A 47,067-nucleotide genomic window follows, 5' to 3' on the forward strand; every position below is an offset into this window, starting at 1 on the left:
CCACACACAGTGCGCGATGATCTCGACCGGGTACCGGTGCCCCCTGCACGACGGCGACACGCTCCCCACGGACGATCCCCCTCCACCGTGATCAAACCGAGCATCCTCCCACGCCACCCGCCAACGTGACAGCGCCGTCCGGGATCCAGGAGCCGTGGATCACGGCCGGGACGCGGCGCGGGAGGTGGACCCCGGCCACCGGAGGCAGGGCACTTCGACGATGACGTTCAGTTACCACCGAATGTGCGACAGAGCCGTTGACCGTACAGACCCTGCCAAGGGCAGGACGCTGCCCAACCTGCTCCTGGGCGCCTGACCCTGGAACCCGGGTCATGGGGGTATCCCCCGAGAAGGTGTCGAGGTGGCCCCAGCGTGCCCGGGCCGCCGCATGCATGACGATCTTCTCAGCAGCGCTTGGTACCAAGCACGTTGAGGAGTGATCGCACATGATCGGTAATGGGAAGCGATTCGCGGCGGCGGCTCTCGCCCTGGCCGCGACGCTGACCCCCGCGGCGCCTGCACACGCAGCACCGGTGCCGTCCGCGTCGGCCGTCGCGTCGGACCCCGGCCGCGCGCTGGACCGCATCGCCCATCCGCTGCGGTCTGCGGAGCCGGGCACCGGCACGGCCGATCTGCACGCCCTGGGGGTGATGGTCGGCGACGCCAAGGTGGTCGGCGTGGGCGAGGCCACGCACGGCTCGCACGAATTCTTCGCCCTGAAGGACCGGCTCTTCCGCTACCTCGTCGAGCAGAAGGGATTCACCACTTTCGCCCTGGAGATCAGCTGGTCGGCGGGTCTACGGATCGACGACTACCTCCAGCGCGGCGACGGTGACCGCGACGCACGGCAGGTCGTGCACGAGGTAATGGCCGGATCTCCCTGGGACCGTGAGGAGTTCGCGTCCCTCGTCCAGTGGATGCGCGACCACAACCGCCAACACCCCGACCGCCCGGTCCACTTCCTGGGCGACGACATCGGTGCGCCCAGGCTCGATGAACGGGTCTTCGACAGCGTCACGGACTACGTCCGGCGGACCCATCCGGAGTCGATGCCGCGCCTGAACGAGCTCCTCACCGGTCTGCGCCCGCTCGACGACGCCATCGCCTACCTGGAGCTGCCGTTCGCGGAGCGGCAGCAGAATGCGGCCACGGCAAAGCAAGTGCTGGACCTTGTGCGACGTCAGAGGTCCGGGGGCGGCGAGGACGTCGAGTTCGTGCTGCAGAACGCACGCAACATCGCCCAGACCTACACCTTCCTGAGCGTCAACCCCGGCGACCAGGGATCGTTGACCGCCATGCAGCGCTATCGCGACCAGGTGATGGCCGAGACCACGGCATGGTGGCAGCGGCGCACGGGCGGCAGGATCCTGCTGTCGGCTCACAACGACCACGCAGGCTACGCGGCCTCCGATCCCACGACGTACCCGAAGACCCAGGGCTCGTTCCTCCGCGACACCCTGGGCGCGGACTACCTGGCCATCGGCACCGCCTTCGACCGGGGCTCCTTCCTCTCCAAGGACCAAGCGCTCGGCGGCGAGTGGAAGAAGTTCACCGTCGGCCCGGCCGGTCCCGGCACGAACGAGTACACGCTCGACCAGGTCCGGTACCGCGACTACTACGCCGACCTGCGCAAGGCCCCTGCGGCCGCCCGCAGTTGGCTGGGCATTTCGCGCCCGGCATACAGCGTCGGCACGCAGTACCCGAACGACAGGACGCCCGAGATCGCCATCGGCGGGGCATACGACGTCCTGGTCCACCTCCACACCGTTCGGGAGGCAAGCAAGCTGTAGCGCCCCAGCGCGAACCGGGCGGCCGCCGACCACCGGGCCGGGCCCCGGCCGCCCCGACCAGTGCCGCTCCCGGCAACGTTTGCCCCGCCGCGCCACCTGGCCCTTCCCCGCGCTCTCGACTTCGTTCGAGCAGGGGGAGGCCCCACAGGTACTTCCGTTCTCCGTTGATCTTGATGAAGACCTCGTCCAGGTGCCACTTGTCGCCCAGCTGCACACGCCGGCGGCGCAGCGCGTTGGCATAGGACTGCCCGAACTTCGCACACCAGCGGCGGACGGTCTCGTGGGACACGGTGACCGCGCTCGAGCACCAGCTCCTCGACCTCACGGAAGCTGAGCCGGAAGCGGAAGTGCAGCCACACACGGTGCGCGGTGATCTCCACCGGGTACGGGTGCCCCTTGTACGACGGCGGCGTATTGCCCACGAACAACCCCCTCCGCCGTGATCAACCCGAAGATCATTCACCCGATCAGCCAACGTGACAGTGCCCTTTGTCTCCCTTGCCTTCCTGCTTGGCCATGGCCAGCTGCGTCTCGATGTCCGCGATGCGCTCGGCGCACTCGGCACCGACGGACTTCTCGGGCCGCGGGTCCGGTGCCGAGAAGGCGTTCAGTTTGGCGGTGGCAGCGAGACCAGCCGCGCGCAGCACCGCCCACACGGCAACCCACGAGCGGCGGCTCATCCGTATCGGCCCAGCGCGACCGGACCGCTGCTCCGGGCCAGGATCCCTCGATCAGCGGACCGGCCCCATGACTCCCGTCTGGCTTCTGTCTGGCTCCTGTCAGATTCCTGTCAGATTTCCGAGGTGGGACAACCGGTGGCGACACGTCACCCTCCCTCGGTGCGGGGGGGTGCTCCTGGGATTCCTGGGGCGCTGAAGCACGACCAACAACGAGGAGACATCATCGTGAGACAGGTCTCACGCGCGCTGACGGCTGCCTTGGCGGCCGTGGCGCTGTCCGCGGGTGTGCCGGGGTCGGCGCACGCGCAGCCGGCCGCCGATTCCATACCCGGCGCGCCGCCGGGCGCCTCCGGGCAGCAGCTGCCGGAGGGCTGGCGTGTCGAGGGCGGGACGCTGATCTGGAGCTCGCCGAAGCCCGTGGGCATGGGCAGCGCCCTGGTCGAGTTCCGCTCGGGGAAGCGGACCCTCGGCGTCCCGGAGCCCTCCCCCGACCAACGCACCTTCCGGCTCCGCCTCGACGGGGCGAGAGTGGGACCGGTGAGCGAACTCCAGGTGGTCGCCGGTTCGCGGCGGCTGGACGCCGCAGGGGCCGGCCGGGCACCCGGTCAGCGGCGCTCGTCGGCCGCGGTGGCGCCCCAGGACCCGTTCCCCGCCAACCCGGTCGACCCCGGTGTGGCCGGTAAGTACCGCACCACCAGTGGTGAGTACGTCCTGAAGTCGGTGAAGCTGCCGGGCTACGCGGAGCCCGTGGAGATGCGCGCCACCGTCGTCGGCCCTACGGACGCGCCGGGCGAGCGACCGCTGGCGCTCTTCCTCCACGGCCGCAGCGCCACCTGCTACGAGCCCGGCAAGAACAGCGCGGGCATGCAGTGGCCGTGCAAGCCGGGCAACAAGGCGATCCCGAGCTACCGCGGCTTTCTGCACGACCAGAAGCTCCTGGCGTCCCAGGGCTATGTGACGGTCTCCATCTCCGCAAACGGTGTGAACGCGCAGGACGGCCGCGCGGCCGACTTCGGGGCGCAGGCCCGATCGTCCCTGGTGCGCCAACACCTCGCCCGCTGGGCGGAGTGGGGCGCGAACCCCGCAAAGGCCCCCGAGGCCGTGCGCGCGACAGGGCCCGTAGACCTCTCGAAGGTGCTCCTGGTCGGCCACTCCCGGGGCGGCGAGGGCGTCAACCGGGCAGCCCTCGACAGCGTCTCCCCGCCGCCGCCCGCCGAGGAAGGCTACCGGGGGCCGGTGGGCTGGCGGATCCGCGGCACCGTCCTGATCGGCTCCACCAACTTCGGCCAGAACCCCACACCCGACGTGCCGTCCATGGCCATCCTGCCGGGCTGTGACGGCGATGTGAGCGACCTCCAGGGCCAGACCTACGTCGACGGCACCCGGGGCATCGGCCGAGGCACGGCGCTGCACAGCGCGGTGTACATGGTCGGCGCCAACCACAACTTCTTCAACACGGAGTGGACGCCCGGCCAGGCCGAGGCCCCGGCCGCCGACGACTTCTGGGACGACAAGAACAACCCGGACCCGGTCTGCTCGGCACAGGCCAAAACCCGGCTGAGCGCCAAGCAGCAGCAGACGGCGGGCGCCACCTACATCGCCGCCGCCGCGCGGCTCTTCCTCGCGGGCGACGACCGGGTCCGCCCGCTACTCGACGGCTCCGACCGGCGCGCGCCCTCGGCCGGCCCCGCCCAGGTGCTGACCCACGCCGTCGGCGGCAACCGCTCCCCGGCGATCCGGCCCGACGACCCGCTCGCGGTGACGAACGGGCGCGTGTGCCAGCAGGTCACGACAAATGCCGGCCAGGCCTGCAGGCCGGACTCCGAACCCGGTGATTCGCCGCACTTCGCGTCCTGGGCGGACACCACCGATGAGCCGGGCCGCAACGCGGTCACGGCCCGCTGGACCGAGCCCGGCACCCCGGTCCGGCTGACGCCGAAGCGTTCCTTCTCGCTGGCGGGCTCCGACGCGCTCGCCCTGCGTGTGATAGTGCCGCCGAACACCCGGGGCACCCGGCTCGATGTCGCTCTCACCGACACCTCCGGCAAGCGGGTGGAGCTCGGTCAGGTCACCGTCGACGGCCTTCCCGGCTCCGCATCGACGACCGCACACTGGGCGCGTGAGGTCCGCGTCCCGCTGAAGGCCGCCGTCGGCGCCGGTGTCGACCTGAAGCAGATACAGTCGCTGGAGCTCACCCCGCGCAGCAGCTCCAACGAGCTCTGGCTGATGGACGCCTGGGGCTGGCGCCCCGGCACTCCGGCGGTACGCCCCGTCGCGCTCCCGCGTGTCGACATCGGCAGGCTGACGGTCAAGGAGGGCGACTCCGGCACCCGCACCTACAGCGTGCCCGTCCAAGTCACCGGCAAGGGCACCGGCGTGATCAAGCTCGCCGTCCGCGACCCGGAGACCCTCGAGTCCACCGTCCGCACCGTGACGGTGAAGGCCGATGGCTCCGTGGACGTGCCAATCACGGTCAACGGCAACTCCCGCTACAACCACGACCTCAGCCATGAGGTCGCAGCCAAGGCCGTGCGCGGCATGGCGGTCGGCGGCGCCTTCGGTGGCGTGCTCGTCGAGAACGACGACCCCATGCCCACGCTCACCGTGACCCCGGTCGCCGACTCGGTCACCGAGGGCCAGAAGCTCACCTGGAAGGTGGAGCTCTCGGAGCCCGCCGACACCACCATCGAAACGCGGTTCGACCTCCTGCCCGTGCACGAGGGCACGGAGCTGTCCACGAAGGACGTCGACGAGGAGTGGCTCTCCGGGCTCGGCGAGGCCGCCGACCCGGAGCGGCCCCTGTCCACGAACAGTCCCTCCCTCTGGGTATCCATCCCCAAGGGTGAGACGAGCACCGAAGTGTCCGTGCCCACAGTCACCGACGCGCTGACCGAGCCGGAGAAGTCCCTGCGGATGCAGGTGTACATCCTCAAGGAGGACGAGTGGTTGGAGGGCCCCCTCCTCACGGGGAAGGTCACGGACGCGCGCCAGGGCTGACGCCCGGAATCCACGTCCCGCGCTGACGGCGCCTGAGCGCACCACCTGGACGACCGCGCTGGAAGCAGTCGATGAGCGCGCCACTACGTCGCGCTAGGGGAACGGTTCGCCCCTTGGGACAGGGCCGTCGCCATCGACGCTTCGTCAGCTCGGTCGATCCGGTGCGGCCGGGGGCAGGAACGCGCCGAGCACCGTGCGGATGCCGGGTTCGGGATCGAACTCCGCATCTGGCATGACGATCTGATTGAACATCAGGCCATCGAGGTAGTCGAAAAGGATCCTGCAGTGCTCCCGTGGTGCGGGCGACCCGAGGTCCGCCAGCCACTTGGAGGTCAGTTCGATCAGCGACTCGCGCGCGCGGCTCAGCGGCTCACGCACCGCGGGGCGGACGATGCCCTCGAGCGCCAGCGCGTAGCGGGCGGTGGTGCGGTGCCGGGCGGGACCGAGCACGTGCTGGACCGTGCGGGCCAGGGCGCCGGCCAGCGCCTCGGGGCCACCGTCCACCGGGATAGCCCCGAAGCGCTTCCAGTCGCGGGCATCGAGCGCCTCGAGGTGGGCCACGACGCCTGTCACGAGGAGGTCGCGGCTGCGGAAGTGGTTGGACGTGGTGCCGGCCGGCACCACGGCCGCCTTGTCGACGGCCTGGTACGTCAGGCCGCGGAGGCCGGCGGTGCCCAGCACCTTCACGGCTGCGTCCAGCACCTGATCGCGCCTGCCCGGCATCCGCACCCGTTTCTCCATCGACCTGTCGTGTCCTCAACTATAAACATAGTGCTTCTACTACAAACATAGTAGCGTGATGGCATGCCCAGAAAAGCGATCATCGTGGGCGGCGGCATCGGGGGCCTCGCCGCCGCCGTGCACCTGCAGGCCGACGGCTGGAACGTCGAGGTACACGAACGCGCCCCCGCGCCGCCCGGCACCGGCACCTCGCTCGGCCTGTGGCCCGGCGCGCTGCAGGCGCTTGACACTCTCGGCCTCGGGGACACAGCCCGCCGACTCGCCCGGCCGGCGACTTACGGCACCTTCGTACGCGCCGACGGCGGCCTCATCGGGAACGTCGACATGGCCGCTCTTCGCCGCCGCACCGGCGACGCCGTCCACGTGACCGCCCGGCCCGCACTGCTGCAGACACTGGCCGCCGCGCTCGCCGACGGGGTCGTGCGCTACGGCTCCGCGGTGACCGACGTCCGCGAGCTCACCGGCTACGACGTGGTCATCGCCGCCGACGGCCTGCGCAGCCGGGCCCGCACGGTGCTCTTCGGCGACGCGCACCGCCCCCGCTACTCCGGCGTCACCGCCTGGCGCGGCACCGCCGACCTCGACACCGACGGGATGACCGAGACCTGGGGGCGGCGCGCCCGCTTCGGCGTCATCCCGCGCGCAGGCGGCCGCACGAACTGGTTCGCCTGTGCCCCGGCAGCCGAGCGCGTGCCCGTGCCGGGCGGCGATCTGGCAGCCCTGCAGGCGTGGTTCGGCGACTGGCACCCCGGCGTGCGCCGGGTCCTGGACCACCTCGCGCAGACCGGCGGCACGGGCGTGCAGCGCAACGACCTCTACGACCTCGCCACGCCCCTGCCGAGCTACGTCAGCGGCCGCATAGCCCTCATCGGCGATGCCGCCCACGCGATGACCCCCGACCTCGGCAGGGGGGCGTGCGAGGCGCTCGTCGACGGCGTCACCGTCGCCCGTGAGCTCGCCGCACACGCGCGCGTCGAAGACGCCCTCACCGCCTACGACGCGGCCCGTCGCCGCTCCACCCAGCGGCTCGCGCGCGCCGCCCGGCTGATGAACCGCGCGGTGCACACCCCGCGTCGGATCGCGCCGGTACGGAACGCGGCCATGCGGCTGTTCCTGACCATCGGCAGGCCACCGGCCTGACTCCCGCCAGGCGCATCCTGCACCACCGCCTCCGACCCAGCCCCTGACGAGATGCCCCGCGATGGATGTTGGAGCGTGCTGGCCCGGGCGTTCACTGATGGCCGATTCAGCAGGCCGTCGTGCTGACGGGCACGAGTTCGGTGCTCGGCCTACGCCGGGTGGCACGCCTGGCGGCAGACCGGGCCAGCGATGGCCCGGCGCCTGTCGCCGTAGTCTTCGCGCCGTCCGGTGTACCGCTGGAGCGGTTCGGCATTGGCATGTTCGACGCAGATCCGGCGGGAGGACTGCCGACGTCGCATCTCGCGCCATCCATGCCGCTCGGTCAGCGGCGCGTGGCTGTGATCTGGTGAGGGGAACTCGTTGGCCAGACCGCGATAGCCCTCGCCGGCCCCGGCTTTCACCGTCGAGTGCAGCCGTAGCTGCCCGGCGATGCCCTCGGTGCGGATCGCCGTCGACGCCGGGGCCTCCGGGGCGGAGGCCCGCAAGCAGGTCCGGGTGCCGGTCCCGACGAAGCTGACGGTTCAGAAGCATCTGAACCGGATCAAGGGCGACTCCCGCACACCTGACCTGCCCGAGGGAGCCTTCGGATCCGTGCCGCCTGGTAAGGCTTGCCTTGCTTCCGGTCCGGTCACCCTCTACGGTGAAGTCCTCAGAGGACCTGAGGACTTTAGGGGTGATCATGACAGACCTTCATGACCTGACACTGGTCGAACAGGCCGCGGCGATCCGCGGCCGTACCGTCTCGCCGACCGAGCTGGTCGACCACCACCTGCGCCGGATCGAAGAGACGAACAGCGAGCTGGGTGCCTATCGCACCGTCGACGCGCCCGGCGCCCGGCGGGCCGCCGCCGCTGTCGAGGCCCGGCTGGTCGCCGCAGGGAATGGCGACGACAAGGGCCCGCCGCCACTGCTCGGGGTGCCGCTCTCGGTGAAGGACACCTGGCCGGTCGCCGGACTGCCGTTCACAGCGGGCTCGGCAGCCTTCGACGACCGGACGGCCCCGGCCGACGCCACCGTCGTGGGCACCCTGCGGGCGGCCGGCGCCGTCCTGCTGGGTACCACCACCGCCGCCGAGTTCGGCTGCTCCGCCTACACCGAGACGGCCTTCGCCACCGCACGCTGCCCGTACGACCTCACCCGCGGCGCGGGCGGCTCCAGCGGCGGAGCCGCCGCCTCGGTGGCCGCGGGGCTGGCCGCCGGGGCCCTGGGCAGCGACGGCGGCGGCTCGGTCCGGATCCCGGCAGCGGCCTGCGGGGTGGTCGGCCTCAAGCCGAGCCGGGGGCGGGTGACACCCGCCCCCGGGACGGACGCGTTGGGGCTGGCCACCGCCGGACCGCTGGCCAGGACGGTGGCGGACGCCGCCCTGCTGCTGGACGCCATGGCCGGCAGCACCCCGGGCGACGCCGCCGCCCTGCCCGCCCCGCCGCCCGGCCACTTCCGGGCCTGCGCCGAACGGGAACCCGGCCCCCTGAGGATCGGAGTGCTGCCGCCGACCGCCGGTCAGCACCCCGAGGCCGCACTTGCCTGCCGCCGCACCGCCGAACTGCTTGCCGGACTCGGCCACCATGTGGAGGAGGCCCCACCGTACGACTCCGTCGAGTACCTGGCGGACTTCTCCGTGCTGTGGAGCGTGCTGGCCGCCGCGGTGCCGGTGCCCCCTGAGCGGGAGGGACGTCTGCTGCCGCTCACCCGCTGGCTGCGGGCCCGGGGCGGCGAGCACGGCGCGGTACGGCTCTACGCGGCGATGGCATCGCTGTCCGCCACCGCCCGCGCCCTCTGCCACCGCTACGCCGGGTTCGACGCCGTGCTGAGCCCGACCACAGACCAACCGCCGCTGCCGGTCGGTTCATTGGTCGACCCCGACGATCCGGAGCGCACCTACCTCGGAATGCTCGCCCACACCCCGCGCACAGCGCTGGCGAACATCACCGGGCAGCCGTCGATCAGCGTTCCGCTGCACCGGACGCCGGACGGTCTGCCGGTCGGTGTGATGCTGACCGGCAGGCTCCGACGGGAGGACGTCCTGCTCTCCCTCGGCGTCCAACTGGAACGGGCCCGGCCCTGGCCGCACCACGCCGTGCGGCCAGTGGCGAAGCAGCCCGAGCGGAGGTCGCGATGAAGCGCGGTCAGCTGGTCTTCCTGACCGGCACCCACGTCGTCAACGACCTGTATCAGGGCGCGGTCCCGGCACTGTTGCCCTTCCTGATGGCCGAACGGCACTACAGCTACACCGCCGTCTCGGGCATCGCACTGGCGGCCAGCGGCCTGTCCAGCGTGGTCCAGCCGCTGTTCGGCCTGCTGGTGGATCGCCGCCACCGCAGCTGGCTCATCCCGGTCGGCTTCCTCACCGCCGCGGGTGGGCTCACCTGCGCGGGACTGGCCGACAGCTACCTGATCACCTGGCTCTGCGTCGCCCTGGCCGGGATCGGCATCGCCGCCTACCACCCGCCCGCCACCAATCAGGCCCGGGCCGTGGGCGGACAGTCCCAGCGGGCGATGAGCCTGTTCTCGGTCGGTGGAACACTGGGAGCCTCGCTGGCGCCCGCACTGGTCACCCTCGTGGTCGGCTCGTTGGGCCTCACGGGCAGTTGGCTGCTGGCCGTACCCGCCCTGGTGGCCGCAACCCTCTGGGCCGCGCAGGGCCCCTGGCTGCGGCGACGGGGACACACACCGGCGGTCCCGCCGGCCGTGCGGGGCGCAGTGGTGAAGGGGCACCGGGACGACTGGCGGGCGTTCGGACGCCTGGCCGCGGCCACCGTCAGCTGGTCGGTGCCGTATGTGACGGTCACCTCGATGCTCGCCCTGCACATCCAGCGCGATCTGCACGCCTCGGCGGGCGTGGGCGCCATGGCGCTCACCCTCCTCACCCTGGCCGGGGCGGTCGGCACCCTCCTCGGGGGCTGGCTGGGCGACCGGTACGGGCGACTCGCGCCGATCCGCGCCGGCTACCTGCTGGCCGTCCCCGCACTGGCCGCAGTGGCGTTCGCCCCGTCCGCGGGCGTGGCCGTGGCGGGCGCGGTGCTGTTCGGACTGACCATGTTCCTGCCGTTCGCCCCCCAGGTGACGCTGGCCCAGGACTACCTGCCCACCCGGCCCGGCACCGCCAGCGGGCTGACCCTGGGGCTCGCCATGTCGGTGGGCGGACTGGCCGCACCGGCGCTCGGCCGACTGGCCGACACGTACGGACTGCGCACGGTGCTCGCGCTGTTGGTCGGCGTGCTGCTGGTCGCACTCGCCTGCGCGCTCCGCCTGCGCGACCGGGTGCTGCCGGTGCCGGCGGCGACACCGGAGCCGGTGCCCGAACCGGCCCGGAAGCCGGTGAACTGAAGGAGGGTCCCGGGCCCGGCCGTACGTGAGCCGGACAGGTCCTCGGGCCTGACCGGGCCCGACGAACCCTGACCGGGCCCGACGAACCCTGGCCGGGCCCGATGAAGCCCGGCCAGGATTCGTGGATCCCGGCCGGGCTTCACGACCTCGGCCAGGATTCACGCCCCCGGGTGGGCCCCGGGGCGTGGTCCCGGGGCCTGTAGGGTCGTCCCATGACTGTTCGACCGGTACGCCATCGCTCGCTGGTCGAGGAGGCCGTCGCCGAACTCCGCCGCCTGATCGGCACCGGCGAGTGGCCGGTCGGCTCCAAACTCCCGGGCGAGGTGGAGCTGAGCCGACTGCTCGGCGTCGGCCGGACCACCTCGCGCGAGGCGGTCCGGGTACTGATCGCCGATGGTCAACTGCGCGCCCGGCACGGCTCGGGCACCTATGTTGCCGCGACCTCCCCCGTCTCCGGGTTCGACCGGGAACTGCGCCGCTCGGCGGTCTTCGACGTGTACGAGGTCCGCGCGGCGCTGGAGGTGGAAGCGGGCCGGCTGGCCGCGCGGCGACGCACACCGGAGGACGTGACCGCGTTGTGGGAGGCGCTGGCCACCCGCAACGCGGCCGCCGACCCGGCCGGGCTCGTCGAGGCGGATCTGGACCTGCACCGCCGGGTGGTGCTGGCCGCGCGCAATCCGGTGCTCGTCCGCCTCTTCGACTCGTTCGTCGACGCCCTGCGCGCGGCGGCCGCACATCTGCTGGCCGACACCGACCTGCACGGCGGCGAGGAACGGCACGCGATCGACCACGCGCACCATGTGCTGGTCGAGGCGATCGCTGCCGGGGACCCGGACGCCGCCGTCGAGGCGACCCGCAGCAATCTGGACCGCACCCTGGACAGGTTGCGCGCCGGGGGCGTCGGACCACGTTGAGCGCGGCCCCACGGCGACCGGCACCCCGCCCCCGCCCCCGCCGAGCCACCAAGCCAGCTGTCGGCCCTTGCGGGCAAGGAACCGGATCTGCCGATCTCGCCGGTGCTGTTGTGCGACATCCCGTGGGTTGCTCCGAGCCTCCCTGAGTGCTCAACCTCGCGGCCGGGCGGTGTGTCGAGTTGTTCCCATCGTGTCGGGGTGAGGGTGTGGGCGCGCAGGACGATGAGGTGCCGGTCCGGTGCGCGTTGATCCAGCAAGCGGCTGCGGTCCAGGCGGGGCCCACCATGTCTGCCCACGAGGCGCGGTGCGGGGCGTGTCCATACCGCGAGGGCGGGAGCCGTTTGCCGAGCGCGCACAGGACGTCCTGGGCCGGAGCGGGCGGGGCGGAGGAGGGGTGGAGGGGGACGCGTCCGTTCTCCGGGGAGTGCGCGTCCAGGGCGGCTGCCGTCCGCACCGGGCCCGGCGGGAGCCGCTGAACCAGGCGGCGGCACTCGGCCCGCCGGCCACCGATCGGGCCTGGAAGCCACCGGCCGCCGGTGCGACGCTGCGCGAGCGGTGGGTGTCATTGCCCCGGACCTGGCCGAGCATGTCACAGTCGTCGGCTACGTCGCCGAACTCGCGGACGTCGTTGATGTCGTTGGCCTGGACGGCGAGCACCGCCGGTCAGCCGGAGCAGACTCCTGTCCGGGCCCGGACGCCTCCCTCCTCGGCCCTTCGTTCCGAAGGATGGCGCGGCGAGGCTGCGATGGATGTTCGAAAACCCAAGTGCGTCGGTTCGTATGGGTCTGGGAACATGCCCGGATGGTGCACCGTTTCGAGCCCCTGGTCATCCGGCACGCCCACCGCCTTCCGTCCACCCCTGGTCCAAGCGGGCAAGGGGATGTCGTGGCACGGCAGTTCGACGCGGCCCTGATGTCCGTGGGATTCAAGCTCTCGGCAGACCTCTTGAAGCACCTGTCGACGCTGTCCGAAGGGACGGTCATCGATACAGCTGTACGGACGCTGGAGACCGTCCGGGCGATGGTCGGGGACCACGTTCAGCACAACGCGTACTTCATCGGCTTCCCGGCCAATGTGCCGGACACGTACGAGTTCTGGCACCAGTGCGTCGCCCAGGCGCTCGCCGACGATGCCTCGCGCGAAAGTACGCTCGACCAGCTCAGCACCGGCGTCATGGACCTGCTGACCCTGCCCTCGTACGGGACGTACCAGCACACGTACGCGGCGATGCTCGCCGTGCACGACGAGCTGACCGCCGTGGCGGGCGACCGCGTGACGGTTCTGCACCTGGGCGGTGCACTGGACGACGAGGTCAGCGCACTGTACCTGGCCCTGGCCGGGAGCACGACGCCGCTGGGCGACGAGGCCCTGCTCGACCTGGCGGCGCTTGCGGGCCACTGCGCGGACGGCCCGCAGCCCGAGGCGATTCCGGTGCGGGAGAACCGCGCTGTCGTCAACCGCGCCCGGCTCGAGACCGGGGCGGACCTCCTCGTCGACACCGTGACCGACGTGCTGCGTCTCGCGTGCGCGCTGTCGGACGGCGACGTGACGCTCACCGAGCCGACCCGGTTCCGGTCTCCCCCGCGCCGGGTCCGCCGCGCCCTGCTGGCGGGTCTCGACGCCGTCGTCGCGGCGTCCCCGGCCAAGCTGGCCGACGTGGCGGCGCACAGCGAGGCGTTCAAGCGGCTCGGCGAGCGCCTGCACGCGCACGAGTACCGGGCACGCTGGCCGCACGCCGCCGACGTGTTCGCCGTCGCCCGGGGCGAACGGGAGGCCCGGTCCCTCGACAGCCGGGCCGAGGAACTGCTCGGCGCGGGCGACGTCACCGGAGCCGTACAACTGCTCACGGCCGCGCCGGGCAGGCTGTTCCGCGCGCTGGACCGGCTGCTGCGCGCCGGCACAACCCAGGAAGAACGCGAAGCGGTGGTCGCGGCCGCCGAACAGGTGGCTCCGCAGGTGGCCGGCCGGGTCCTGCTGTCCGTGCGCGAGCACCTCCACAACCGCACCGAGCAGCACGAGGACGGCGGTGGGCGCCGGGTGTTCGTCAACCGGCTCGGACGTGCCTGGGTCACCGACGACACCCGCGCCCCGATGCCCGCAGCCGAACGCGACCGCATGCTCGCCGCCCTGGACGCCGAGCTGGGCCGCCGCCTGCCGGCCCCGGGACACCTGCTGATCGACCCGGACGTCCTGGACATCGCGCTGCCGCTGAGCGGCAACGCGACGGCGGCCGGCCTCGGCGTACTGCCCCGCGGCTCCCGGTCTCCGGTCGACGGCGAACTGCTGCGGTTCTTCGTGTACTGGAAGCAGACGAGCCGCTCCACCGACTACGATCTGTCGGCGCTGATGCTGGACGCCGAATTCCAGACCATCGGGTGGCTGTCGTACACCGCCCTCACCCAGCTCGAGGGCGAGCACTCCGGCGACATCACCGACGCCCCGGACGGCGCCTCGGAGTTCATCAACCTCCGCCTGGGCGCCGCGCGCGGCGCCTTCATCGTCCCGCAGGTCAACATCTACTCGGGCGAGGGCTTCGAGGAGACCGAGGAATCGTTCTTCGGCTTCATGCTGCGCGACGCCGACCAGCGGGGCCGCCCCTTCGAGCCGCGTACGGTCCGCATGAAGTCCGAACTGCGCGGCCCGGGCCGCGTCGCGCTGCCCCTGGCGTTCGTACGCGGGGACGACGGAAGCTGGCACGCCAAGTGGCTGCACCTGTACCTCAAGGGCAACCCCAACTCCAACCGGGTCGAGGGGAACCGCGTATCGGTCGCGGCGCTGCTGCGCGCCGTTGTCGAGCGCGAGCAGCTCACCGTCCGCTACCTCACCGACCTGATGGCCGCCCGTGCCACGGCCACCACACGGTGGGACGGCACGACGGCGCCGCAGGGACCGGTCACGTACATCGGGCTGGAACGTCCGGACGGACTGCACCCGGACTCACGGATCATCACGCCGGAAAATCTGCGCGACTTGATCCCTGGCTGACTGATAACGTCGACCCCGGCGAGGCCATGAGGGGACTTCCTTCTCACACCACTCCGAAATTAGTCCCTTCGCTTTCCTCGTCCCCGACTTGACGCCGGGTGCCACATGGCACCCGGCGTTGTCGTCTGCCCATGCCTGATCCGCCCCTGACCCGGGCAAGCCCCGCCCCACGCCGGGCCTGCCCGGTCCGGCCGCCGAGGGCCCAGAGGCGGTACGGGCGTATCGACGCCGCCCGACGCGCCTGACAGCCCTCAGCGCGGACGGAACACCGAACCCCGGGGCGTGAAGGGGAGCGAGACACCCTCCGGGACGAGGCAGGCGTGTTCGGTACGGACGCGGAGCACGTCGCAACAGCCGCCCGTGACGACGAGTACGGGGCGCCGTCGGCGGGAAGCCGTCCGCGCGCCGACGGAGGCTGATGCGCAGCTGGAGAACGGTGCCGCCACGAGCGTGCACACGGACCCAGCCTCCGATCTGCCAAGACCCGCCGCCCAGGTCCCCTCAGCCCCGCCGCCTGCCCGGGCTGGTGCCGCCGCGGTCCGGGCCCGCCGGTGCGCCCCACCCCTGCCCGTCCGGCGCGGAACGACAAGTATCGGCCGGTGTCTCATTTCAGCGGATTGGAGGCATACGACCGCCAGGACAGGCAGGGTGTGTACGGCGCGTGGCCCCGGGCGACGCACCCGGTCCGACGACCAATGACCCGTTCTGTAGTAACGATGCGCAGGCGAGTCGTCGGTTTGGCCACCAGACTCCACACGTTGAACCGCTCTCTTGGCCAGAGGATGTCGGATCTCAACGCGGCTTGTGTGTGGGGAACTGTGTCGCAAACGATGGCCCCCATACGGCCAAACGTTGGAAATTCGGCGCATCTGGTGCCGGGTCAGCCCCCCGCGGACGTCCGGGCGTCCTTGGCGGGTGTCACGGGCGCCGCCGCAGGGCCGCTGCCGTGCCCTTGCGGGGACCCGAACCAGGCCACTGCCACCGCGCCCGATACGGCGAGCACGAACCCGGTGATCGCCACCCAGGCGAAGCCGGGACGAGAGGCATCGCCGAGCCACAGCACGCCGATGATGCCCGGCAGGACGGTCTCGCCGACGACCAGCGCGGCGGTGGCGCCGTTGACCGAGCCGATCTGCAGGGCAACCGTGTGCAGGTACATGCCGCCGATGCCTGCCACCAGGATCGCGTAGAGCGCCGGATCGCAGAGCAACGCTCCCGGATCGAAGGGGTCGATGCCGTTCAGCACGCGGACCCCGACACCGAGGGCGCCGAAGCCCAGTCCGGACAGCAGGCCGGCCAGGATCGCGGCGCGCGCCCCCAGCAGGCGTACGACCACGGTGCCGCCCACGATCAGGAGCAGCGAGATCCCCAGCAGCCACCAGTGCGTGGAGATCGGGGTGTCACCGCCGCCTTCCGGGCCCGCCGCCGTCGCCAGAAGCACCAGAGCGGAGCAGACCACAGCAATCGAGGTCCACTCGGCGCGGTTGAGCCGGATGCCGAGGAGCTTGATGCTCAGCACCGCCGTGATCACCAAGTTGGCGCTGATCACGGTCTGCGACAGGAACAGCGGCAGGAGGCGCGCCGCCAGTGCGCCGAGCCCGAAGCCGACGAAGTCCAGGATGGTCCCGACGATGAACTCCCAGGTCATCGCCGCCTTCGCAGTGGACGACAGGCTCGGGCCACCGTGCTGGGTCACGCTGCCCGCGGCGGCCTCCCGGCGGGCCGACTTCCGTGATCCGACGGCCTGAAGAACGGAACCCGTGCCGTAACAGATCGATGCCGCCACGGCAGTGAGCAGTCCTATGAGCACCGAAAGCTCCGTTCATGTATGGGTCGGTGGGGTTCGGTCCCGTTCCCACTGGCAGACGTGGGTTTCGGCTCGAAAGTTGCTTCCGGCGAGTCAGTGGTGCCAGGTATCACGGCGTCCGCGCACTGGCCGTTCAGGGGCGAATGGCCATCTGGGACGCACTCGGCACGGGCCCGGGCCATCGCGGCCCTGATGCTGGACTCCAGTGTTCCGTCGTGTCCGGTACGGCGCTGCTGGTCCTGGAGGACTTCCTCCTGTGCGACGGGCTCGGTGACCTCATGCTCGGGCTCGCGGTGCCGGCGGAGGGCTTCGGTCTGACGGTCGGCGGCTTCGCGGATGAGAGGGGCGAGGCCGACTTCACGCGTGCCGCCACTGGTGCGGTGAGCGGTGAGGGCGGCGAAGTGGCCGGGGTGCCGGGGTCGGGGCTGCTCGGATCCTCTGGCGTGATCGCTCGTCGGTCCGCGCATGACGGACTTGGTTGAGCGGTTGGTGCCGGATGAGTTGTGGGTGATGTTCCGGCGGGTGGTGCCGCCGACTGAGGTGAGGCGTCCGTAGGGCGGGGGACGACGCCGGGCCGGTGACTGCGAGACTCTGGCAGCGATCATCTTCGTGGCGACTTCGGGGTGTACCTGGCGGCAACTGCCGCCCACGTTCGGGCCGGCCTGGCCCACGGTCTACCGGCGCTTCGCCCGGTGGAGCCGGGCCCGGCTCCACCGGGTTGTGCTCGACGAACTCGGTGCCCGGGGTGAGCCGGACTGGTCGCGGTGCGCGATCGACTCGGTCGGTGTCCGGGCTGCAAAACGCCTGATGCAGAAGACCCGTACGGTGCCGAGGGTGGTCGTCACCGACAAGCTCCGCTCCTACAGCGCGGCGCATCGCGAGGTCATGCCCTCGGTGGAACACCGCTCGCACAAGGGCCCGAACAACCGGGCCGAGAACAGTCATCAGCCCACCCGGCAGCGCGAACGCGCCATGAAAGGCTTCCGCAGCGTCGGCGGGGCCCAGCGGTTCCTGGCCGCGTTCAGCGGCATCTCACCCCCACTTCCGCCCTCACCGCCACCTGATCACCGCCTCCGACCACCGAGCCGAAATGACCGTCCGCTTCGCCATCTGGGACCAGATCACCGGCGTCACCCTCCTGCCCACTGCGGCGTGACCCAGGCCCCCGCGCCCCGACCCCTCCACGCCCTGACGCGCCTCGATCGATCAACACCTCACCAATCTGACAACACCTCCTCGCGCGGGAAGTCCTCCACGGCCGCCACGAGGCGCGGCGGCTTTGGCCTCGGTCGGGGTTGTGGCCCGATCGACTCCGCGGAACCGGGGACGGCTTCAGCCGAGACGGCGGTGGATCGACTTGAAGGTGACGTATTGCGCCAGCCCTTCTATGCCGTACTCCACACCGAGCCCGGAGTCGTGTCGTCCTCCGAAGGGCGCGTTGTGGTTGGAGGCGAAGAAGTTCACACCGACGGATCCGGTGTCCATGCGCTCAGCGACCGCCTGCGCGGCTACGGGATCGGCGGAGAAGACGACGCCACCGAGTCCGAAGGACGTGTTGTTGGCGAGGGCGACGGCCTCGTCGAGGTCGTCGTAGCGCAGGATGCTCACCACGGGGCCGAAGATCTCCTCCCGGGCGACCCGCATGTCGGGTGTGACATCGGCGAACACTGTCGGCTCGATGAACCACCCCTGGTCCGTGTCCGCAGGGCGCCCGCCGGTCGTGGCGCGGGCTCCCTCCGCGTGCGCGGAGTCGAGGTGGCCGCGCACTACGTCGTACTGCGCTTGCGACGCCATCGGCCCGAACACGGTGTCCTCGTCGAACGGGTCGCCCTGCGGTGCGCTCGCGACCACGTGCGTGACCATGTCGACCACCTCGTCGTAGCGGGACGAGGGGGCCAGGACACGGGTGGAGATGTAGCAGGTCTGCCCGGTGTTGCGCAGGCAGGTGCGGATCAGCGCCGGGGCCATCTGTTCGAGGTCGGCGTCCTCCAGGACGATCGCCGAGGACTTGCCGCCGAGTTCGAGGGTGACGGGGCGGAGCAGCTCCCCGCAGGCGGCTGCGATCCGGCGCCCGATCGGGGTCGAGCCGGTGAAGGCGACCTTGGCGGTCAGCGGGTGGCGGACCAGTCGGTCGCCGACCTCTCCGCCGCCGGTGACGAGGTTGACCACTCCCGCCGGTACTCCGGCCGCGGCACATGCCTCGACGAGGAACCGGATCGAGAGCGACGTGCCGGGCGCGGGCTTCATGACCACTGTGCAGCCGGCGAGCAGGGCGGGCGCCAGTTTGACCGCCATCAGATTGATCGGGAAGTTCCATGGCGCGATCAGCACGCACGGGCCCACGGGGTCCTTGCGCACGACGGATTCGGCGCCTCCCGCCGGGAACGGCCTGATGTCCTCGTCCTCCAGCCAGGACGCCAGCCCGGCGACGTGCCGCAGGATGCCGGCGGCGTTTGCTGCGGCGCCCCGGGTCTCGCTGATCGGCGAGCCGTTCTCCAGTGTGTTCGTCACGGCCGTCCCGGCGGCACGGGCCTCGACCTCGTCGGCGATCCGACGCAGCAGCGCGGCTCGCTCCGACGGCGTGGTGCGGGCCCACGGCCCCGTGCGGAAGGCCCGGTCGGCAGCGGCGAGGGCGGCGTCGACGTCCTCGGCGGAGCAGTCGGGGACGGTGCCCCACTCGCGGCCCGTGGCCGGGTCGATCTGGGCCAGGCGGGCTGTGGCGGTCGAGCGGGCCCAGGCGCCGTCGACGTAGTAGTCGTCGGTATGGGTCCACCGCGGCACGGGCCGGGGCGGGTACGGCGGGGTGTCGGTGACGTTCACCTGATCACCTCTGTCTTCAGCAGGGCGCGGGAGCGCTCCAGTTCGGCCGTGGCCATGGCGATGGCCGGGGCAGTGAGCAGTTCGGGGATGATCTCCGCCTCCAGCCGGTCGCTGTAGACGGCGGGGTCCATGCGGAACCAGCCGGACGCCAGCGCGATTCCGGCGTGGTCGAATCGCCACAGCCGGTCGGCGTCGCGGACCAGGGCGTCCTCCAGCGAGTGGGCCTCCTGCCGGGTGTCGTGGCCGTCGATGATGTCGCAGACCTGGCGCACGAACACGTCGTCGTAGCCCAGCGGGGGCAGCACCTCGCGGGCGATGGCACAGCCCTGCCGTTCGTGCTCGAAGCGGATCTCCGCCTTGCGCCAGTCGCCCGAGAAACCCTCGGAGAGGATGCGGTCCTCGTCGACCCTGCCCCAGCCGGTGTCGTGGAGTTGTATGGCCACCCGTACCAGCAGCCGGTCGGCCTCGGGGAAGGCATCGCACAGCCGCTCGGCGTAGGCGAGGGAGATCGGCAGATGGATGTCGTTGCCACGGGTGCGGGTCTCCGGAACGACTGCCTTCCAGATGGGGTCGAGGTCCTCGCCGGGAGCCGGGGTCAGCGAGATCGGTGAGATGTCGACCGGCCCCGACCCGGGGATCGGGCGCGCGGTGGGCAAGTTGGTGGGCATGGGGGAGCCTCTCCTCAGTCGGCATCGACCGGAGCGGCCGGCTGGACGGTCACGGATTTGAGTGGCACGGACGGGTCGGTGGCGGCCCCGAACGGGATGGACAGGCCCTTGGTGAGGGCGTTGCGGACCGCCAGGAAGTCCATCGGGTGGTTGACGCAGTCCGCGGCGATGACGCGGTCGCCGCGGTAGTGCAGCACGCTGTGCCTGCCGCGCTCGGCGTCGGCGCGGACCAGGGTGCGGTCGTGGCCGGTGGACAGCCCGGCGATCTGGAGCTTGAGCTCGCCCTGGTTGGACCAGAACCACGGAATGCCGGCGTATTCCTCCTGGCGGCCGGTGATCGCGTACGCCGCCACCTTGGCCTGTTCGACTGCGTTGTTGACGCTCTCGAACCGGACGCGGTCGCCCTCGGGCGCGCCGGGCACCGGGTTGGGCAGGTTCGCGCAGTCGCCGACCGCCACGGTGACGCCGTCGGAGGCGCGCGCGGAGGCGTCGACGCGGACCCCGTTGTCGCAGACCAGGCCGATCGACTCGGCCAACTCGGTGTTGGGGATCACACCGACGCCGACCAGGACCAGGTCGGCGGGCACGACGCGGCCGTCCGCGAGCTCCACGCCACCGACCCGGTCGCCGCGCGGAACGATCCGGCGGACGGTGGCGCCCAGCACGATGTCGATACCGGCGGCGCGGTGGTGGCCGAGCAGATACGCCGAGGTCTCCTCGCCTACGGCGCGCGCGACCAGCCGCGGTGCCGCCTCCAGCAAGGTGACTGTGCGTCCCATCTTGTTCAGCGACGCGGCGGCCTCGATGCCGATGAAGCCGCCGCCGATCACGACCACGTCGCGTACATCCGGCACCCGGGCTTTCAGTTCCAGGGCGTCGTCGGCGTTGCGCAGGTAGAGCACGCCGGGCAGGTCCACGCCGTCGAGCAGCAGCCTGCGCGGCCGCGCGCCGACGGCGAGGGCGAGGCGGTCGAAGGCGAACTGGGCTCCGGACATGGAGTGGGCCGTGCCCGAGCCGTTGTCGCGCTTGTCGATCCGGATGATCCGCTCGTTCTTCACCACGTCGATGCGGTGCTCGGCCCAGTAGTCCTGGGTGCGGAACATGAGCGACTCACTGGTGATCTCGCCCTGCAGCCACTCCTTGGACAGGGCGGGTCGCTGGTAGGGGCGATGGTTCTCGTCACCGAGCAGCGTGATCGGTTCCTCGTGGCCGAGCGCGCGCAGTGACGTCGCCAGGGAGACGCCGGCCTGCGAGGAGCCGATGATGAGCAGTCCGTCGGTCATGACCCCTCACACCTGGGTGGCGGGGGTGGTCACCCGCAGGTCCATGCCGTCGGCCACCTTGAGCTGGCAGGACAGGCGGGAGTTCGGGCGCCGGTCCTCCGCGGTGCCCCAGAGCATCTCGTCCTCCATCTCACCCATCGGTGGCAGCGAGGCGAGATCGGCCTCTTCGACGTAGACGTGGCAGGTCGCACACGACAGTGAGCCGCCGCACTCCGCGACGATGCCGGGAACACCGTTGCGGACGGCGGTCTCCATGACTGAGTCGCCGACGTTGGCGTCCATGGTGCGGCAGTCCCCGGCGGGGTCGGTGTAGGTGACCTTCGGCATGGCTTTTCCTCCTGGTTGTCGGGGTCAGATGAACTGGCGGCCGCCGTCGACGACCAGGGTCTGCCCGGTGACGAAGGCGCTGTCGGGGCCGGCGAGGTAGAGCGCGGCGCCGACGATGTCCTCCGGCCGGCTGGCCCGCCGCAGCGCGCCGCGGTCGACGCCGTAGGACTCGGCATCCTCGATCAGGCCGCGGCTCGCCTCGGTGAGGGTGAAGCCCGGCGCGATCGCGTTGACGGTGATCGAGCGCCGCCCGAGCTCCTTGGCCATCACCCGGGTCAGGGCGATCACGCCGCCCTTGGAGGCGACGTAGTGTGCCCAGTTCTCCGAACCGCTGTAGACCGTGGCCGAGGAGAGGTTGACGACCCGTCCGCCGTCGGGCAGGTGCGGGCTCACCGCCCGGGTCATCAGCCAGGGGCCCTTGAGGTTGACCGCCATCACCAGGTCCCACTCCGCCGGGTCGATCTGCTCCAGCGGGGACCGGGTGACGGTGCCGTAGACGGCGGCGTTGTTGACCAGGACATCGATCGCCCCGCCGCCGAACTCCGCGACCCGGGCGGCGGCCGCCACGGTGCTCGCCGGGTCGGTGACGTCGACCCGGCCGTGCCAGGCGTCGGCGCCTTGGGCCTCGACCAGGCGCGCGGTCTCCTCGGCCCCGTCCGGGTCGAGGTCGCAGGCCGCGACCCGGTAGCCGCGGCCGGCGAAGCCGAGGGCGAAGGCGCGGCCCAGACCGCCCGCCGCACCGGTCACCAGGACGGTGCGGGCGGGCCGCTGGTGTGTGGGGAGCGTCATGGTGTTCAGCTCTCCAGGATCTCGACGCGTCCGGCGTTGCCGTCGACGCGCAGGCGCTGTCCGGTGCGGATCGTGGCGGACGCCGAACCGGTGCCCGTCACGGCGGGCAGGCCGTACTCGCGGCAGACGATCGCTGCGTGGCTCATCATGCCGCCGATGTCGGTGACGGTCGCCCTGATCCTGCCGAAGATCGGTCCCCAGGACGGCGCGGTGATCGTGGCGACGAGGATCTCGCCCTCCTGGACCTCGCCCAGCTGGTCGGCGGAGGTGATCACGCGGGCGATGCCCTCGACCACGCCGGGGGACGCGGCCATGCCGGTGATCGCCCCGTCGGCTGCGCCCTTGTCGCCGTCGAGCCACTGCTGCACCTGCTCGGTGGTGATGCCGTAGAGCATCATCGTGAACGGCTCGGTGATCTGCGCCGGCGGCGTGTTGAGCGCGGGCTGCGGGCGCCGGGTGGACAGCGCGTCGATGATCCGGCGACGCCGCTCGATCTCGGCCGGCCAGTAGTGCGGGCCGGTCGACTCGGCACCGACCGCCCAGCCGGTGACCAGGTCGAAGATCGCGTCGCGGACCTCGTTGCGGTTGAGGTAGAGCATGTCGGCGGGGTCGGCCCAGAAACCGGCCCCGACGAAGACCCGGGCCAGCTCGCGCACCTTGCGCCAGAACACGCCCATCGTCCAGTGCTCGATGTAGAAGTTGTGGTTCTCCACGTACGGGTAGGCGGTGGCCGCGAGCCCGCGCTTGGCGTCGAACTGCTCGCGCAGCTCGTCCTGGAGCGCGTCGCGGTACTCCTCGACGATCCGTTCCTTCTCGGCGGCCAGCTTCTCGACCGGGCGCATGATGTCCTGGCCCTCGTCGATGCGGCGGATGTAGTCCTTGATGTAGCCGAGTGGTATCTCCTGGTGCTCCAGCCAGTACTTGTCGTGGCCGTAGAAGCCGTTGCCGATGGTGAAGTTGAACCACGGGTCCTGGGCCGCCCGGTAGGCCGCGGCCCACTCCTCGCCGCCCGCCTCGCGGACCGCCCGCAGGGTGCCCTCGACGTCGTCGGGGTTCTCGAAGGCCGGCTGGAGCCCCGACTGGACGGCCATGACCGCGAGCCGCTTGAGCTCGTCGTCGGGCCGGAACAGTTCCATGTCGACGCCCTGCACCATCTTGGCGATGGCCTGGTCGGGGATGCCCGGGAAGGCTTCCTTGCAGAAGCCGAAGAAGTCGAGGTAGGCGAGGTATCCGAGGTTCAGGAACTCGAAGTGGTACTGCCAGTTGCGGTAGAGCAGCGCGATCAGGCGGTCGTAGTTCTCCATCAGTGTCTGGGAGCCGTCCATCGCCTTGCCGGAGACGATGTCGTCGAACGGCACCATCGCGGGCAGCGCCTCGAAGCGCAGCTCCTCCATCTCGTCGATGGTGGCGCGGACCTTGGCGTGCCAGGCATCCAGCAGGCTGTCCCAGTTCTGGAAGTAGTGGCCGGCGCGGCGTTCGAACTCCGGTACCCGGGCCGGGATCTCCTCCGGCGGCACGGCCACAGGGCTCATGTAGAGATACCCCATGTGGATCTTGAACTCGATTCCGTTGGCCGGCGGGATGAGCAGGTGCCTGGTGTTGTACTGCCCGAGGCACTTGACCGCGAATTCGCCACCGATGGTCTCGAACGGCTTGAACACGGTGGGCCAGTGCTGGCTGTCGCAGAACCAGAACTTGTCGTCACCGCCCGGCGCGTTGTCGAAGACGAGGTTGTAGGGGTAGAGCTGCTCCCAGCCCTCGGCTCCCTCGGGCACCTCTATCTCGGATGGCTTCGGGAAGGACTTCATGGTCTGTTCGATGGTCACGCTCGGATCCTTTGCGGGAGCGGCTCAGCGGCCGATGAGGGAGGAGGTGATCCCGGCCATGGAGAAGCCGGGTGTGCGCGTGATCGTGGAGGTCGGGTCGGTGGGCAGCGACGCCGTCGGCGTCGCTGCCGCGGCGGGCGTCGGCGCGAGGGCCGGCGCCGTGGCGGTCGCGGACGCGGGGAGCGAGATCGCCGGGATCGATGGCGTGGCGGCCGAGGGCGTGGTGGTCGGGTGACTGGAGTGAACCGTCTCCGGACGGGACTGCAGCAGCAGCAGGTTCTCCCCGTCGGGCAGATCGGCGTCGATGGCCCACTCGATGTCCTGCGGGGTGCCGTAGTGCTTCTCGGCCCGCTTGGCCATGACCGCGACCGCGCGCAGCTCGGCGTCGGACAGGCAGCGGACCGCGCGGCGCTCCGGCTCGACCTCCCGCTCGACCAGCCGGCCGGGCCGCAGGTCCGGCACCAGCTCGGCGTGCTTGTCGCCGATGTGCTCGCGGACCACGGTGAGCATGATCTTGTCGAGCAGGATGTTGTCAGGGGTCACCTGTCCCGAGACGACCATCTCGCCGACCCCCCAGGAGGCGTCCACGACGATCTTGGAGCGGTCGCCGTTCGAGGGGTCCAGGGTCATCGCGACACCGGCGGTGCGGGCGTTCACCATCTTCTGCACCGCGACCGCCATCGACAGGTCGTCCTCGGGAATTCCCTTGCGCAGACGGTAGGTGATGGCGCGGCTGGTGTAGAGCGAGGCCCAGCAACGTCGGACGTGCTCGCTGACCGCCTCGTAGCCGGTGAGCCACAAGTACGTGTCCTGCTGGCCGGCGAAGCTGGCGTCGGGCAGGTCCTCGGCGGTGGCGGACGAGCGGACCGCGACCGGCACCCCTGCGTCGAACCGTGACATCAGCTGCTCGTAGGCTTCGCCCAGGACGCCGTGCATGTCCCCGGGCACTTCGCGCGACTCGATCGCGTCCCGGATCCGCGCCGAGATCCGGTCGACGCACTCGACGTCGTCGGGGTCGATCTCGGCGAGGCGGGCGTGGATCTCGTCGCGCAGCCCGCTGCCGTCGACGAAGCGGTCGAAGGTGGCGGTGGTCACCGCGAAGCCGGGCGGCACCGGCATCCCCGCCGAGGTCATCGAGACCAGTGAGGCGCACTTGCCGCCGAGCAGTTCGAGCGAGGGCTCGTGCCCGCTGTCGAAAAAGACGATGAAGTCACTCACGGGTCAGTCCTCCCAGATGACGGGAACTGCGGCAGGAGCGCGGAAGGAGAGGTTGCGGCCGAAGCGGATGTCCGCCCCGTCGGCGAGGCGCAGAGCCGGTGCGAGGCGCGCGACCTCCTCCAGCGCGATCTTCGCCTGCAGCTTGGCGAGCATGTTGCCCAGGCAGTAGTGGATCCCGTAGCCGAACGACAGGTGCTCGCGGGCGTTGGGACGGCCGATGTCGAAGGACTCGCCGTCCTCGAACCGGGACGCGTCGCGGTTGGCGGAGCCCATGAGGAGCAGGATGTCGGAGCCCTTCGGGATTGCCACGCCGCCGATCTCGGTGTCGCGCAGTGCCCGCCGTCGCCAGCCGACGATGGACGGGCTGTAGCGCAGCACCTCGTCGACGGCGGCCGGGATACGCGCCGGGTCGTCGACCACGGCCCGCCACTGCTCGGGGTGGGAGAGCAGCACACGCAGCGCGTTGGAGATCAGGGTGGTGGTCGTCTCATGGCCGGCGAAGAGCAGCGAGTAGCAGACCGAGGCGATCTCGTGGTCGCTGATCGGGTCGCCCTCGGCCTGCATCCGGACCATGTCGCCGACCAGGCTGTCCGGTGCGGTCTCGTGCGCCTCGGCGACCAGGCGCCGGCACTCGGCCCAGTACTCGACCAGGTTGCGGGCGTGCGGCACCTGTTCCTCGTCGGTCAGGTCGCCCCAGGTCATCGCCGCGCGCGAGTCCGACCAGCGCTTGAAGGTGTCGATCATGCCGACGTCCGCGCCGATCAGGGTGAGGATGGTGATCGTGGGGACGTCGTAGGCGAGGTCCCGGAGCAGGTCACCGCGGCGCTCCGGCCGGGCCAGCATCGTCTCGAGCAGTCGCACCACGTTGGCGCGGATCCGGGGTTCGAGGACCTTGAACCGGCGCGGCGTGAACGCCTTCGCGGCCACCTTGCGGATCCGGGTGTGCTCCGGGGGGACCCGGGCGGAGAGGCCGGAGTAGGCGGTGAAGCCGCCGTCCTCCATGATCTGCCGGGCCTGCGGTCCCCGCTCGCGTACCGGGGCCTGGGCGTTCTCGGAGGAGAAGGTCTCCCAGTCCTCGAAGACGGCCTTGATGTCGTCGTAACGGCTCACGACCCAGTAGCCGACCCGCTCGTCGAACATCACCGGTTCCTGCGCCCGCAGGGCCGCGTACGACGGGAACGGGTCGTCTTGTTCGAATGGTTCGTAGCCGTGGTGGACCGGACACGCCGGTGCAGTCCCGGCCGGGCTGTGAGTCGACGCCATTCCGCCTCCTGAGGTGTGTTTCGGTCGTGTGACGACCGCTTCATGGTGTCTTCGGCCACAGAGGCCGTCCAGACGCAGCTTCCGTTGGACGGAAGCGGCTGTGCCCCGGATCAGTGGGGTTGCCGGTTGGCGCGGCGAGGCCGCAGGATGGGGGCAGGCTGCGGTCGCGCCGCGGCGGTCTCGATGCGCTGCGCGACGCCCCGCAGGGTCGGCAGGTGGCGGGTCATGGCGGCACCCTGGTTCGACAGCATCACCAGGCCGATCGCGGCAGGATGCGGCTCCAGGCGGACCGGTACTGCGATCGAGCAGGAGCCCTCGCGGACCTCTTCCTGGGTGGTGGCGTAGCCCTCGTCGCGCACCGTCTGCAACTCAGCCATGAGCCGGCCCGGGTTGACGTGCGTGTGCCGGGTCGGGGCCTCCAGGCGGTGCGCGAGATATGCCTCGCGAACCCACTCCTCCTCGTAGGCCAGCAGTACCTTGCCGACCGCCGTGGCGTGCAGCGGCAGCCGGCCGCCGACGCGCGAGGCCCGCGGAACGCGGGTCGAGCCGTAGATCCGGTCGATGTAGAGCGCCTCGTCCCCGTCGCGGACGGCGAGGTGCGCGGTTTCGTGGGTGAGTGAGAACAGATCCTGGAGGTGGGGACGGGCGGTGTCGCGCAGGTGGCGGCCGGCGTTCTGGGCGACCCCCCACAGGCGCAGGCCGACGATGTAGCGGCCGCGGTCGTCCCGTTCGAGGGCGCCCCACTCGACGAGTTCCCCGACGAGCCGATGGGCGGTGGGCAGCGGCACGTCGGCGTACTGGGCCAGCTCGCTCAGCGACAGTGCGCGCCGGCCGCCCTCGAAGGCGCCGAGCAGCGCGAACACCTTGGTAGTCACGGTACGGCCGTCACCGCGCACGGCACCCTCCTTCTCGGTCGCGGCGATGACGCCACGACGATGACATTGTCGCGTGCGACGACACCTGTCTGCGCGAGACCTCCTTGCACGGTCGGCCCGCGGACGTCGGCCCCGCACCGTCAGCCCAGCGCGACCCGCTGGGGAGTGCTGTCGATCCCCGCGACGGCGGCCAGGGCGCGGGCCATGGCGCGGGCCGTTTCGGTGAACAGGTGGTCGTGGACCCGGCTGCCGATCAGGACCAGCGCCTGTTCCCGGGTGAGCCCGAACCAGTCCATGATCGTGTCGACGCCGTGCGGTGTGAGCCGCCACAGCTTGTCGGCGTCCTTGACCAGCGAGTCGTTGAGCGACAGGGCGGCGGGGCGTGAGTCGTGACCGTCGACGATCTCGACGATCTCCGCGGTCCGGACCGGGTCGTGGCCGAGACGGGCGAGGACGGCCGCGGCGATGGCGGCACCCTCCTTCTCGTGCCGCAGGATCAGGTCGGGCCGCCCGCCCCCGGGCCGGATCGCCTCCAGCACCTCCTCCTCCGGCACCCGCGACCAGCCGGTGTCATGGAGGATGATCGCGGGCAGCACGACGTCGCGGTCCGCCTCGGGGTGCAGGTCGCACAGGGCGCGGGCGAGGCCGTAGGAGTAGGCGGTGTGACCGTCGTTGCCGCGTACGTGCAGGTGATCGACGGCCAGCCGCCACACGGCGTCGTCCTGCGTCCGCCAGCCGGCCGTGCCGGGGACGCCGGCGGCGTCGGGCAGATGGCCCGTGACGTCCTCGCCGAGCTGGTTGGTGATCGGGTGCAGGCGGGGCAGAGCCATGTTCAACGCCCTCCGGGCCAGCCGGTGTAGGCCTCGGCGAGGTACGCCGACCCCGCGGCCGATCCGGTCACCGAGGCCAGCTCGCCCTCCTGGCGCCGCACGTCGAAGGGGGGCGCGTCCGGCAGTGTGTGCAGCATCGTCGTCATCCAGTAGGAGAAGTGCTGGGCCTTCCACACCCGGTGCAGCGCCCGCTCGCTGTAGCTCGTCAGCGGGGCCGGGTCGTCGGTGGTCAGCGCCCGCTCCAGCTCGTCGGCCAGCACCCGGACATCGGCGAGCGCGAGATTGAGCCCCTTGGCGCCGGTCGGCGGGACCGTGTGCGCGGCGTCGCCGGCGAGGACGAGGCGGCCGTAGTGCATCGGTTCCTGGACGAAGCTGCGGAACGGAAGCACGGTCCGCGAGGTGATCGGCCCCTCCTTGAGCACGTGGCCGTTGGCGCCCAGGCGCGCCTGCAGCTCCGCCCAGATCCGGTCGTCGGACCAGGCGTCCGCGTCCTCCGCGGAATCGCACTGGAAGTACATGCGCTGCAGCGTCTCGGTGCGCTGGCTGATCAGCGCGAAGCCGCGGGGTGAGTGGTTGTAGATGAGCTCCGGCGCGCTCGGCGGTGCCTCGGTGAGGATGCCGAACCAGGCGAAGGGGTACTCGCGGAAGTACTGGCGCCGTTCGGCCTCCGGCACCATCCGGCGGCACAGGCTCCGCGAGCCGTCGGCACCGACCAGGAACTCGGCGCGGACCTCGTGAGCGGCCCCGCCTGCGTCGGTGAACCGCATGACCGGCGCCGAGAGGAGGTCGTCGACCGAGACGTCGGTGACGCCGAAGCGCACGTCGCCGCCGTCGCGGGCGCGGGCGTCGGCGAGGTCGGCGAAGACGTCCTGCTGGGGATAGAGGTACGTCGAGGCGCCGACCAGGCCGCGGAAGTCGATCCGGTGGCTGCCGCCGCCGAAGGCCATCTCGATGCCGTCGTGCTGGTAGCCGTCACGGTGCACACGGTCCGAGACACCGGTGTCGACCAGCAGGTTTACGGAGTCCTGTTCGAGGATCCCGGCTCGGTGGGTCCGCTCGATCTCCTCGCGGCTGCGCAGGTCGATCGCGACGGAGTCGATTCCGGCCCGCGCGAGCAGGTGGGAGAGCATGAGCCCGGCGGGACCGGCACCGACGATGCCGACCCGGGTGCGGGAGTGGATGCGCGAGGATGACATACGGCTCATTGTTCGGTGCTCCTGTCCGCCCCGGCCACGGCTGACTTCCGTCCAGCGGAAGTCGCTGTGGCCGAGGCCGCTCGGGTCCGGCCGGTCGGCGGGCCCGCGGGGCCGGCGGCGGTGCCGACAGCCGTGCGGGCGGGGGTGGTTCGGCTCATGGGCGGAGCCCTCCTTCGAGTTCTTCGAGTACACCGTTGGCGACGGCGAAGGCCGAGTTGGCCGCGGGGACGCCGCAGTAGATCGCGGCCTGCATCAGTACCTCTCCGATCTCCGCCGCGGACAGGCCGTTGGTACGGGCCGCGCGGACGTGCATCGCCAGTTCCTCGTGGTGGCCGAGGGCGACCAGGGCGGTGAGGGTGATGCAGCTGCGGGTGCGCCGGTCCAGCCCCGGGCGGGTCCAGATCTCGCCCCAGGCGTAGCGGGTGATCAGATCCTGGAAAGGCTTGGTGAACGCCGTGGTGCCGGCCACTGCGCGGTCCACGTGTGCGTCGCCGAGGACGGCGCGGCGCACCCCCATACCGGCGGTGTGGGTCTCCTCGCGTGTCACTCCGGCCGTGTCCGGGGCCGGGTCGAGGTGGGCGAGCAGCGCGGCGAGCATGCGCTGCGGCTGCTCGGCGGGGGCGAGGTGCGCGGCCCCGGGGATCTCCACCAGGGCCGCACCAGGAATGCCGTCGGCGAGCTCTCGGGCGTTGACCGGCGGGGTGGCGAGATCCTCGCGTCCGCCCACGACCAGTGCGGGTGCGCTGATCCCCCGCAGTTCGGCGCGCAGGTCGAATCCGGCCAGGGCGTCGCAGCAGGCGGCGTAGCCGTCCCGGTCGCAGGCCTTCTGGTCCTCGACCAGGGCGGCGGCGGTCGGTGTCCCGGCGAAGGCCGGGGTGAACCAGCGGGCGGGCGCGTCGGCGGCAAGCCGGCCCAGCCCCTCCGTGCGCACCAGCGCGGCCCGCGCCTGCCAGGCCGTCGGCTCGCCGAAGCGGGCCGCGGAGCAGACGACCGTCAGCGATGCCACCCGCTCGGGATGGTGGACGGCCAGCCAGGTGCCGATCGCACCGCCGAGCGAGACCCCCGCGCAGGCGAACCGGTCGACGCCGAGCGCGTCGGCGAGGGCGAGCACCAGCGCGCCGAGGTCGGCGACGGTGGTGTGCCCGGGTTCGAGGTCCGGCAGCACGGCAGCGGGCGTACCGCCGTGGCCAGGGAGGTCCCAGCGGATCACCCGGTATCGCCGCGACAGTGCCGGGACGAGTGCGTCCCACAGCCTCAGGGAGGTGCCCAGGGACGGGCCGAGAAGCAGCGGGGGAGCGTCGTCGCACCCGTCGACGCGGTGGTGGAGCAGTGTGGTCGACGTCTTCGGTGACGTCATGGCAGGTCCTCTGAGTAGTCGTGGTGGTGGGCCGGGCCGCGGCGCAGGGCTCGGTCGGTGAGCGGCGTGGCGGCGCCGAGGTAGCCGGTCGGGTCGAGCAGATCCCGCAGCCGCTCCGGGGCGAGCAGGCCGGCGAGCGCCGGATCCTCCTCCAGTGCTTCGTCCAGGCCCAGGCCCGCGGTTGCGGCGGACCGGGAGGCACGGGTGAGCAGGCTGCGTGCCTCGGTCCGGCCGACCAGCGGTTCGAAGGCGGCGACGAGGCGCTCGGAGACGATCAGCCCCTCCGTCAGTTCGAGGTGGGCGCGCATCCGGTAGCCGGCCACCTGCAGCTCGGAGGCCATCCGGGCGGCGCCATGCGCCGCTCCGCCGACCAGCCGCAGGGCTTCGCGCAGGGTTTCCCACTCGGCGTGCCAGGCACCGGCCGGGCGTTCGTCCTCGGCGGCCATGGAACCGAAGAGCACCGCCGCGAGCTGCGGCAGGCGGCGCGCGGCGGAGGCGATGAGCGTGGCCCGGACCGGGTTGGACTTGTGCGGCATGGCCGACGAGCCGCCACCGCTGCCTTCCGCCACCTCGGCGATCTCCGTGCGGGAGAGCACCAGCACATCGGCGGCGATCTTGCCGAGCGCGCCGCCGACCAGGGCCAGCGCCGCGCCCAGGTCCGCGACGGGCATGCGCAGCACGTGCCACGGCAGCAGCGGCTCGGCGAGCCCCAGCTGCCGCGCGTACCGGGCGGAGAGCGGCAGCGCCTGTTCCCCGAAGGCGGCCAGCGTGCCCGCGGCGCCGCCCAGTTGGGCGGGCAGCAGGACGCCGGCGAGCCGGTCCCTGGCATCCAGGATCAGGTGTCGCCAGCCGGCCGCCTTCAGCCCGAAGGTGGTCGGTACGGCGTGCTGGGTGAGCGTGCGGCCGGGCATCGGCGTGTCACGGTGCGCGACGGCGAGCCCGGCCAGCGTCGCGGCGGCACGGTCCAGGTCGGCCAGGATCAGCCGCCGGGCACGGGCGGCCACCAGCATCAGTGCGGAGTCGAGGATGTCCTGGCTGGTCGTGCCTCTGTGGACGTGGTCGGCGGCGTCCGGGACGGCCGCGGTGAGGTCCGCGACCAGCGGGATCACCGGATTGCCCCCGTCCCTGGCCCGCAGCGCGAGCGAGCGGGCGTCGAAGCGCTCGGCGCGCGCGGCCGCGGTGACGGCGTCGGCCGCCCCGGCGGGCGCGAGGCCGAGTTCGGCCTGCGCCCGCGTCAATGCCGCCTCGGCGTCGAGCATGGCCTGGAGGAAGCCGTGGTCGCCGGTCGCGGCCTCGACCGGCGAACCCGCCCGGCCGGGCGCCAACAGGCCGACATCGGCGGGCATGTCAGCGGAACTCAAGGAAGACCGTCTCCTTTCCTGGGTCTCCTTGCAGCCGGATGTCGAAGCGGTGGACACCGTCGCGTTCCCGCACGGCCAGCAGCGTCGCGCGCCGGTCGGCCGGGAGACCTCGGAGCAGCGAGTCGTCCTCGTGGCCCGGCAGGTAGGCGCGGGTGTGCAGATGGTGCAGCAGGCCACGGGCGAAGACCACGACGCCGAGATAGGGAGCGTCGGCGGGTGGCGGCAGCGTGCGCAGCGTGTAGTGGCCGTCGGCGTCCACGGCGACGCGGCCGAAGCCGGTGAAGTCCACCCCATGACGGCCGAGGACCGCACCGGTGACGGGGTCGCGGCGCATCGAGCCCGGCGCACCGGCCCGTGAACCCTCCGGGCTCGCCTGCCAGAACTCCAGCAGCGCGTCGGGGACAGGCCGTCCCTCGCCGTCCAGCACGCGTCCGTGCAGGGTCACGGCACGCGGGTCACCGACCGGTGCGACGTCCCCGCCGCCCGCGAAGGGCAGTGCGTACCCGAAGAAGGGCCCCACGGTCTGAGAGGGCGTGATGTCCTTCGCGGTCACCTGGCTGCTCACCTGGCCTCATCCTCCTGCTGCTCGGTCCAGGTGGCCCCGGGGCCGTCGAGGACGATGTCGAAGCGGTAGCCGAGCGACCATTCGTGCCGGGACAGATCGTGGACGTATGCGGCGACCAGCCGCTCGCGGGCCGCCGGGTCGGTGACGGACTGGTAGATCGGGTCATAGGGGAAGAGCGGATCGCCCGGGAAGTACATCTGGGTGATCAGGCGCTGGGTGAACGCGGTGCCGAAGAGCGAGAAGTGGATGTGTGCCGGACGCCAGGCGTTGCGGTGGTTGCGCCACGGGTACGCGCCCGGCTTGATGGTGGTGAACGTGTAGCTGCCCCGGTCGTCCGTCAGGCAGCGTCCGATGCCGGTGAAGTTGGGGTCGAGCGGCGCCGGGTGCTGGTCGCGTTGGTGGGCGTAGCGACCGGAGGCGTTGGCCTGCCAGATCTCGATGAGTTGGCCGCGCACGGGGCGCCCGTCGCGGTCGAGTACCCGGCCGGTGACGGTGATGCGCTCGCCCAGCGGCTCGCCGGAGTGCCGGCGGGTCAGATCGCTGTCCAGCGCGGTCACGTCGGTGTGTCCGAAGACCGGGCCGGTCAGCTCGACCGCCTCCGGGTCCCCGACCACGACCAGCGGCTGGGTGGGGTGGCGCAGCAGCGTGCTGCGGTAGGGGGCGTAGGAACGGGACGGGTGGACATCGCCGTCCGGTCGGATCGCCGCCATCTCGGCATCGATCACGCCCTGCTCGATGAGTTCGCTCATCTCCTTGTCCTTTCTACGGTTCAGCGCTCAAGTACGAGGGCGAGGCCCTGCCCGACGCCGATGCACAGCGTGGCGAGCCCGGTGCCCGCACCGTGGGCGGCGAGCTGGTGGGCGACGGAGCCGACGAGGCGGGCGCCGGAGGCTCCGAGGGGGTGGCCGACAGCGATCGCGCCGCCGCGCGGGTTGACCTTGGCCGGGTCCAGCTCGGGCAGTTCCGCGAGGCAGCCCAGGGCCTGGGCGGCGAACGCCTCGTTCAGCTCCACGGTGAGCAGGTCGTCGAAGTCGAGCCCGGCCCGCTCCAGGGCGCGGCGGCCGGCCGCGACCGGTCCGAGGCCGAACCACTGGGGCTCGATCGCGCTGACCGCGCCCGCGCGGATCCGTGCCAGTGGTTCGCGGCCGAGTTCGGCCAGCGCGTGCTCGCCGACCAGGAGCAGTGCTGCGGCGCCGTCGTTGAGCGGGGAGGCGTTGCCGGCAGTCACCGTGCCGTCGGGGAGGAAGGCCGGCTTCAGGCGCGCCATCGACTCTGGCGTGCCACCCTCGCGGACGCACTCGTCGCGCGGCAGGTCCACCCCGTCGACCGGGACGATCTCGGCGTCGAGCAGGCCGTCCCGCCATGCGCGCGACGCCTTCTCGTGGCTGGCGAGTGCGAAGAGGTCCTGCTCCTCGCGGCTGATCAGGTGCTTGGCGGCGATCAGCTCGGCGCTCTCGCCCAGCGGTACGGTCCACTCGGCCGGCATGAGCCGGTTGACCATCCGCCAGCCGAGCGTGGTCGAGTGGAGTTCCTGGTGCCCGGCGGGGAAGCCGCGCTCAGGCTTGGGCAACACCCAGGGGGCTCGGCTCATGGACTCCACTCCGCCGGCGACGACGATGTCCGCGTCGCCGACGCGGATGGCGCGGACCGCCTGGATCACCGCCTCCAGGCCCGAGCCGCAGAGCCGGTTGACGGTCACGCCGGGTACGCTGACGGGCAGTCCGGCCAGCAGCACGGCCATCCGGGCGACGTTGCGGTTCTCCTCGCCCGCGCCGTTGGCGTTGCCGAGCACGACATCGCCGATCCGGGTGGGGTCCAGCTGCGGGGTGCGTGCCAGCAGTGCCGCGACCACGCGGGCGGCCAGGTCGTCGGGGCGGATGCCCGACAGGGCCCCGGCGTACTTGCCGAACGGGGTGCGCACGGCGTCGACCACGTAGACGTCACTGATCCGCTCGGACATGCTCAGTACTCCTTCGGGCGCAGTACCTCGGCGGCAGTGCGTTCTTGCAGCTTGTCGGCCGTGACGCCCGGGGCGAGCTCGGCCAGGCGCAGCCCGTCCTCGGTGACGTCGAGGACGCCGAGGTCGGTGATGATGCGGTTGACGCAGCGGCGGCCGGTCAGCGGCAGGGTGCAGTCGACGACGATCTTCGCGCTGCCGTCCTTGGCGGTGTGCTCCATCACGACGATGACCTTGCGGGCGCCGTGGACCAGGTCCATCGCGCCGCCCATGCCCTTGATCATCTTGCCGGGGACGGCCCAGTTCGCCAGGTCCCCACAGGCGGAGACCTGCATTGCGCCCAGCACGGCGACATCGATGTGGCCCCCGCGGATCATGCCGAAGGACAGGGCGGAGTCGAAGAAAGCCGCGCCGGGGACGACGGTGACGGTCTCCTTGCCCGCGTTGATCAGGTCGGGGTCGACCCGGTCCTCGGTCGGGTAGGGGCCGACGCCGAGGATGCCGTTCTCGGACTGCAGCACTACGTCGATGCCCTCGGGCAGGTGGTTCGGGATCAGCGTCGGCAGGCCTATACCGAGGTTGACGTAGGCGCCGTCGGGCAGTTCACGGGCGGCTCGGGCGGCCATCTCGTCGCGGGTCCAGCTCATCGGGCCGTCGCCCCCATCTCGCTCACGGTCTTCTTCTCGATCCCCTTGGCCGCGGCCTGCTGCGGCGTCAGCCTCACCACCCGCTGCACGAACACCCCGGGCAGATGCACCTCGTCCGGGTCGATCGCGCCGGGCTCGACCAGCTCCTCCACCTCGGCGATCGTGATCCGGCCCGCCATCGCGGCGAGCGGGTTGAAGTTGCGCGAGGCCTTGCCGAAGACGAGGTTGCCGTGGCGGTCGCCCTTCGCGGCGCGCACCAGCGCGAAGTCGGTCGTGATGCCGCGCTCCAGGACGTAACTGCGGCCGTCGTACTCGCGTATCTCCTTGGCGGGCGAGGCCACCGCGACGCTGCCGTCCGCGTGGTAGCGCCACGGCAGCCCGCCCTCGGCGACCAGAGTGCCGACGCCGGCGGGGGTGAAAAAGGCGGGGATGCCCGCGCCGCCCGCCCGCAACCGCTCGGCCAGCGTGCCCTGCGGAGTGAGCTCCAGCTCCAGCTCACCGGAGAGGTAGCGGCGGGCGAACTCCTTGTTCTCACCCACGTACGAGCCGGTGGCCCGGACGATCCGGCCGGCCGCGAGCAGGATGCCCAGCCCGCCGCCGTCCACGCCGCAGTTGTTGGAGACCACGCTCAGGCCCCCGGTGCCCTGCTGGTGCAGGGCCTGGATGAGCACGTCCGGGACCCCGCTCAGCCCGAAACCGCCTACAGCCAGCGAGGAGCCGTGACCGATGTCGGCCACAGCATCGCCGGCCGATCGCACCACCTTGTCCATGTCTTCGCCCTTGTCTTTGTCAACCCTGCCCCGGCCCGCCCACACGCGGCATGTTCGCCTGATGAACTATTCTTCATCTTCTCCGGTGCAGTGAGTGTCGATCCAGCCATTGCGCCTGTCAAGACCCCGTCCCCGATCGGCGCGTCTGAAGGCCACCGAACGGAGGTACGGTGCGGAGTTGAGGAGGGACCCATGCCACCGACCACCGCCGACTCGTCCGTCGGGCCGCTCGAACGCGGACTCGCCGTCCTGCGCGCGCTCGCCCAGACCCCCCGGGCACGGTTGCGGCCCAGCGAACTGGTCACCCTGACCGGCCTGGCCCGGTCCACCGTCGACCGGATCGCGACCACCCTGCTCCGGCTCGGATACCTGCGCGAGGACGACCGGGAACTGGTGCTCGCACCCCGGCTGATGGAGCTCGGCCTCGCCTATCTGCACAGCAGCGGCATCCCCGAGGCGCTCGGGCCACTGACCGAAGCGCTCGCCGACGAGCTGGACGAGTCCGTCTCACTGGCCGTCCCCGACAGCCACGCGGTGCGCTTCGTCGTGCAGAGCAACCGCAGACGCACGCTTTCCGTCTCCTTCCGCGTCGGCGACGCGCTGCCGGCCGAACGCTGCGCCCCCGGCGAACTCTTCGCCGCCGACTGGGACGCCGAGCAGTACGCGCAGTGGCATGCCCGGGTCCAGGCCGACCCGCACGACGCAGGCTTCCCGGCCGTGCCGCCCCCCCGGCCGCGGTGGGCCCGGCCGACCGAGGCGGAGCTGCGCGCCCGCGCGGCCGAGACGCGCGAGAACGGCTGGGCGCTCGACGACCAGCGGATCGAACCCGGCCTCGTCGCCGTCGCCGTCCCCGTGCATGACCAGGAGGGGCATATGGTCTGCGCGTTGAGCGTCGTCAGCCACACCAGCCGCCATTCGGCGGAAGGGCTGCGCGACTTCGCCCTGGACCGGATGCGGAACACAGCCGAGCAGATGAGCCGCGCCCTCACCGAAATCGGCGCCAGGCCACCGGCTCAGGCTCCGGACCGGGATCACTCTCTGGACGCCAAGAGGGAGTTGGGGCCGGAGTACCTGCAGTCACTGGCCCGAGGGCTGTCCGTGCTGGCCGTTCTCGACCGCCCGGCCGGAATGACGCTCTCCGCGGTGGCCGAGACCACCGCCCTGCCCCGCGCCACAGCCCGGCGCGCACTGCTGACACTGCAGCACCTCGGTTACGTGGCCACCGACGCGGACGGCCGCCGGTTCGCCCCGCTGCCCCGGGTGCTCGACCTCGGATACTCGCCCCTGTCCGCGCTCTCGCTGGCGGAGTTGGCGCAGCCCCACCTGACCGCGCTGGTCCGCGAGTTGCACGAGTCCGCCTCGGTCGCCGTACTGGATGGCGACGACGTGCGCTACATCGCCCGCGTCGCGGCCGGGCGGATCATGAGCGTAGCGATCACGGTCGGTACTCGCTTCCCCGCGCACGCGACCTCTCTCGGCCGGGTGCTGCTCGCCGGACTCCCGAACGAGCGCCGCGCCCAATGGCTGCGCAATGCCCACCTCGAGTCGTTCACCGACCACACCACCACCAGCGCGGACCGCCTCACCGCCGTCCTGGAGCAGACAGCACACGACGGCTTCGCGCTGGTGGACCAGGAGCTGGAGGAGGGCCTGCGCTCGATCGCCGTACCGCTCCTGGGACGCGATGGGCAGGTGATCGCCGCGGCCAACGTCTCCCTCCATGCCGGCCGCACCACCGCCGACGAGGCCCTCAGGACCGTCCTGCCCGCCCTGCGCGCCGCAGCCGGGCGAATCAGCGCCGATGTCGCACTGGTCTCCGACATGCATCCGTTGCCATTCGCCTGAGCTCGACGCCGTCGGTGATCTTGGTCGCTCCCGCGTCGACTGGCGGCCCGCCAGGAACGCAGGCTCGGGCTGCCCCGCTGGCGAGGCAGCCCTGGATGAAGCTTCCCCAAGGGCATCAACCCTCCGGCCCGGCGGCAGGCGTCAGCGGAGGCCCGACTCGTGTACTGGGCCCCGTGATCGGTGTGGATCACCGCTCCGGCGAGGCTGCCGCGGGTCCGGATAGCGGCCGCCAGGGCGTCGGTGACGAGCCATGCGCGGATGTGGTCGGCAATCGCCCGTCCGGCCTGACGTCGTGAATACAGATCGGTGACGGTCGCGAGGCAGCAGAACTTCCCGCTGCCGACGCCCGGGTAAACGTCCTCGCCAAAGCCGAAGCCGACGGCTTCGCCAGGGAGCAGTAGCCGACCAGGCCGACGACCAGCAGCCTTGCTCCAACCTCACCCAGAAACGGATATCAGCTCACGAACCGTTCTCCGAGAAGTCGAGCTGGTGGCTTTGCAGCCGAGTCAGCGGGGCCGGCCTGCTGCGTCATGGTGGCGTCCACTTGCGCGATCGACCAGGGCGAAGACGGTCAGTGCGACCGTCGACGCGGCTCCCGTGGCCAGGGCATCCGCCACGTACCGGCCCAGGTCCGGCCGCAGAATGTCCACGAGCCAGAACAGCACGACAAACCCGGCGAGGCACGCCCCAACAGCTGCCCGCCAGCAGCGGTGATACGCAAAGAACCATTGGGCCAGGCCCATGCCGATCAGGGGGGCTGGGGACAACTGCGGCTCTTCGAGGGCGGCGAGCACCCCGTAACCCAGTCCGCTGACCGTCCAGCAGGCGGCGCTCACGAGTGCTGCCTCGATCCAGGAAACGGGCCGCTTCACTTGTGCCGTCTGTGCTGTCCGCCGACGGCACCACCGGCCCGACGGCGTGCCCGCCGCTGGGACACGCCTGCGGCGGCCACCGAAAAGAGCAGGAGCGGTCCGGCAGCCCAATGGAGCACGGCCATCGGCCAGGCCGGCTCCTTGCCGACCAGCATGGTCGTCATCTTGGCAGCCATACCGATGCCCAGCAGTACATAGCCGAGACCCCAGGCGCGGGCCACCCACGCAGGACCCCCGATCGGCTGCGGCGGTCGGTGCGGCCGGAGCACAGCCAGCCCGCCCAACCACGTACAGCCCAGTGCCAAGACCGTCATGAACACTCCCCCGGCCGTGTCCAGCGCATCGGTTCGGATCCCGAGCATTCGCGTCACACTCTTCTCACTTCACGCGGCCCCCAACGCCAAGGTCCGTCCCCGGTCAGCATGATGGCAGCCCGCACGCGACACCTCATCTGCAGGGTGCGGCCAACGCGGCCGCGCGCCGTGTTGCGCGCGTCCTGTCCCGGATGCGGCACTCCACCGCGTGGCTCTGGTAGCCGGCCGCCGGAGCCGGAGTGGTGGCAGGTCGAGCTGATCCCGCCGCGCGCATTTCTCCTTTGCCCACATCACCCGCCCGTAGCGGCCGGCATCCCGTTCCTCGACGGGATGTGCCTGGACAACGGCGAGGACTTGGCCGCCGTGCTCTGTCGGCACGACAACGTCGCGAGAGTCCTGGCGGGCCACGTACACCGCCCCATCACCGCCGCTTTCGCGGGAAGCGTCCTGGCCACCGCCCCCAGCACCCACCTCCGGAGCGGCCTCGTCCTGCGCGGCGGCGTGCCCAACTACCTGCCAGAACCGATGTCTTTTCTCCTCCACCTCTTCGGCGGCTCCGCCTGGGTTGCGCACACCGTCCCGATCAGCCACGCCACGGCGCTGATCGCAAGCTTCTGAAGATCACGAAGTCGACTGGAGTGCTAAGGGCTGTCCTGTCATCCCTGGCGGGCGCGCGACGACAGATGGGGCACTTCGCCGCGTTGTCGGAACGCCCGCATGCGTCCCGTATGCGGGCGCCCCTCCGCCTTGCGATGCGCCACGTCCGACGCCGCACGCTGATCCACCACGGATGACGGGACAGCCCTTGGGGCACAAAGCCACTCAAAACCCAGGATTGAAAACAGGCACCGAATTCACGGGGCTCAGGTCGAAGTGCGCCCGGTTCCGGCCGAGGGCCCGGTGACGTGCCCTGCTGAATGGACAGCAGGCAAACACACATCGGGCCCTGGGACTGTCGGCTCAGAACGAGTCGCCATGCCAGTGGATTGCTCCCGTGGCCTGCAGCGTGACGCGTATCGCCTCTCGCGGGGCAAGGAGCGGGCGGGCCATACCCACCGTCTGCGTCCGCTCCCGGGCCTGATCCGGGGCGAGAAGCCGGGGCAGGGCAGCGCGGACGGCCGGGTCCTCGGGGAGGTGGGCCCGGCCGATTGCGGCGCCCGCCGCACGGGCCCGGCGGGCCACCGCAGCGAGCAACTCACCGAGGGCCGCCGGTGCGGCTTCCGCCACCGCGCACTCGCGGACCTCGACGGCCTCGCCGCTGTGCTGGGCCACGGTGTAGCCGACCGCCGTCCCCCCGTTGTCCTCGGCGATCAGCCATTCGGCGTCGGGGCCGTACCAGGCCGGCACACGGTGGATCCAGTCGTTGGCCGTCCGCACCGCGGTGAGTGGGCGTGCGGCGTTGAATCCGGCGTGCAGTTCTGCCAGCCGCGGGGCGTCGGCCGGGGTGGCCGCACGGATGCGGAAGCGGGGTTCGGGTGGGCCGACAGTGGTGAGCGGGCCCTCAACCCAGGAGGTGCGGAAGCCGGTCCAGCCCGAGCGCTCGTAGACCCCGGGAGTGGACGTGAACAGCAGGGACCATGCGCAGGACTCGGCGGTCATGGCCTCGGCGGCAATGGTGAGCAGTCGGCGAACCAGGCCCTGGCCCCGTGCCTCGGGGCGGGTGGCGACATTGCCGATACCGCCCACTCGTTCGACCCGGCCGTGGGCATCGCGGAGCTGCCGCGGCACGTAGCAGACGACGGCGTCGACCGTGTCACCGCGCGCGGCCACGAAGGTCCGGCGGTGGCGGTCGGGGTCCAGGGCGTGCAGCGCCGGGAGGTGCGGGGCGTCGAAGCAGATCGCCCATAGCGCGTGCACGGCTGCCTCGTCGGCCGGGGCGAGGGTGCGCAAGGTGTGTGTCATGTCGTCAGGTTTCCTTCTGTGCTGCCCCGGTCACCAAAGGGTGGCAGGGTCGAGCGTCGTACGCCGCGTACGCGGCGGGGCAGATGAGGCGCATCCGGTGCATCTGTTCGGTGAGCACGCCGCCGTCCACGACGATCCGGGCCCCGTCGATGTACGCCCCGGCGTCCGAGGCGAGCAGCATCAGCGCGCCCACGTTCTCGTCGGGCACCGAGTCGCAGCCAAGCGGAATACGCTCCCCATAGGCCGTCCCGAACGCATCACGGTCGAAGGGGAACGTGCCGTCGATCGGGGTCCGGACCGTGCCGGGTGCGAGGGAGTCGGCGGTGATGCCGTGCGGCGCGAGTTCGACGGCGAGGGCCGAGCGCCGCATCGACGACACCGGGCCACGGCGTACGGTCGCCGTGGCCCGATGTCCGCGCGTGGGTGTCACCCGCGCCTGGTCTGTCGAAGGCTCACCGCGTCGACGTATCCGGTCATGAGGTTCGACGCGGACGAGTACAGCGAGACGCGGACCGACGCCGTACCGGGCGGAGCCGTACCACTCGCCTGCGCGTCGATCCAGCGCCGCTGGTCCGCGCCGCGGAGCGGTGCGCCCGCCATCCGGCCGACCGGCTGGCCGGCTCCGTCGAGGAAGCTCAGCAGCAGCACCGAACCGTCGGCGCTTCCGTCCTCGATGTATACCTTGGCACGGGCCCGGTAGTACGCCCCCGCGGCAGCCGGCACCGGCTCACTGGTCAGCTCCGCCGACGCCTCGGGGCCGCTCCGGGCCGCATCGACGATCTTCATGCTGCGTCTGCCGGTGTACGCCCGCTCCTGGGAGAGGGTGAACAGGGTGCCACCGCCCTGCCACCCCGGGACGGTGCCGTCGTCCAGCGGCGCCACCTCGAAGCCGGCGTTGTCGACGGCCACGGTGCGGGTCAGGCCGTGTCGCACCGGGATCATCCGCAGCCGGGACTCCGCCGTCTTGCCGAGGAAGTAGATGTTCTCGTGGCCGTCGGCGCCCCGGGCCAGGGTCATGAAGGCGACCTCCTCGTCGTAGTCGCCGAGTGTCACGTGGTCCATGGTCTTGGGGTCCACAACGGTGAGCTTGCCGGCCAGGGTGGTGTACAGCAGGCCGTCGGCGCCCCAGCGGAGGTATACCGGCCGCCACATGCCGAAGTTCTTCACCTCGGGGTAGACGTTCTTGTACTTGACGACCCGGAGGGTGTCCGGGTTCATCGCGAACAGGAATCCGTCGGCCGCGCCCCACAGCAGGCCGTCGCGGCCGAAGCTGAGACCGCTGATCATCTTCGGGCTGTCGAGGCCGGGGAGGTCGAGGGCGAACTCCTTGACCTTGCGCTCGCCGGCGACATCCCAGACGAACATCTTGGCCTCGGACTCGGTGGCGTCGGTCCCGAGACCGCCGTAGACGGTGGTGGAGCCGTAGATCCGTCCGCCGCGCTGGGCGAGCCCGGCGACGCTCTGGTTGTGGACGATGCCGGTGTAGGTCTTCTTCCCCCCGCCGGCGGGGTCGTAGATGGTCAGCGCACCGCCGAGCTTTCCGTAGTCGGGGATGGAGCCGATGAGCAGCTTGCCGTCGTGGGCCTTCATCACGTACGGCCGGTCCTGTTCGGAGCCGAGGCGGAACTTCTCGGAGACGGCCGGGGTCGCCGCGTCCAGCTTCGCCGAGGAGATGATGCCTCCGGGGTAGATGCCGAAGTACATCGTGTCGCCCAGACCCGCCATGCCCTCGGCCTGGCCCATCGGGAAGCGGGTGGTGCGGCCGGTGCGCGGGTCGAAGCGGGACCCGGTGCCGCCGGGGTAGCCGCTCATGAACAGCGTGCCGTCCGGCGCCGCCTCCAGGTTGTGCAGCGGGTTCGGCGCGCCCTGCACCACCGAGGGCAGAGCCTTGCTCCGCCGTGACGCGATGTCGAAAGCGGTGATCGTGCCGCCCGACTGCAGGGTGACGAGCGAGGTCCCGGGGAGGTCCGGATCATCGAGCGGTATCCATGCGGCACCCCGCAGCGAGGTACCGAAGGCGATTCCGGTCGAGCGGGACTCCAGCGTCGCCGTGTCGATCTCGTACAGCTCGCGGTTGTTGGCGACGTACACCTTCCCGTCCCGCGACTCAAGCTGGTTGAAGGAGAAGACCCCCACGTCCGAAGGTGTGTTCTTGCCGACGGACTTGTCGCTCCACTTGCCGGCGTCGAGGTCGTAGAAGAGCAACTTCATCTGCGGGTCGGCGAACTTGACGAACAGCCAGCCGTCGACGACCGCCATGTCGTAGGCGAAGGGCACCTTCTGGGGCTCCACTCCGAGGAGCGCCGGGACCTGGTCGGAGATCTTCGTCTTCGTACCGGTGGCGGTGTCGAGCCGGATGACGTCACCGACGGAGCCCACGCCCACGTAGACGGATCCGTCGTGGTAGGCGATGGAGCGCACGTACTGCTGGCCGGGCACCATCTGCCCGTAGTCGTGGAAGTCCTTGCTCCGCGGGTCGTATCTGAACACCTTGCCGTTGGGGAAGGTGCCGATCCAGACATTGCCCTCCGGGTCCGTGGTCATCGACCACAGCGACTTCTCGCCCGGAACGGTGCCGAGCTTGCGCACTTCCTTGTCGGCCGGGCTGTAGCTCCACAGCTCTCCCGTCTGGCCGCCGGTGATGGCGGCGATGTAGACGGTGCCGTCGGGGCCGATCGCATGCCGCCAGGACTGCTGCACGCCGGGCAGCGTGAACGAGCGCAGCAGCCGGTTGTCCCGGATGTCGATGACGTTGAAGATCGCGTTCTCGGCGGAGACCGTCGCGTACATCGTGGGCCGGCCGTCCTCCGTGCCCACCACGGCGTCGTTGATGGAGACCGTTTCCTGCTGGACGCCGAGGTCGGCCTCGGGGCCGAACCACGTCCGGTCCAGTGCCGATCTACTGGGGCCGCCACCTCCCCGGGCCGCGGCCAAGGGCGCAGGACCCGCGACCAGAACGGTCAGGGCGAGCAGCAGGATGAGGAGCGGTCTAGAGCGTATTCGGGGCACTGTGGTCCCTCCAGGTTATGAGAGTCTTCCAAATAAGTGAGCGATTTGTTCAGGGGCCTGAGCGACCCCAGCGCCCTCCTGGCGCTTGACCATCGCAATATTTTCGTGGACTCTCTGATTAATCCCTATGGCTGAAACGACGTCAAGAGGAGTACATGGACGCATCCCGACCCGCCGGCGGTGACCTGGCGCAGCTGCGCCGGCTCAACGCGTTCGGCGCGCTGCGGGCGCTGCGAAGCGCCGGCGCGCCGGTGACGCTGACCGAGCTGGCCACGCTCACCGGTCTCTCCCGCGCCTCGGCGGAGGACCTCGCCACCGAGCTGACCGACCAGGGGTGGGCGGCCGAAGTCCCGCCCGCGCCCGGCGCAGTGGGGCGGCCGGCCCGCCGCTACCGGTTCCGTGCCGAGTCCGGTTACGTCTTCGGGCTGGACATCGGCGCCCACAGCGTCCTCGCCGTGCTCGCCGACCTCTGCGGCACGGCCGTCACCACGGCCCGCCGAACGGTGCCACCGGACATCCGGCGTGCCGACCGGCTTGCCGTCATCGGCGACGTGATGACCGAGTGCCTGGACGACGCGGGAATCGACGCCCACCGGATCTGGACGATCAGCGCCGGCACCACCGGCGTCGTCGGCCCGGAGGGAGACGTCGTACTCGCGGGAGCGGCCGCCGACTGGACCGGTGTACGGCTCGCCGAGCACCTGGACGAACGCTGCGCCGGGGCGGTCCTGGTGGACAACGACACCCGGCTTGCCGCACTCGCCGAGCAACGCCTCGGTGCGGCACGGGACATCGAGGACGCCGTCTACATCCACGCCGGTCTCGGCCTCAGCGCGGCGCTGATCATCGGCGGCCGGGTGCACCGGGGGTACGGCGGCGCGGCGGGCGAGATCGGCAGCTTCCCCGTCACCCCCTGGGAGACCGCCGCCACCCGCCTGGCGTGTAGTCCCGCCGTCCCGTCCGACGTACCCCCGCGGAACGCCGCCGCCCATGTGCTGGCCGCCGCCCGCCGGGGCGACACCGTCGCCGCGCGCGCCGTCGACCGCTACGCCAGCGACGTGGCCCTCGGCCTCGCGGCCATGGTGCTGACCATCGACCCGCAACGGGTCGTGCTGGGTGGGGGACTGGCCCAGTCCGCCGACGTCCTGCTCCCTCGCCTCCGCAACCGTCTGGAGCCGCTGTGCATCCGGGTCCCCGATCTCCAGCCGTCCTCGCTCGGCGACGACCGGGTCGCGCTCGGTGCGATCTGGCGAGCCGTCGAGCACGTCGAGGCGACGTATCTCGCGCACAACCGGCGGCCCACGGCGGCACGCCCGTGAACGGCCGTTCCGGACCTCCCGTCATCGACCCGGGCAGCCGGTGTTCCGGATCGCAGGGACCACTGCGCGGTCCGCCTTCCGGCTATCGGGCGGCCCCGGTACGCGCCGTATGCATCGGCAGCCGGCCCCTGTCAGCTCTCCGCACCCGATAACCGTTGACGGCTCCGCGTCCAGGCATCGCCGCGGGAAACGCCTCCCGGCCCCACCACACGCCTTGTCCATCGCGTGCCTTTCCTCCACCTCCAGGGAGCTCTTGGGAATGTCCATGCACCTTCCGATATCCGATCGGCCCGTCCGCGTGGCTCTCGTCGGCGCCGGCAACCGCGGCCTCACCTATGCCGCGTGGATCAAAGCCCACCCCGAACGCGCCCGCCTCGTGGCCGTTGCCGATCCCCGGCCGGAGGCCCGCGCCGCGGCCGGGGCGGAGCTGGAGTTCGACGACTGGCGGCCGCTCGTCGAGGGGGACGCCATCGCCGACGCCGTCATCGTCGCCACCCAGGACCGCAATCACGTCGAGCCCGTCCTGGCGCTGGCGCAGGCCGGGTACGCGATCCTCGCCGAGAAGCCACTGGCGCCCAGCGAGGCCGAGACCCGCACCCTCATCGAGGGCGTGGAGAAGGCGGGCGTGCTCTTCGCCGTCTGCCATGTCCTGCGCTACACCCCCTACACCGACCTGGTGAAGGAGGTTGTCGGTTCGGGCGTGCTGGGCGAACTCGTCAGCGTCGATCACCTGGAGCCCGTCGGCTGGTGGCACTACGCGCACTCCTACGTGCGCGGTCCGTGGCGCAGCGAGAAGGACTCCTCCCCGATGCTGCTCGCCAAGTCCTGCCACGACCTGGACTGGATCTCCTACGTCACCGGGGAGCGCATCGAACAGGTCGCCAGCTTCGGTGGGCTCAAGCACTTCCGGCCCGAGAACGCCCCGGCCGGTGCCGCGGAGCGCTGCCTGGACTGCGCCGTCGAGGCCGGCTGCCCCTACTCCGCGCTCAAGCTGTACGTGCCGAGGCTGCGCGAGCACGGCTCCGTCTGGCCGGTCACCCACGTCACGGACTCCACGGACGAGACCGAGCTGCTGACCGCGCTGCGCGAAGGCCCGTACGGCCTGTGCGCCTATCGCGTCGACAACGACGTGGTCGACCACCAGGTCCTCGCCATGCAGCTGTCCGGCGGCATGACCGCGACGTTCACCATGGTCGCCTTCACCGAACAGACCGACCGCCAGACCCGGATCTTCGGCTCGCACGGCTGGCTGCGCGGCGACGGCAAGCGCGTCACCGTCCACGACTTCCGCACCGACGAGGTCACCGTCCACGAGGTCGGCGCGTCCGGTTCCAACGCCGCCGAGGGACACGGCGGCGGAGACACGGCGTTGGTCGATGCCTTCGTCCACGCCGTCGCCACCGGCGACCCGGCCGCGGTCCGCTCCGGCACCAAGGCCACGCTCGGCAGCCATCTGGCGGCGTTCGCCGCCGAACGTGCCCGTCACACCGGAACCGTCCAGACGGTGCCGGCCCGTTGACACTCCCTCTTCCCCGCCCCACCCTCACGTCCTCGGAGGACCACCTCATGTCCCGTCTTCTCACCCGCCGTTCCAGAGTCCGCGCCGTCGCCGCCCCGGTCGTGGCCACCGTGCTCGCCGCCGGTGTGCTGGCCGGATGTTCCAGCGACAGCGA

The 47,067-nt window shown here is 71.4% G+C and carries 39 protein-coding genes and 5 pseudogenes; 14 read left to right on the top strand and 30 right to left on the bottom strand.

Annotated features, from left to right (window positions below; all coding sequences use genetic code 11):
- The first annotated feature begins 446 nt into the window (after window positions 1-446).
- Entirely contained in the window at window positions 447-1,790 is a 1,344-nt protein-coding gene (locus tag ACFC79_RS34355; protein ID WP_376248640.1) for an erythromycin esterase family protein, read from the top strand.
- A gap of 142 nt (window positions 1,791-1,932) precedes the next feature.
- Here ACFC79_RS34355 and ACFC79_RS34360 read toward each other — a convergent pair.
- Together ACFC79_RS34360 and ACFC79_RS34365 are read right to left on the bottom strand one after the other, a co-directional pair.
- Window positions 1,933-2,212 (bottom strand): annotated as a pseudogene (locus ACFC79_RS34360) (IS6 family transposase); the annotation flags it as partial.
- A gap of 45 nt (window positions 2,213-2,257) precedes the next feature.
- On the bottom strand, window positions 2,258-2,470 hold the full coding sequence (locus ACFC79_RS34365; protein WP_376248642.1) for a hypothetical protein: 213 nt from the start codon (window positions 2,468-2,470) through the stop codon (window positions 2,258-2,260).
- A 225-nt stretch (window positions 2,471-2,695) separates the two neighbouring features.
- Between ACFC79_RS34365 and ACFC79_RS34370 the strand changes: the two genes are divergently transcribed.
- Window positions 2,696-5,467: an alpha/beta hydrolase family protein gene (locus tag ACFC79_RS34370; RefSeq protein WP_376248645.1), complete on the top strand. Its 2,772-nt coding sequence runs from the start codon at window positions 2,696-2,698 to the stop codon at window positions 5,465-5,467.
- Window positions 5,468-5,611: 144 nt separating this feature from the next.
- Here ACFC79_RS34370 and ACFC79_RS34375 read toward each other — a convergent pair whose 3' ends face one another.
- Window positions 5,612-6,208, bottom strand: coding sequence for a TetR/AcrR family transcriptional regulator (locus ACFC79_RS34375; RefSeq protein ID WP_376248648.1), 597 nt, complete (start codon window positions 6,206-6,208; stop codon window positions 5,612-5,614).
- 63 nt (window positions 6,209-6,271) lie between these two features.
- Between ACFC79_RS34375 and ACFC79_RS34380 the strand changes: the two genes are divergently transcribed.
- The gene (locus ACFC79_RS34380) at window positions 6,272-7,348 is read left to right on the top strand and encodes an FAD-dependent oxidoreductase (protein ID WP_376248651.1); all 1,077 of its coding nucleotides are present in this window, start codon (window positions 6,272-6,274) and stop codon (window positions 7,346-7,348) included.
- A gap of 149 nt (window positions 7,349-7,497) precedes the next feature.
- On the opposite strand, the gene ACFC79_RS34385 is transcribed toward ACFC79_RS34380, so the two are convergent.
- Window positions 7,498-7,833: a hypothetical protein gene (locus ACFC79_RS34385; RefSeq protein ID WP_376248654.1), complete on the bottom strand. Its 336-nt coding sequence runs from the start codon at window positions 7,831-7,833 to the stop codon at window positions 7,498-7,500.
- A 194-nt stretch (window positions 7,834-8,027) separates the two neighbouring features.
- On the opposite strand from ACFC79_RS34385, the gene ACFC79_RS34390 reads away from it, so the two are divergent.
- The 4 genes from ACFC79_RS34390 (at window position 8,028) to ACFC79_RS34405 (ending at window position 14,574) form a co-directional block, all read left to right on the top strand.
- On the top strand, window positions 8,028-9,467 hold the full coding sequence (locus tag ACFC79_RS34390) for an amidase (RefSeq protein WP_376248656.1): 1,440 nt from the start codon (window positions 8,028-8,030) through the stop codon (window positions 9,465-9,467).
- Window positions 9,464-10,675, top strand: a complete 1,212-nt coding sequence (locus tag ACFC79_RS34395) for an MFS transporter (RefSeq protein ID WP_376248659.1) — start codon at window positions 9,464-9,466, stop codon at window positions 10,673-10,675. The genes ACFC79_RS34390 and ACFC79_RS34395 overlap by 4 nt, the downstream gene beginning before the upstream one ends.
- A gap of 212 nt (window positions 10,676-10,887) precedes the next feature.
- Window positions 10,888-11,589, top strand: coding sequence for a FadR/GntR family transcriptional regulator (locus ACFC79_RS34400; RefSeq protein WP_376248662.1), 702 nt, complete (start codon window positions 10,888-10,890; stop codon window positions 11,587-11,589).
- Between the two features lie 801 nt (window positions 11,590-12,390).
- The gene (locus ACFC79_RS34405) at window positions 12,391-14,574 is read left to right on the top strand and encodes a hypothetical protein (RefSeq protein ID WP_376248665.1); all 2,184 of its coding nucleotides are present in this window, start codon (window positions 12,391-12,393) and stop codon (window positions 14,572-14,574) included.
- A gap of 251 nt (window positions 14,575-14,825) precedes the next feature.
- Here the strand turns inward: ACFC79_RS34405 and ACFC79_RS34410 are convergent.
- Together ACFC79_RS34410 and ACFC79_RS34415 are read right to left on the bottom strand one after the other, a co-directional pair.
- A pseudogene (locus ACFC79_RS34410) lies at window positions 14,826-15,051 on the bottom strand (hypothetical protein); the annotation flags it as partial.
- A 403-nt stretch (window positions 15,052-15,454) separates the two neighbouring features.
- A complete protein-coding gene (locus ACFC79_RS34415; protein WP_376248666.1) occupies window positions 15,455-16,384 on the bottom strand; it encodes a hypothetical protein in 930 nt (309 codons plus the stop codon).
- A 212-nt stretch (window positions 16,385-16,596) separates the two neighbouring features.
- On the opposite strand from ACFC79_RS34415, the gene ACFC79_RS34420 reads away from it, so the two are divergent.
- The 3 genes and pseudogenes from ACFC79_RS34420 to ACFC79_RS34430 form a co-directional block, all read left to right on the top strand.
- Window positions 16,597-16,863, top strand: a complete 267-nt coding sequence (locus ACFC79_RS34420) for a hypothetical protein (protein WP_376248669.1) — start codon at window positions 16,597-16,599, stop codon at window positions 16,861-16,863.
- Window positions 16,847-17,182: pseudogene (locus tag ACFC79_RS34425) on the top strand (transposase); the annotation flags it as partial. The gene ACFC79_RS34420 and the pseudogene ACFC79_RS34425, both read left to right, overlap by 17 nt.
- A gap of 6 nt (window positions 17,183-17,188) precedes the next feature.
- Window positions 17,189-17,353 (top strand): annotated as a pseudogene (locus ACFC79_RS34430) (DDE-type integrase/transposase/recombinase); the annotation flags it as partial.
- A 360-nt stretch (window positions 17,354-17,713) separates the two neighbouring features.
- Here ACFC79_RS34430 and ACFC79_RS34435 read toward each other — a convergent pair.
- The 18 genes from ACFC79_RS34435 to ACFC79_RS34520 all read right to left on the bottom strand — a co-directional run bounded on the left by ACFC79_RS34435 (window position 17,714) and on the right by ACFC79_RS34520 (window position 36,133).
- Window positions 17,714-19,201 (bottom strand): aldehyde dehydrogenase family protein, encoded by a 1,488-nt coding sequence (locus tag ACFC79_RS34435; RefSeq protein WP_376248672.1) that lies wholly within the window; start codon window positions 19,199-19,201, stop codon window positions 17,714-17,716.
- Window positions 19,198-19,869 carry an HD domain-containing protein gene (locus ACFC79_RS34440; protein ID WP_376248675.1) on the bottom strand — a complete coding sequence of 224 codons (672 nt, stop codon included), beginning with the start codon at window positions 19,867-19,869 and terminating at the stop codon, window positions 19,198-19,200. Before ACFC79_RS34440 ends, ACFC79_RS34435 begins: the two co-directional genes overlap by 4 nt.
- 14 nt (window positions 19,870-19,883) lie before the next feature.
- A complete protein-coding gene (locus ACFC79_RS34445) occupies window positions 19,884-21,152 on the bottom strand; it encodes an NAD(P)/FAD-dependent oxidoreductase (protein ID WP_376248677.1) in 1,269 nt (422 codons plus the stop codon).
- Window positions 21,153-21,158: 6 nt separating this feature from the next.
- A complete protein-coding gene (locus ACFC79_RS34450) occupies window positions 21,159-21,479 on the bottom strand; it encodes a 2Fe-2S iron-sulfur cluster-binding protein (RefSeq protein WP_376248680.1) in 321 nt (106 codons plus the stop codon).
- A gap of 24 nt (window positions 21,480-21,503) precedes the next feature.
- A complete protein-coding gene (locus tag ACFC79_RS34455) occupies window positions 21,504-22,268 on the bottom strand; it encodes an SDR family NAD(P)-dependent oxidoreductase (protein WP_376248683.1) in 765 nt (254 codons plus the stop codon).
- 5 nt (window positions 22,269-22,273) lie between these two features.
- Window positions 22,274-24,094 (bottom strand): PEP-utilizing enzyme, encoded by a 1,821-nt coding sequence (locus tag ACFC79_RS34460; RefSeq protein WP_376248686.1) that lies wholly within the window; start codon window positions 24,092-24,094, stop codon window positions 22,274-22,276.
- Between the two features lie 24 nt (window positions 24,095-24,118).
- The gene (locus tag ACFC79_RS34465) at window positions 24,119-25,312 is read right to left on the bottom strand and encodes a PEP/pyruvate-binding domain-containing protein (RefSeq protein ID WP_376248688.1); all 1,194 of its coding nucleotides are present in this window, start codon (window positions 25,310-25,312) and stop codon (window positions 24,119-24,121) included.
- A gap of 3 nt (window positions 25,313-25,315) precedes the next feature.
- Window positions 25,316-26,575: a cytochrome P450 gene (locus tag ACFC79_RS34470; protein ID WP_376248691.1), complete on the bottom strand. Its 1,260-nt coding sequence runs from the start codon at window positions 26,573-26,575 to the stop codon at window positions 25,316-25,318.
- A gap of 110 nt (window positions 26,576-26,685) precedes the next feature.
- A complete protein-coding gene (locus ACFC79_RS34475) occupies window positions 26,686-27,450 on the bottom strand; it encodes an IclR family transcriptional regulator (RefSeq protein WP_376248694.1) in 765 nt (254 codons plus the stop codon).
- Between the two features lie 140 nt (window positions 27,451-27,590).
- Window positions 27,591-28,280, bottom strand: a complete 690-nt coding sequence (locus ACFC79_RS34480) for an HD domain-containing protein (protein ID WP_376248697.1) — start codon at window positions 28,278-28,280, stop codon at window positions 27,591-27,593.
- 2 nt (window positions 28,281-28,282) lie between these two features.
- Window positions 28,283-29,476, bottom strand: coding sequence for a 4-hydroxybenzoate 3-monooxygenase (locus ACFC79_RS34485; RefSeq protein WP_376248698.1), 1,194 nt, complete (start codon window positions 29,474-29,476; stop codon window positions 28,283-28,285).
- 154 nt (window positions 29,477-29,630) lie between these two features.
- On the bottom strand, window positions 29,631-30,833 hold the full coding sequence (gene pcaD, locus ACFC79_RS34490; protein WP_376248701.1) for a 3-oxoadipate enol-lactonase: 1,203 nt from the start codon (window positions 30,831-30,833) through the stop codon (window positions 29,631-29,633).
- Window positions 30,830-32,194 carry a 3-carboxy-cis,cis-muconate cycloisomerase gene (gene pcaB / locus ACFC79_RS34495; protein ID WP_376248703.1) on the bottom strand — a complete coding sequence of 455 codons (1,365 nt, stop codon included), beginning with the start codon at window positions 32,192-32,194 and terminating at the stop codon, window positions 30,830-30,832. Before pcaB ends, pcaD begins: the two co-directional genes overlap by 4 nt.
- Window positions 32,181-32,759, bottom strand: a complete 579-nt coding sequence (gene pcaG, locus ACFC79_RS34500; RefSeq protein ID WP_376248706.1) for a protocatechuate 3,4-dioxygenase subunit alpha — start codon at window positions 32,757-32,759, stop codon at window positions 32,181-32,183. The genes pcaB and pcaG overlap by 14 nt, the downstream gene beginning before the upstream one ends.
- Window positions 32,756-33,508, bottom strand: coding sequence for a protocatechuate 3,4-dioxygenase subunit beta (gene pcaH, locus ACFC79_RS34505; protein WP_376248709.1), 753 nt, complete (start codon window positions 33,506-33,508; stop codon window positions 32,756-32,758). The genes pcaG and pcaH overlap by 4 nt, the downstream gene beginning before the upstream one ends.
- 20 nt (window positions 33,509-33,528) lie before the next feature.
- The gene (locus ACFC79_RS34510; protein ID WP_376248712.1) at window positions 33,529-34,719 is read right to left on the bottom strand and encodes a thiolase family protein; all 1,191 of its coding nucleotides are present in this window, start codon (window positions 34,717-34,719) and stop codon (window positions 33,529-33,531) included.
- Window positions 34,720-34,721: 2 nt separating this feature from the next.
- Window positions 34,722-35,363 (bottom strand): CoA transferase subunit B, encoded by a 642-nt coding sequence (locus tag ACFC79_RS34515; RefSeq protein ID WP_376248715.1) that lies wholly within the window; start codon window positions 35,361-35,363, stop codon window positions 34,722-34,724.
- Window positions 35,360-36,133, bottom strand: a complete 774-nt coding sequence (locus ACFC79_RS34520) for a CoA transferase subunit A (RefSeq protein ID WP_376248718.1) — start codon at window positions 36,131-36,133, stop codon at window positions 35,360-35,362. The genes ACFC79_RS34515 and ACFC79_RS34520 overlap by 4 nt, the downstream gene beginning before the upstream one ends.
- A gap of 192 nt (window positions 36,134-36,325) precedes the next feature.
- Between ACFC79_RS34520 and ACFC79_RS34525 the strand changes: the two genes are divergently transcribed.
- Window positions 36,326-37,978 carry an IclR family transcriptional regulator C-terminal domain-containing protein gene (locus ACFC79_RS34525; protein ID WP_376248721.1) on the top strand — a complete coding sequence of 551 codons (1,653 nt, stop codon included), beginning with the start codon at window positions 36,326-36,328 and terminating at the stop codon, window positions 37,976-37,978.
- Window positions 37,979-38,112: 134 nt separating this feature from the next.
- Here the strand turns inward: ACFC79_RS34525 and ACFC79_RS34530 are convergent.
- From ACFC79_RS34530 to ACFC79_RS34540, 3 genes and pseudogenes are all read right to left on the bottom strand, one after another.
- Window positions 38,113-38,376 (bottom strand): annotated as a pseudogene (locus tag ACFC79_RS34530) (DDE-type integrase/transposase/recombinase); the annotation flags it as partial.
- Between the two features lie 108 nt (window positions 38,377-38,484).
- Complete coding sequence (locus ACFC79_RS34535; RefSeq protein ID WP_376248724.1) at window positions 38,485-38,850, bottom strand: hypothetical protein; 366 nt, start codon at window positions 38,848-38,850, stop codon at window positions 38,485-38,487.
- The gene (locus ACFC79_RS34540; RefSeq protein WP_376248726.1) at window positions 38,847-39,164 is read right to left on the bottom strand and encodes a hypothetical protein; all 318 of its coding nucleotides are present in this window, start codon (window positions 39,162-39,164) and stop codon (window positions 38,847-38,849) included. The genes ACFC79_RS34535 and ACFC79_RS34540 overlap by 4 nt, the downstream gene beginning before the upstream one ends.
- 330 nt (window positions 39,165-39,494) lie before the next feature.
- Between ACFC79_RS34540 and ACFC79_RS34545 the strand changes: the two genes are divergently transcribed.
- Complete coding sequence (locus ACFC79_RS34545; RefSeq protein WP_376248728.1) at window positions 39,495-39,782, top strand: hypothetical protein; 288 nt, start codon at window positions 39,495-39,497, stop codon at window positions 39,780-39,782.
- 342 nt (window positions 39,783-40,124) lie between these two features.
- Here the strand turns inward: ACFC79_RS34545 and ACFC79_RS34550 are convergent, their stop codons facing one another.
- Genes ACFC79_RS34550 through ACFC79_RS34560 form a run of 3 tightly spaced genes read right to left on the bottom strand, consistent with a single transcriptional unit; the run spans window position 40,125 to window position 44,000 of the window.
- The gene (locus ACFC79_RS34550; protein ID WP_376248731.1) at window positions 40,125-41,066 is read right to left on the bottom strand and encodes a GNAT family N-acetyltransferase; all 942 of its coding nucleotides are present in this window, start codon (window positions 41,064-41,066) and stop codon (window positions 40,125-40,127) included.
- Window positions 41,067-41,070: 4 nt separating this feature from the next.
- Window positions 41,071-41,436, bottom strand: coding sequence for an SDR family oxidoreductase (locus tag ACFC79_RS34555; RefSeq protein ID WP_376248734.1), 366 nt, complete (start codon window positions 41,434-41,436; stop codon window positions 41,071-41,073).
- Window positions 41,437-41,492: 56 nt separating this feature from the next.
- Window positions 41,493-44,000: a hypothetical protein gene (locus ACFC79_RS34560; protein WP_376248737.1), complete on the bottom strand. Its 2,508-nt coding sequence runs from the start codon at window positions 43,998-44,000 to the stop codon at window positions 41,493-41,495.
- A gap of 230 nt (window positions 44,001-44,230) precedes the next feature.
- Between ACFC79_RS34560 and ACFC79_RS34565 the strand changes: the two genes are divergently transcribed.
- Together ACFC79_RS34565 and ACFC79_RS34570 are read left to right on the top strand one after the other, a co-directional pair.
- Window positions 44,231-45,394, top strand: a complete 1,164-nt coding sequence (locus ACFC79_RS34565) for an ROK family protein (protein WP_376248739.1) — start codon at window positions 44,231-44,233, stop codon at window positions 45,392-45,394.
- 259 nt (window positions 45,395-45,653) lie between these two features.
- Complete coding sequence (locus ACFC79_RS34570) at window positions 45,654-46,913, top strand: Gfo/Idh/MocA family protein (protein ID WP_376248741.1); 1,260 nt, start codon at window positions 45,654-45,656, stop codon at window positions 46,911-46,913.
- Window positions 46,914-47,067 lie beyond the last annotated feature (154 nt).

The organism is Streptomyces sp. NPDC056061, assembly GCF_042266885.1.
Taxonomy (GTDB): domain Bacteria; phylum Actinomycetota; class Actinomycetes; order Streptomycetales; family Streptomycetaceae; genus Streptomyces.

Bases quoted from the DNA above. Each gene is read 5' to 3' on its own strand.
- ACFC79_RS34570 (WP_376248741.1), top strand. From the start codon at position 45,654: ATGTCCATGCACCTTCCGATATCCGATCGGCCCGTCCGCGTGGCTCTC.
- ACFC79_RS34515 (WP_376248715.1), bottom strand. From the start codon at position 35,363: ATGAGCTGGACCCGCGACGAGATGGCCGCCCGAGCCGCCCGTGAACTG.
- pcaD (WP_376248701.1), bottom strand. From the start codon at position 30,833: ATGACGTCACCGAAGACGTCGACCACACTGCTCCACCACCGCGTCGAC.
- ACFC79_RS34555 (WP_376248734.1), bottom strand. From the start codon at position 41,436: ATGCGGCGCTCGGCCCTCGCCGTCGAACTCGCGCCGCACGGCATCACC.
- ACFC79_RS34470 (WP_376248691.1), bottom strand. From the start codon at position 26,575: ATGGCGTCGACTCACAGCCCGGCCGGGACTGCACCGGCGTGTCCGGTC.
- ACFC79_RS34405 (WP_376248665.1), top strand. From the start codon at position 12,391: ATGGTGCACCGTTTCGAGCCCCTGGTCATCCGGCACGCCCACCGCCTT.
- ACFC79_RS34365 (WP_376248642.1), bottom strand. From the start codon at position 2,470: ATGAGCCGCCGCTCGTGGGTTGCCGTGTGGGCGGTGCTGCGCGCGGCT.
- ACFC79_RS34400 (WP_376248662.1), top strand. From the start codon at position 10,888: ATGACTGTTCGACCGGTACGCCATCGCTCGCTGGTCGAGGAGGCCGTC.
- ACFC79_RS34550 (WP_376248731.1), bottom strand. From the start codon at position 41,066: ATGACACACACCTTGCGCACCCTCGCCCCGGCCGACGAGGCAGCCGTG.
- ACFC79_RS34520 (WP_376248718.1), bottom strand. From the start codon at position 36,133: ATGGACAAGGTGGTGCGATCGGCCGGCGATGCTGTGGCCGACATCGGT.
- ACFC79_RS34355 (WP_376248640.1), top strand. From the start codon at position 447: ATGATCGGTAATGGGAAGCGATTCGCGGCGGCGGCTCTCGCCCTGGCC.
- ACFC79_RS34455 (WP_376248683.1), bottom strand. From the start codon at position 22,268: ATGACGCTCCCCACACACCAGCGGCCCGCCCGCACCGTCCTGGTGACC.
- pcaH (WP_376248709.1), bottom strand. From the start codon at position 33,508: ATGAGCGAACTCATCGAGCAGGGCGTGATCGATGCCGAGATGGCGGCG.
- ACFC79_RS34485 (WP_376248698.1), bottom strand. From the start codon at position 29,476: ATGTCATCCTCGCGCATCCACTCCCGCACCCGGGTCGGCATCGTCGGT.
- ACFC79_RS34480 (WP_376248697.1), bottom strand. From the start codon at position 28,280: ATGGCTCTGCCCCGCCTGCACCCGATCACCAACCAGCTCGGCGAGGAC.
- ACFC79_RS34380 (WP_376248651.1), top strand. From the start codon at position 6,272: ATGCCCAGAAAAGCGATCATCGTGGGCGGCGGCATCGGGGGCCTCGCC.
- ACFC79_RS34540 (WP_376248726.1), bottom strand. From the start codon at position 39,164: ATGACGGTCTTGGCACTGGGCTGTACGTGGTTGGGCGGGCTGGCTGTG.
- ACFC79_RS34525 (WP_376248721.1), top strand. From the start codon at position 36,326: ATGCCACCGACCACCGCCGACTCGTCCGTCGGGCCGCTCGAACGCGGA.
- ACFC79_RS34565 (WP_376248739.1), top strand. From the start codon at position 44,231: ATGGACGCATCCCGACCCGCCGGCGGTGACCTGGCGCAGCTGCGCCGG.
- ACFC79_RS34450 (WP_376248680.1), bottom strand. From the start codon at position 21,479: ATGCCGAAGGTCACCTACACCGACCCCGCCGGGGACTGCCGCACCATG.
- ACFC79_RS34440 (WP_376248675.1), bottom strand. From the start codon at position 19,869: ATGCCCACCAACTTGCCCACCGCGCGCCCGATCCCCGGGTCGGGGCCG.
- ACFC79_RS34445 (WP_376248677.1), bottom strand. From the start codon at position 21,152: ATGACCGACGGACTGCTCATCATCGGCTCCTCGCAGGCCGGCGTCTCC.
- ACFC79_RS34375 (WP_376248648.1), bottom strand. From the start codon at position 6,208: ATGGAGAAACGGGTGCGGATGCCGGGCAGGCGCGATCAGGTGCTGGAC.
- ACFC79_RS34545 (WP_376248728.1), top strand. From the start codon at position 39,495: ATGTGCCTGGACAACGGCGAGGACTTGGCCGCCGTGCTCTGTCGGCAC.
- ACFC79_RS34510 (WP_376248712.1), bottom strand. From the start codon at position 34,719: ATGTCCGAGCGGATCAGTGACGTCTACGTGGTCGACGCCGTGCGCACC.
- ACFC79_RS34390 (WP_376248656.1), top strand. From the start codon at position 8,028: ATGACAGACCTTCATGACCTGACACTGGTCGAACAGGCCGCGGCGATC.
- ACFC79_RS34395 (WP_376248659.1), top strand. From the start codon at position 9,464: ATGAAGCGCGGTCAGCTGGTCTTCCTGACCGGCACCCACGTCGTCAAC.